At 69.4% G+C, this 56,121-nt stretch carries 56 protein-coding genes and 4 pseudogenes (2 of these 60 cut by a window edge); 23 read left to right on the top strand and 37 right to left on the bottom strand.

The annotated features are described in order from the left end of the window. From O3438_RS33860 to O3438_RS33850, 3 genes are all read right to left on the bottom strand, one after another. Positions 1–248 carry the 5' portion of a rhodanese-like domain-containing protein gene (locus tag O3438_RS33860; RefSeq protein WP_269683521.1) on the bottom strand. Its footprint begins 352 nt before the window's first position, so the window shows 248 of its 600 coding nt (coding positions 1–248); it begins with the start codon at positions 246–248; its stop codon lies off the left edge, out of view. A gap of 114 nt (positions 249–362) precedes the next feature. Beyond that, the gene (locus tag O3438_RS33855) at positions 363–1,760 is read right to left on the bottom strand and encodes an MBL fold metallo-hydrolase (protein WP_269683520.1); all 1,398 of its coding nucleotides are present in this window, start codon (positions 1,758–1,760) and stop codon (positions 363–365) included. A 130-nt stretch (positions 1,761–1,890) separates the two neighbouring features. Further along, positions 1,891–2,160 carry a metal-sensitive transcriptional regulator gene (locus tag O3438_RS33850; RefSeq protein WP_269683519.1) on the bottom strand — a complete coding sequence of 90 codons (270 nt, stop codon included), beginning with the start codon at positions 2,158–2,160 and terminating at the stop codon, positions 1,891–1,893. Between the two features lie 551 nt (positions 2,161–2,711). Here O3438_RS33850 and O3438_RS33845 point away from each other — a divergent pair. Continuing rightward, entirely contained in the window at positions 2,712–4,073 is a 1,362-nt protein-coding gene (locus O3438_RS33845; RefSeq protein WP_269683518.1) for a phenylacetate--CoA ligase family protein, read from the top strand. 45 nt (positions 4,074–4,118) lie between these two features. Here the strand turns inward: O3438_RS33845 and O3438_RS33840 are convergent, their stop codons facing one another. From O3438_RS33840 to O3438_RS33820, 5 genes are all read right to left on the bottom strand, one after another. Beyond that, positions 4,119–4,937 (bottom strand): cation diffusion facilitator family transporter, encoded by an 819-nt coding sequence (locus O3438_RS33840; RefSeq protein WP_269683517.1) that lies wholly within the window; start codon positions 4,935–4,937, stop codon positions 4,119–4,121. Next, positions 4,934–6,907, bottom strand: a complete 1,974-nt coding sequence (locus O3438_RS33835; protein WP_269683516.1) for a heavy metal translocating P-type ATPase — start codon at positions 6,905–6,907, stop codon at positions 4,934–4,936. The genes O3438_RS33840 and O3438_RS33835 overlap by 4 nt, the downstream gene beginning before the upstream one ends. Positions 6,908–7,008: 101 nt before the next feature. Beyond that, positions 7,009–8,100 (bottom strand): sodium:proton exchanger, encoded by a 1,092-nt coding sequence (locus O3438_RS33830; protein ID WP_269683515.1) that lies wholly within the window; start codon positions 8,098–8,100, stop codon positions 7,009–7,011. A gap of 109 nt (positions 8,101–8,209) precedes the next feature. Further along, a complete protein-coding gene (gene lspA, locus O3438_RS33825; RefSeq protein WP_269683514.1) occupies positions 8,210–8,737 on the bottom strand; it encodes a signal peptidase II in 528 nt (175 codons plus the stop codon). A gap of 32 nt (positions 8,738–8,769) precedes the next feature. Continuing rightward, positions 8,770–9,117 (bottom strand): ArsR/SmtB family transcription factor, encoded by a 348-nt coding sequence (locus O3438_RS33820; RefSeq protein WP_269683513.1) that lies wholly within the window; start codon positions 9,115–9,117, stop codon positions 8,770–8,772. A 198-nt stretch (positions 9,118–9,315) separates the two neighbouring features. On the opposite strand from O3438_RS33820, the gene O3438_RS33815 reads away from it, so the two are divergent. From O3438_RS33815 to O3438_RS33805, 3 genes are read left to right on the top strand one after another with little or no spacing between them, the layout of a single operon-like run. Next, complete coding sequence (locus tag O3438_RS33815; RefSeq protein ID WP_269683512.1) at positions 9,316–10,896, top strand: MFS transporter; 1,581 nt, start codon at positions 9,316–9,318, stop codon at positions 10,894–10,896. 38 nt (positions 10,897–10,934) lie between these two features. Continuing rightward, positions 10,935–11,747 (top strand): AraC family transcriptional regulator, encoded by an 813-nt coding sequence (locus O3438_RS33810; protein WP_269683511.1) that lies wholly within the window; start codon positions 10,935–10,937, stop codon positions 11,745–11,747. Between the two features lie 48 nt (positions 11,748–11,795). Next, on the top strand, positions 11,796–12,752 hold the full coding sequence (locus O3438_RS33805; protein ID WP_269683510.1) for a sterol desaturase family protein: 957 nt from the start codon (positions 11,796–11,798) through the stop codon (positions 12,750–12,752). 73 nt (positions 12,753–12,825) lie between these two features. Here O3438_RS33805 and O3438_RS33800 read toward each other — a convergent pair whose 3' ends face one another. The 7 genes from O3438_RS33800 to O3438_RS33770 form a co-directional block, all read right to left on the bottom strand. Beyond that, entirely contained in the window at positions 12,826–13,185 is a 360-nt protein-coding gene (locus O3438_RS33800) for a hypothetical protein (protein WP_269683509.1), read from the bottom strand. Further along, positions 13,182–13,595: a hypothetical protein gene (locus O3438_RS33795; protein WP_269683508.1), complete on the bottom strand. Its 414-nt coding sequence runs from the start codon at positions 13,593–13,595 to the stop codon at positions 13,182–13,184. The genes O3438_RS33800 and O3438_RS33795 overlap by 4 nt, the downstream gene beginning before the upstream one ends. A gap of 139 nt (positions 13,596–13,734) precedes the next feature. Beyond that, positions 13,735–14,730 carry a c-type cytochrome biogenesis protein CcsB gene (ccsB, locus tag O3438_RS33790; RefSeq protein WP_269683507.1) on the bottom strand — a complete coding sequence of 332 codons (996 nt, stop codon included), beginning with the start codon at positions 14,728–14,730 and terminating at the stop codon, positions 13,735–13,737. A gap of 207 nt (positions 14,731–14,937) precedes the next feature. Next, positions 14,938–15,729 (bottom strand): cytochrome c biogenesis CcdA family protein, encoded by a 792-nt coding sequence (locus O3438_RS33785; RefSeq protein WP_269683506.1) that lies wholly within the window; start codon positions 15,727–15,729, stop codon positions 14,938–14,940. Further along, positions 15,722–16,306, bottom strand: coding sequence for a TlpA family protein disulfide reductase (locus tag O3438_RS33780; RefSeq protein WP_269683505.1), 585 nt, complete (start codon positions 16,304–16,306; stop codon positions 15,722–15,724). The genes O3438_RS33785 and O3438_RS33780 overlap by 8 nt, the downstream gene beginning before the upstream one ends. A gap of 26 nt (positions 16,307–16,332) precedes the next feature. Continuing rightward, on the bottom strand, positions 16,333–16,683 hold the full coding sequence (locus tag O3438_RS33775) for an ArsR/SmtB family transcription factor (protein ID WP_269683504.1): 351 nt from the start codon (positions 16,681–16,683) through the stop codon (positions 16,333–16,335). Next, positions 16,680–18,254 carry a cytochrome c biogenesis protein ResB gene (locus tag O3438_RS33770; protein ID WP_442929754.1) on the bottom strand — a complete coding sequence of 525 codons (1,575 nt, stop codon included), beginning with the start codon at positions 18,252–18,254 and terminating at the stop codon, positions 16,680–16,682. Before O3438_RS33770 ends, O3438_RS33775 begins: the two co-directional genes overlap by 4 nt. Before the next feature lie 172 nt (positions 18,255–18,426). Between O3438_RS33770 and O3438_RS33765 the strand changes: the two are divergent. The 4 genes and pseudogenes from O3438_RS33765 (at position 18,427) to O3438_RS33750 (ending at position 20,952) form a co-directional block, all read left to right on the top strand. Further along, positions 18,427–18,730, top strand: a pseudogene (locus tag O3438_RS33765) (helix-turn-helix domain-containing protein). Continuing rightward, positions 18,730–19,201, top strand: a pseudogene (locus tag O3438_RS33760) (cobalt transporter); the annotation flags it as partial. The pseudogenes O3438_RS33765 and O3438_RS33760, both read left to right, overlap by 1 nt. A gap of 387 nt (positions 19,202–19,588) precedes the next feature. Next, complete coding sequence (locus O3438_RS33755; protein WP_269683851.1) at positions 19,589–19,990, top strand: BlaI/MecI/CopY family transcriptional regulator; 402 nt, start codon at positions 19,589–19,591, stop codon at positions 19,988–19,990. Between the two features lie 74 nt (positions 19,991–20,064). Then, a complete protein-coding gene (locus tag O3438_RS33750) occupies positions 20,065–20,952 on the top strand; it encodes a M56 family metallopeptidase (RefSeq protein ID WP_269683502.1) in 888 nt (295 codons plus the stop codon). A 490-nt stretch (positions 20,953–21,442) separates the two neighbouring features. On the opposite strand, the gene O3438_RS33745 is transcribed toward O3438_RS33750, so the two are convergent. From O3438_RS33745 to O3438_RS33735, 3 genes are all read right to left on the bottom strand, one after another. Next, the gene (locus tag O3438_RS33745; RefSeq protein WP_269683501.1) at positions 21,443–22,078 is read right to left on the bottom strand and encodes a DUF305 domain-containing protein; all 636 of its coding nucleotides are present in this window, start codon (positions 22,076–22,078) and stop codon (positions 21,443–21,445) included. 82 nt (positions 22,079–22,160) lie between these two features. Beyond that, entirely contained in the window at positions 22,161–22,745 is a 585-nt protein-coding gene (locus O3438_RS33740; protein ID WP_269683500.1) for a DUF3105 domain-containing protein, read from the bottom strand. A 226-nt stretch (positions 22,746–22,971) separates the two neighbouring features. After that, a complete protein-coding gene (locus O3438_RS33735; RefSeq protein WP_269683499.1) occupies positions 22,972–23,181 on the bottom strand; it encodes a hypothetical protein in 210 nt (69 codons plus the stop codon). 329 nt (positions 23,182–23,510) lie between these two features. Between O3438_RS33735 and O3438_RS33730 the strand changes: the two genes are divergently transcribed. From O3438_RS33730 to O3438_RS33715, 4 genes and pseudogenes are all read left to right on the top strand, one after another. Then, positions 23,511–24,725, top strand: coding sequence for a sulfite exporter TauE/SafE family protein (locus tag O3438_RS33730; protein ID WP_269683498.1), 1,215 nt, complete (start codon positions 23,511–23,513; stop codon positions 24,723–24,725). Positions 24,726–24,747: 22 nt separating this feature from the next. Further along, on the top strand, positions 24,748–24,975 hold the full coding sequence (locus O3438_RS33725) for a heavy-metal-associated domain-containing protein (protein WP_238452771.1): 228 nt from the start codon (positions 24,748–24,750) through the stop codon (positions 24,973–24,975). Further along, positions 24,972–25,448 carry a DUF2752 domain-containing protein gene (locus O3438_RS33720; RefSeq protein WP_269683497.1) on the top strand — a complete coding sequence of 159 codons (477 nt, stop codon included), beginning with the start codon at positions 24,972–24,974 and terminating at the stop codon, positions 25,446–25,448. The genes O3438_RS33725 and O3438_RS33720 overlap by 4 nt, the downstream gene beginning before the upstream one ends. A gap of 257 nt (positions 25,449–25,705) precedes the next feature. Beyond that, positions 25,706–25,885: pseudogene (locus O3438_RS33715) on the top strand (IS630 family transposase); the annotation flags it as partial. Between the two features lie 26 nt (positions 25,886–25,911). On the opposite strand, the gene O3438_RS33710 reads toward O3438_RS33715, so the two are convergent. Both O3438_RS33710 and O3438_RS33705 read right to left on the bottom strand, forming a co-directional pair. Further along, positions 25,912–26,568, bottom strand: a complete 657-nt coding sequence (locus O3438_RS33710; protein ID WP_269683496.1) for a cation transporter — start codon at positions 26,566–26,568, stop codon at positions 25,912–25,914. Next, on the bottom strand, positions 26,565–26,927 hold the full coding sequence (locus tag O3438_RS33705) for an ArsR/SmtB family transcription factor (protein ID WP_442929753.1): 363 nt from the start codon (positions 26,925–26,927) through the stop codon (positions 26,565–26,567). Before O3438_RS33705 ends, O3438_RS33710 begins: the two co-directional genes overlap by 4 nt. Before the next feature lie 219 nt (positions 26,928–27,146). Here O3438_RS33705 and O3438_RS33700 point away from each other — a divergent pair, with 219 nt between their 5' ends. After that, on the top strand, positions 27,147–29,093 hold the full coding sequence (locus O3438_RS33700) for an MFS transporter (protein WP_269683495.1): 1,947 nt from the start codon (positions 27,147–27,149) through the stop codon (positions 29,091–29,093). 502 nt (positions 29,094–29,595) lie between these two features. Here the strand turns inward: O3438_RS33700 and O3438_RS33695 are convergent. Then, on the bottom strand, positions 29,596–31,116 hold the full coding sequence (locus O3438_RS33695; protein WP_269683494.1) for an MFS transporter: 1,521 nt from the start codon (positions 31,114–31,116) through the stop codon (positions 29,596–29,598). Between the two features lie 86 nt (positions 31,117–31,202). Next, positions 31,203–32,123, bottom strand: coding sequence for a cation diffusion facilitator family transporter (locus O3438_RS33690; RefSeq protein WP_269683493.1), 921 nt, complete (start codon positions 32,121–32,123; stop codon positions 31,203–31,205). Between the two features lie 158 nt (positions 32,124–32,281). Here O3438_RS33690 and O3438_RS33685 point away from each other — a divergent pair, with 158 nt between their 5' ends. Together O3438_RS33685 and O3438_RS33680 are read left to right on the top strand one after the other, a co-directional pair. After that, positions 32,282–32,626, top strand: a complete 345-nt coding sequence (locus O3438_RS33685; protein WP_269683492.1) for an ArsR/SmtB family transcription factor — start codon at positions 32,282–32,284, stop codon at positions 32,624–32,626. Continuing rightward, the gene (locus O3438_RS33680) at positions 32,626–33,384 is read left to right on the top strand and encodes a cation transporter (RefSeq protein WP_269683491.1); all 759 of its coding nucleotides are present in this window, start codon (positions 32,626–32,628) and stop codon (positions 33,382–33,384) included. Before O3438_RS33685 ends, O3438_RS33680 begins: the two co-directional genes overlap by 1 nt. 143 nt (positions 33,385–33,527) lie before the next feature. Here the strand turns inward: O3438_RS33680 and O3438_RS33675 are convergent, their stop codons facing one another. Both O3438_RS33675 and O3438_RS33670 read right to left on the bottom strand, forming a co-directional pair. Further along, on the bottom strand, positions 33,528–34,223 hold the full coding sequence (locus O3438_RS33675; protein ID WP_269683490.1) for a hypothetical protein: 696 nt from the start codon (positions 34,221–34,223) through the stop codon (positions 33,528–33,530). 197 nt (positions 34,224–34,420) lie between these two features. Next, positions 34,421–35,008, bottom strand: coding sequence for a TetR/AcrR family transcriptional regulator (locus O3438_RS33670; RefSeq protein WP_269683489.1), 588 nt, complete (start codon positions 35,006–35,008; stop codon positions 34,421–34,423). A gap of 93 nt (positions 35,009–35,101) precedes the next feature. On the opposite strand from O3438_RS33670, the gene O3438_RS33665 reads away from it, so the two are divergent. Then, a complete protein-coding gene (locus O3438_RS33665; RefSeq protein ID WP_269683488.1) occupies positions 35,102–36,493 on the top strand; it encodes an MFS transporter in 1,392 nt (463 codons plus the stop codon). A 323-nt stretch (positions 36,494–36,816) separates the two neighbouring features. Continuing rightward, positions 36,817–37,026 carry a heavy-metal-associated domain-containing protein gene (locus O3438_RS33660; RefSeq protein ID WP_269683487.1) on the top strand — a complete coding sequence of 70 codons (210 nt, stop codon included), beginning with the start codon at positions 36,817–36,819 and terminating at the stop codon, positions 37,024–37,026. A gap of 184 nt (positions 37,027–37,210) precedes the next feature. Here O3438_RS33660 and O3438_RS33655 read toward each other — a convergent pair whose 3' ends face one another. Both O3438_RS33655 and O3438_RS33650 read right to left on the bottom strand, forming a co-directional pair. Then, a complete protein-coding gene (locus O3438_RS33655) occupies positions 37,211–37,450 on the bottom strand; it encodes a hypothetical protein (protein WP_269683486.1) in 240 nt (79 codons plus the stop codon). A gap of 195 nt (positions 37,451–37,645) precedes the next feature. Further along, positions 37,646–38,209 carry a TetR/AcrR family transcriptional regulator gene (locus O3438_RS33650; protein WP_269683485.1) on the bottom strand — a complete coding sequence of 188 codons (564 nt, stop codon included), beginning with the start codon at positions 38,207–38,209 and terminating at the stop codon, positions 37,646–37,648. 494 nt (positions 38,210–38,703) lie between these two features. Here O3438_RS33650 and O3438_RS33645 point away from each other — a divergent pair, with 494 nt between their 5' ends. The 3 genes from O3438_RS33645 to O3438_RS33635 all read left to right on the top strand — a co-directional run bounded on the left by O3438_RS33645 (position 38,704) and on the right by O3438_RS33635 (position 41,305). Continuing rightward, positions 38,704–39,081 carry a hypothetical protein gene (locus O3438_RS33645; RefSeq protein ID WP_269683484.1) on the top strand — a complete coding sequence of 126 codons (378 nt, stop codon included), beginning with the start codon at positions 38,704–38,706 and terminating at the stop codon, positions 39,079–39,081. A 595-nt stretch (positions 39,082–39,676) separates the two neighbouring features. Then, positions 39,677–40,645, top strand: coding sequence for a C40 family peptidase (locus tag O3438_RS33640; RefSeq protein WP_269683483.1), 969 nt, complete (start codon positions 39,677–39,679; stop codon positions 40,643–40,645). A gap of 402 nt (positions 40,646–41,047) precedes the next feature. Then, positions 41,048–41,305 carry a DUF305 domain-containing protein gene (locus tag O3438_RS33635; protein ID WP_269683482.1) on the top strand — a complete coding sequence of 86 codons (258 nt, stop codon included), beginning with the start codon at positions 41,048–41,050 and terminating at the stop codon, positions 41,303–41,305. A 262-nt stretch (positions 41,306–41,567) separates the two neighbouring features. Here the strand turns inward: O3438_RS33635 and O3438_RS33630 are convergent, their stop codons facing one another. The 3 genes from O3438_RS33630 to O3438_RS33620 are packed head-to-tail and all read right to left on the bottom strand — an operon-like array spanning position 41,568 to position 45,058. Continuing rightward, positions 41,568–43,820, bottom strand: a complete 2,253-nt coding sequence (locus O3438_RS33630; RefSeq protein WP_269683481.1) for a heavy metal translocating P-type ATPase — start codon at positions 43,818–43,820, stop codon at positions 41,568–41,570. A 13-nt stretch (positions 43,821–43,833) separates the two neighbouring features. Continuing rightward, positions 43,834–44,808, bottom strand: a complete 975-nt coding sequence (locus O3438_RS33625) for a hypothetical protein (RefSeq protein ID WP_269683480.1) — start codon at positions 44,806–44,808, stop codon at positions 43,834–43,836. A 40-nt stretch (positions 44,809–44,848) separates the two neighbouring features. Beyond that, entirely contained in the window at positions 44,849–45,058 is a 210-nt protein-coding gene (locus tag O3438_RS33620) for a heavy-metal-associated domain-containing protein (protein WP_269683479.1), read from the bottom strand. Positions 45,059–45,205: 147 nt separating this feature from the next. On the opposite strand from O3438_RS33620, the gene O3438_RS33615 reads away from it, so the two are divergent. Further along, positions 45,206–45,508 (top strand): metal-sensitive transcriptional regulator, encoded by a 303-nt coding sequence (locus O3438_RS33615; protein WP_269683478.1) that lies wholly within the window; start codon positions 45,206–45,208, stop codon positions 45,506–45,508. A gap of 614 nt (positions 45,509–46,122) precedes the next feature. Here O3438_RS33615 and O3438_RS33610 read toward each other — a convergent pair. The 7 genes from O3438_RS33610 to O3438_RS33580 all read right to left on the bottom strand — a co-directional run bounded on the left by O3438_RS33610 (position 46,123) and on the right by O3438_RS33580 (position 52,269). Further along, positions 46,123–47,550 (bottom strand): MFS transporter, encoded by a 1,428-nt coding sequence (locus tag O3438_RS33610; RefSeq protein WP_269683477.1) that lies wholly within the window; start codon positions 47,548–47,550, stop codon positions 46,123–46,125. A gap of 583 nt (positions 47,551–48,133) precedes the next feature. Then, positions 48,134–49,054: a M56 family metallopeptidase gene (locus O3438_RS33605; RefSeq protein ID WP_269683476.1), complete on the bottom strand. Its 921-nt coding sequence runs from the start codon at positions 49,052–49,054 to the stop codon at positions 48,134–48,136. Continuing rightward, positions 49,051–49,416 (bottom strand): BlaI/MecI/CopY family transcriptional regulator, encoded by a 366-nt coding sequence (locus O3438_RS33600; protein ID WP_332367486.1) that lies wholly within the window; start codon positions 49,414–49,416, stop codon positions 49,051–49,053. Before O3438_RS33600 ends, O3438_RS33605 begins: the two co-directional genes overlap by 4 nt. A 141-nt stretch (positions 49,417–49,557) precedes the next feature. Beyond that, entirely contained in the window at positions 49,558–50,172 is a 615-nt protein-coding gene (locus tag O3438_RS33595) for a C39 family peptidase (RefSeq protein WP_269683475.1), read from the bottom strand. A 379-nt stretch (positions 50,173–50,551) separates the two neighbouring features. Continuing rightward, a complete protein-coding gene (locus tag O3438_RS33590; protein WP_269683848.1) occupies positions 50,552–51,193 on the bottom strand; it encodes a DUF305 domain-containing protein in 642 nt (213 codons plus the stop codon). 72 nt (positions 51,194–51,265) lie between these two features. Then, positions 51,266–51,664 carry a DUF6153 family protein gene (locus O3438_RS33585; RefSeq protein WP_269683474.1) on the bottom strand — a complete coding sequence of 133 codons (399 nt, stop codon included), beginning with the start codon at positions 51,662–51,664 and terminating at the stop codon, positions 51,266–51,268. Positions 51,665–51,816: 152 nt separating this feature from the next. Beyond that, positions 51,817–52,269, bottom strand: a complete 453-nt coding sequence (locus tag O3438_RS33580) for a DUF2752 domain-containing protein (protein WP_269683473.1) — start codon at positions 52,267–52,269, stop codon at positions 51,817–51,819. Between the two features lie 204 nt (positions 52,270–52,473). Here O3438_RS33580 and O3438_RS33575 point away from each other — a divergent pair, with 204 nt between their 5' ends. Continuing rightward, the gene (locus O3438_RS33575) at positions 52,474–53,322 is read left to right on the top strand and encodes a F510_1955 family glycosylhydrolase (protein WP_269683472.1); all 849 of its coding nucleotides are present in this window, start codon (positions 52,474–52,476) and stop codon (positions 53,320–53,322) included. Positions 53,323–53,403: 81 nt separating this feature from the next. Here the strand turns inward: O3438_RS33575 and O3438_RS33570 are convergent, their stop codons facing one another. Then, on the bottom strand, positions 53,404–55,659 hold the full coding sequence (locus O3438_RS33570) for a heavy metal translocating P-type ATPase (protein WP_442929690.1): 2,256 nt from the start codon (positions 55,657–55,659) through the stop codon (positions 53,404–53,406). Positions 55,660–55,778: 119 nt separating this feature from the next. Here O3438_RS33570 and O3438_RS33565 point away from each other — a divergent pair. After that, positions 55,779–56,121: pseudogene (locus O3438_RS33565) on the top strand (multicopper oxidase domain-containing protein); its annotated part runs 116 nt beyond the window's last position; the annotation flags it as partial.

The raw sequence follows: 56,121 nt of genomic DNA, 5'->3' as shown, positions 1-56,121 counted from the left end.
GCCTGCTCGGCGTGGGTGGCGCGAACGCCGGAACGACAGACCAGCACCACGTCCTCGTCGAGGTGGTCACGCAGTTCGGCGCGGTGTTCCTTGAGCAGGTCCAAGGGCACGTTGTAGGAGCCGGGGATGTGGGCGGTCTCGAACTCGGCCGGGGTGCGGACGTCCAGCACCCGCGGTGCCCGGCCGGAGTCGATCAGCTCGCGCAAGGTCGCCGCGTCGAGCGTCGCAGGGGTCGGGGAGTCGGTCATGTCTGTCCTCGTTCGGTGTCGGTCCTGCCTGCGGACGGGCAGGTCAGTCAGGTGACCGGGCAGGTTGCGGCGGTCACCGTGTGGGAAAGTGCGGGTGTCGGGGCGCCCGGCAGGTCAGGCGGGTGCCATGGTCAGGCCGGCCTGGACGGCCCGGCCGAACATGTCGTCGATCAGCACGACATGGCGACCGGCCTTGACGAGCAGCGACGCGGCGGCGGTGGCCCGGTAGCCGGAGCCGCAGTGCACCCACACCACGCCCTCGGGCACATCAGCCAAGCGCTTGGGCAGGTCCGGCAACGGGACGTGCACCGCCCCGTCGATGTGACCCGCCTTCCACTCGTTGGTCATTCGCACGTCCAGCAGCACGTCGGGTGCCGGCAGGCGCTCGGGTGTGTGCCCGGCCTGGGCGGCGGCCAGTGACGGAAAGTCGGCGACGGTCAGCGTGCGCAGCTCGTCCGGGTCGGAAGCCCACTGCTCGGGCTGGCCGGCGCTCTGGGCCGCGGGCCGGTCGATGCCGATGCGCACCAGTTCCCGCTGGGCGCCGGCGACCTGCTGCGGGGTTTCGGCGAGCAGCGTGATCGGCGTCCCCCAGTCGATGAGCCAGCCCAGCCAGGTCGACATCGGCCCGTCGAGGCCGAGGCTGACCGTGCCAGCGAGGTGCGAGGCCGCATAGGCCTTGCGGTGGCGCAGATCGACCACCCATTGCCCGGCGGCGATCCGATCCCGCAGCTCGGCGGCGTCCGCTCTGGTCACCGGGCTGAGGTCAACCGGCGTGGGCCCGGCGGAGTTGGTCACTCCCATGTGCGTGTAGTAGGCCGGGTAAGCGTCTAGTCCGGCGAGGGCCTCGGTGACGAATTGGTCCGCGGCGAGCCGCAGCACGGGGTTGGCCTGCTTCTCCCGCCCAACGGTCGACTCGGGTGCGTCGGCCTGGCTCGCGGAGCAGAAACTCCCGAACCCGTGGGTCGGCCACACCTGCGCCCCGTCGGGCAGCAGGTCGGCCAGGCGCCGGGCCGATGCGTGCTGGCGGTGGGCCAACTCCTGGGCGTGCTGCTGGCCGAGCAGGTCGGTACGGCCGGTGGTGCCGAACAGCAGGGAGCCGCCGGTGAAGACGCCGACCGGCTGCCAGTCGTTGATGGTGGCCTCGTCCAGCACGTACGACAGGTGGTGGAAGGTGTGCCCAGGCGTGCCGACCACCCGCAGGCGCAGGCTGTCCGACACGGAAATTTCATCACCGTCTGCTACCGGCATTCGATCGAAGCCGACCTCGTCGGCCGCCGCCACCAGGTAGCGGGCGCCTGTGATACGGGCAAGTTCCAGCCCCCCGGAGACGTAGTCGTTGTGAATGTGCGTCTCCACCACGTGGGTGATCCGCACGCCCCTCTCACCCGCGAGGTAGAGGACACGATCGATGTCGCGCTGCGGGTCAATCACGATCCCCGCCTGCCCGTCGGAGGCCAGGTAGCTGCGGTCGCCGAGCGACGACGTCGCGATGACAGTCACCTCAATTGCCACTGCTTCTCCCTTCATGCTCACATACCCCCCGGGGTATCCGAGGGACAGACTTCTGCCCTTGTTCGAGCGCATGATTCACCCACTCACGCCACCGATGTCCGGCGACTGAGCGGACGCTCTCAGCTGTGGACTAGGCGAGGGCCAAGAAGAGCTTCTCCAGCTCCTCCTCGGTCATCTCCGGCGCCTCGCCGCGATCACGGGCCGCGTTGCAATGCCGCATCCCCGAGGCGATGATTTTGTAACCCGCCCGATCAATGGCCTTCGACACGGCGGCGAGCTGGGTCAGCGCCTCCCGGCAGTCCTCCCCGCTCTCCATCATCTCGATAACCGCATTCAACTGCCCCCGCGCTCGCTTGAGCCGGGTCAACGCCTCGCTGGTCATCTCGGGTCGAAGCTTCATTGCACACCTCCCGTAACCAACATACCCCCGGGGGTACTACCTCCGCCACTAGGCCCCCAACGGTCATCGGTGAGGTCGACCACCAGGCCGCAACCGAGGCCATTACTCGCCATTCGGCTCAACCCCTGGGAGATACCGGCGCAACCGGCGCGGCCAGCACGCCCTACAGGGCGACGCAACCAGCGCTAATGCCGTCAGATGCAGATTCGAACGCCCGAAAGGTCAGCGAGCGCGGACGGGCCTGTGGAGGTTGAGGCGTTCACCCGATAAGACCACGCCGTCCGCATCGGCCACGAGCCAGCATGCCGTCAGCGGAGAATGCCAAGTAACGACCGGACGTTCTCGATACCCGATGGCACCACAAACAAGACGTCCCGAGGACGGTACCGGTCGCCAGCCTCGATCCAAGATCAGCTGGCGGCGACAGCCCCGGCTGGTCCGTGAGTCATCGGCCACCTCGCCCCGCTGTCCGTGATCCGCGCGGCCATCCCACCCCCACGCGCAGGCCGTAGACGTGATGGGGGCGGCGTGCCGCAGGGAAGGAGTAGTGGATGGGCAAGGATATGGTCGGGCTGCTGCGCGACACTCGCAGGGCCCGGCGGCAGGGCCCGGATGCAGTGCGGCCGCGGCAACGGGATCGCCTCGCACAGATGGTGGCCGTCGCGCGTGCCGGGTCGCCGTACTACCACCAGCTCTACCGGAATCTTCCGGCGCGGGTCGAAGATCCCACGCTGCTACCCGTGAGCAGCAAGCAGGAACTGATGGCACGCTTCGACGGGTGGTCCACCGACCGGGAGGTAACACTCGAAAAGTGCCTCGCGTTTGTCAATGACCCTGGCCAGGTTGGTCAGCGTTTCCTGGGCAGGTACACGCTCGCCACGACCTCGGGAACCACAGGCACCCGGGGCATCTTCCTCGTCGATGCCCGCAGCCTCGCCGTAGCCGCCGCCTTGGCCGTCCGCATGATGACCGCCTGGCTCAACGCCAGAGACGTCCTCAGGATCGTCGCCGGCGGCGGTCGCATGGCGATGGTGACCGCGACGGGCGGCCACTTCGCCTCCACTGTCGCCGCGGCCCGCCTACGTCGGCGGCGCGGCGACAGGGTTGCGGTCATCCCGGTGGAGACGCCCCTGCCAGAGATGGTGGCAAGCCTAAACCGTTTCCGCCCGCTCGTCCTCGCCCCCTATGCCAGCATCGGTGCGCTGCTGGCCGGCGAGCAGGACGCCGGCGGCCTGCACATCAACCCGGTGCTCGTGGTGCTCTCGGCTGAAGGACTTCCACCGCGGGAGTACGAGCGGATCGCCCAGGCGCTGCACAGTAAGGTCCGGCAGAGCTATGCCGCGACGGAATGCCCGTTCCTCAGCTACAGCTGCGAGCAAGGCTGGCTGCACATCAACAGTGACTGGGTCATCTGCGAGCCCGTCGACGCCGACGGCCGGCCCACTCCGCCGGGCGAGCGGTCGCACACCGTGCTGATCAGCAACCTGGCCAACAGGGTGCAGCCCATCCTGCGCTACGACCTGGGCGACAGCGTCCTGCAGCGGCCCGACCCGTGTCCATGCGGCAACACGCTGCCGGCGATCCGTGTGCAGGGCCGCACGGCCGACCTGTTCACCTTTCCCACCGACGATGGCAGGCGTGTCACGATCCCCCCGCTGGCCTTCGCCACCCTGCTGGACCGCATCCGACACGTCGAACTGTCTCAGATCGTGCAAACCGAACCAGCAACCCTGCGCGTCCGCCTACAGTCTGCGGCCGGCGCGGACCCTGAGGTTGTGTGGGAGGCGGTGCAGAGGCAACTCATTGGTCTCCTCACCGAACACAACCTCCGGCATGTCACCCTCGAGCGCGCTGAGGAGCGACCACAACAGTCCCCCGGCGGCAAGTATCGCCCTGTCATTCCGCTCAGCTAAGCGACAGCCCGTGACGCTAGTGCCGCCCGCCAGGGGCGCCTCAGGTCAGCCCCATGGCAACGACAGCCCCGGCACGTCGCGCTTCACGAGACCGTCCGGTGGCTGGGGTAGGCAGCCGGCCAATCGGGGCGCCAGCCGAGGAATCGGGAACAGCGCGACGGCGGGGAGCGAGCGTCGAAAGGCCACGTGGGTGACTAGGGCCCGCGCAACGCGGGGCACCTGATGGACAACCAGGAGATGTTGCCCGAACGCCGAGCATCGCCGCTCTCGCTGGTATTCGCGAGATTCGCGCCACGCGTCGATCCCCGCTTTCGCGGCTAGGCCGGCGACCACCAGTGCGGCGGCCGGGTCGGCCCACCACCAACCAAGTGTGGCATTGAGCCCCAGCCCGGCCAACAGGCTGACTGACAGGTAGTTCGACACCCACGTCTCCTGGGACTGGGCGAGCACAGCCTGGTTGTTCAGCGCTCGGGCGGTGCGGCGTTGGGCGACGGCGACAGGGATCATGACGGCGAGGGCCACAACGTTCAGGGCGATGCCGACGACGGAAGCATCGGGGCGCTCCCCACCGATCAAGTCCGAGATGGACTTGTAGGTGACGTAGCCGGCGAGCGCGAGGAAGCTGCCGGCGATGAGGCGCAGCGCCGATGCTTGGCGGGCACGGGCCCCGCCGCGTAGCTGCCAGATGATGACGGCGGCGGCGAAGACCTCGACGGTGGAGTCAATGCCGAAGCCGAGCAGGGCGATGGATCCGGCGACGAACCCGGCGGTGATGGCGACGGTTCCTTCGATGACGTCCCAGCCGATGATGAGCCAGGCGAGGCGCTGCGCCCGCTGGCGCAGCGCCTCGTCCCGGCCGGTCACCCGACGCTGACCTTCGCCGGCGCTGTCGCCGCGGTGTCTCCCGCCACCGGAGTGGTGGCCGACGCCGGTAGGGCGTGGGCGCGGCCGGCGCGTACGCCGTTGGCGATGATGACGACCTCGGCGATCTCATGGACGGCGACGACGGCCGCCAGACCGAGCACACCGAACAGCGACAGCGGCATGAGACCGACGATGATCGCCAGCGACAGGCCGACGTTCTGCAGCATGATCCGGCGGGCACGACGGGCGTGGTCGAGGGCCTGGGGCAGGTGGCGCAGGTCCTCGCCCATCAACGCCACGTCCGCGGTTTCGATAGCGACGTCGGCGCCCATGGCACCCATGGCCACGCCGACGTCGGCCGTGGCCAGGGCCGGGGCATCGTTGACTCCGTCACCGACCATTGCCGTTGGCCGCTGCGCACGCAACTGCTCGACGATGCGGGCCTTGTCCTCCGGGCGCAGGTCGGCGTGCACGTCGGTGATACCGGCCTGGGCGGCAAGGGCCGCGGCGGTGGCGTGGTTGTCCCCGGTGAGCATCGACACCTGGTAGCCGCCGCGGCGCAGCCGCTCGACGACCTCACCCGCCTCCGGTCGCAGCTCGTCGCGGACCGCGATCGCGCCGACGAGCTGGCCGTCGTCCTCGATGAGCACGGCGGTGGCGCCGGCGTGCTGCATGCGCTCGACGGTGTCGGCGAGCTCACCGGTGTGCAGCCAGCCTGGGCGGCCCAGCCGCACGGTGCGCCCGTCGACGACACCGACCAGGCCGGCGCCGGTGATCGCCTCGACGTCGGCGGCCGGCCGCGGCGTGTCCACGGCGGCGAGGATCGCCCGAGCCAAGGGGTGTTCGCTGCGCGCCTCCAGCGCGGCGGCCAACTCCAGCACCCGCTCGCGGCTGGCGCCGCCGGTCGCGGCGACCTCGATGATGGTGGGCCGGTTGCGGGTCAGGGTGCCCGTCTTGTCCAGCGCCACTCCGCGGATGGTGCCCAAGGTTTCTAGCGCGGCGCCGCCCTTGACGAGCACACCGAGTTTGCTGGCGGCGCCGACCGCGGCGACCACGGTCACCGGTACGGAGATCGCCAGCGCACACGGCGACGCGGCGACCAGGACGACCAGGGCCCGTTCGATCCAGGTGGCGGGGTCGCCGAGCAGGCTGCCGAGCACGGCGATGAGCGTGGCGGCGATCATCACCCCGGGGACGAGGGGTTTCGCGATGCGGTCGGCGAGGCGCTGGCTGGCGCCCTTGCGGGCCTGTTCGGCCTCGACAATCCGCACGATCCGCGCCAGGGAGTTGTCCTCGGCGGTGGTGGTGACCTCCACCTCCAGTACGCCGGTGCCGTTGATCGAGCCGGCGTAGACCTCGCTGCCGGTATCGGCCTCGACCGGTACGGACTCGCCGGTAATGGCGGAGACGTCCAGGGCGCTGCGGCCTGAGCGGATGATGCCGTCGGTGGCGATCCGCTCGCCGGGTCGCACCAGCATCATGTCGCCGATGCACAGTTCGGCCGGGGCTACGGTGTGTTCGCCGCCGTCGCGCAGCACGGTGGCCTGAGCGGGTACCAGCGCGAGCAGGGCCCGCAGACCTCGGCGGGTCCGCGCGAGGGAGTACTCCTCCAGCCCTTCGGAGATGGAGTAGAGGAACGCGAGCATCGCCGCTTCGCCGACCTCGCCTAGTAGGACGGCGCCGATCGCGGCGATGGTCATGAGCGTGCCGACGCCGATCTTGCCGCGGGCCAGGCGCCGCAGTGTGGAGGGCACGAACGTCCACGCTCCGACGGCGAGCGCGAGCGCCTGCAGGGTGAGCTCGACCGGCCGCGGGGCGCCGGACCAGCCGGCGATCAGTCCGGCCAGCAGCAGCACTCCGGCCACGGCGGCGGCGCGCAGTTCGGAGACCTCCCAGAGCCGCTCCGGCTCACGCTCCTCGGCTTCGTCGGTGCTGGGCTTGTCGTCGCCGCAGCCGCAGGCGTCACTCATCGGGCACCTGCCTCGTGGCGAGACGGACGGGAATTGCAGGCTGCCGAAGATAGGGCGCGGCAGTGGGGGGCGGAATGCATGGGTATGTTCTCCGATCGATATTACAGGGACTTGATCAGCTCGGGGACGTGGCGGCGCTGCCGGATGAGCAGCACGATGGCCAGCACGGTGTAGGCGACCGCGATGACGTACCGGATGTTCGGTGCGGGCAACACGAACTGCACGGCGAACAAGCCGAACAGCAGGGCGGCTTCACCGCGGGTCAATCGCAGGTTGGTCAGGACCGCCACGCCGAGCAGCGTCTGGGCGGTGGTAAGCACCAGTTCCTCGGTCTGCCGGGCGTCCAGCGGCAACCCGGCGAACTCGCCGCCGCCGAGGTAGAACGCGATCGGCAGGCAGGCGATCAGCAGAGTCCACTGGTTGAGTTTCGCGGCCAGCAGCGCACCCATCCCGTCGTCGGCGCGTCCGCGCAGCGCGAACGTGATCGCGACGATGACCTCAGGCGCTTCGGAGGCGATCGGGGCCAGCCACTGCACGAGCAGGAACTCGTCAATACCCAGGTCGGCGCCCGCGCCGACCAGGGCACCGCCGAAGGGTTCCGCGGCGACCAGGATGATCAACCCGGCTGCGACAAATAGGGCGGCGACCAGGCCGCGACGCCGTCTGGCCGGCTGCACGGCGACGGCGGCGGCCACTCCGGCGAGTTCTTCCTCGCCTTCCTCCTTGCCGCGGATACGCCACAGGTAGGCGGCGAAGAGCCCGCCGAGCACCAGCGAGTCGTACCAGGCCAGCCGGCCGGTCAGCGGAATGACCAGGGCGTAAACGGTGGCAATGGCGAGAAAAACGATCTCGGTGCGGCGGTGTGGCTGCAAGGTCACGGCGTTGCGGTCGCCGCGGGCGCCGCGGCGGCGTACCGCGTAGATCGCGAAAACGACCAGCAGCGGCCAGGCTACGCCGATCAACAGACGGTTCGCGCCGGTCATGTTCGCCGTGGCATAAGCGGCGTACTCGGGCTGGTGCCCAGCGGTGTAGGCGAAGTAGATGTCTACCGCATACTCAGGCAGGATCGCCACCAGCGCCAGGATTGCCAACGCGAGGCTGCCGGAGATGTCCACCCGCGCGGCCTCCGACGCCCACATCAGCAACGCCACCGAGGCCAACACGGCGGCGCCGAACACCACCACCGCCGCCACCGGCGCCAACTCCACCCCGGCGAGCCGCATGAGAACCGCCGGGGCGGCGACCGCCACCGCGAGGGCGATACGAGCCCCGGCACCCCGGCCGGAAACGGTGGTCTCGACCTCAGCGCCCATCGCGGCCGCCAGCCGTGTGGGCAAGGTGGACCGCGTCGCCGCCCGTGGATGGGGCGGCCGTGATCGGCACGTTGCGCAGGCTCAGTAGCACCGCCACGGCGACGCCGCAGACCAGGGCAGTGTCGGCGAGGTTGAACGTGGGCCACCAGTCCAGGTACAGGAAGTCGACCACGTGGCCGTGGCCCACGTTGGGGGCGCGGAACAGCCGGTCGACCAGGTTCCCGGCGGCGCCTCCGGCGATCAGACCGAGGGCGGTCGCCCAGCCCCGGTGGGTGACGTTGCGGGCGTACCACGCGATGCCGGCGATGACCGCGACCGCGACGATCGTGAATACCGGTGTGACGTCGGCGCCGATGGAGAACGCCGCCCCCGGGTTGCGGGTCAGCCGCAGGTGCAGGCCACCGAGCAGCTCCACCGGTCGGCCGGGCAGCCACGCGGCCGCAGCGCTCTTCGACGCCACATCGAGGGCGAGGGCGAGCAGCGCGGCGCTGGCAAGCCACCGGCGTCGACGTCGCATAGCGCCCAGGCCCGCGGGCGCGTGTGGGGCGTTCACTGGTCAGCCTCGCCATAGGTCGGGCACAACGCGACCCGCTCACCGGTTGCCTCGAGGAGGTTCTCGGCGGCGGCGAGCAGGTCCATCAGCTCCATGCGGGTCAGAAAGTAGAACGACTGCCGCCCCACCGCCCGGAAATCCACCAGCCCGCACTCGCGCAGGCAACTCAGATGCGCCGACACCGTGGACTGCGCCCAGCCCAGCTCCTTGACCAGATCCACCACCCGCGCCTCCCCGAGCGCGAGCCGGCGCAGGATCGCCAACCGGGTCGGATCTGCCAGCCCGTGGAACAGCGCGGCCGCGGGGGTTAGTGCCTCACGCGCGGCATCTTGCGTAATCGCCATCAGGCGATGATAACGTACACCTCGGGCGGGATCGCTTGATCCCGATCACATCCGGGGCCGACGATGCTACTGCCAATCCACACCAGCAGGTGTCATAAGGCACCCCGCATCGTCGGCCAAACCGTGCAGCGGCCCGAACCCCGGAAGACTCGTTCACCTCGGCGATGGCCGCCGGGCGGTGCAGGTAGGGAGACCCTCATGACGCACCCGGCAGACCCACGGCGGTGGGGTGCCCTCGCGGCGCTCGTGCTCGCCGCCCTCACCCTCGGCTTCGACATCACCATCCTCAACGTGGCCCTGCCCACCATGGCTGGCGACCTGTCCGCCGGCACCTCCGCGCTGCAATGGATCGTCAACGCCTACATCCTCGTGTTGGCTGGCCTGATCCTGACCTGCGGCGCCCTAGGCGACCGGTACGGCCGCAAACGCCTGCTCATCGTCGGCCTAGCCCTGTTCGCCGCCGCCTCCGCAGCGGCGACCTGGACCACCTCCGTCGAGGTGCTCATCGCAGCCCGCGCCGTGATGGGCCTCGGCGGGGCAATGATCATGCCCGTCGCCTTCGCCGTCCTCCCGGCCCTGTTCCCACCGCGGGAGCGGGGCAAAGCCGTCGCCCTGGTCGTGCTGGGCACCGGCCTGGGCATCCCGCTCGGCCCGCTGATCGGCGGCTACCTGCTGGAAAATTTCTGGTGGGGCTCGATCTTCCTAATCAACCTGCCCATGGCCGCCATCGCGATCCTCGCCATCGCGATCCTCATGCCGGAGAACCGCGACCCGCGCCCCGCGCGACCCGACCTGCCCGGCGCGCTGCTGTCCACCGCCGGGCTGGTCGCCCTGGTCTACGGCATCATCGAAGCACCCGGCCGCGGCTGGAGCGACCCCCTGGTGCTCGGCGGCCTCACGGTGGCCACGGTGCTGCTCGCCGCCTTCGTCGCCGTTGAGTTGCGCACCGCCGAGCCCATGATCGAGCTGCGGCTGTTCGGTCGTGCCCAGTTCCTGTGGGCCAGCGTCGCTGGCGTGCTGGTCACCTTCGGCCTGCTCGGCATGCTGTTCGTCATGCCCCAGTACCTGCAGTTGGTGAGAGGGCACGACGCGTTCGGCACCGGCCTGCGGCTACTACCGCTGATTGGCGGCCTCGTCGTCGGCGCCCCCGCTGGGGAACGTCTCGCCGCCAGCACCCGCTACCGACTTCCGGTCACCGCCGGGCTGCTCATCCTCGCCGGCGGACTTGCGCTCGGCGCCAACACCGACGTCGACACCGGCTACGGGTTCATCGCCGGCTGGATGGCCGCCGTCGGCCTGGGCATCGGCTTGGCGCTGTCGCCGGCCATGGACGCCGTGCTCGGCGCTCTACCTCCCGAACGGGCCGGCGCCGGCACCGCCATCACGATGACCCTGCGCCAGGTCGGCGGCGCGCTGGGCGTCGCGCTGCTGGGCAGCCTCCTCGCCAACGGCTACACCGACCGCGTGGACGTGACCGGCCTGCCCGCGCCGGCCGCCGACGTGGCCCGCGAATCCCTCGCCGCAGCCCTCGCCACCGCCGCCCGCCTCGGCGAGCCCGCCCTGGCCCTCAGCGCACAGGAGGCCTACCTGCACGGCATGACCATCGTCCTATACACCACCGCCGCCATCGCGGTCCTCAGCGCTCTCCTCACCGCGGCGCTGCTCCCCGGCCGGCCCCACTCGGCCGAGGACACCACACCCGAACACGCCGACCAGCCGCTCGTCGCACCCGGCGGCACGGTGACCCCGGCAGGCGAAACCACCACCCCGATTGGGTAAGACGCCTAGCCGGACTCTGGCCAGCCTGAGGTAATTCCGTGACCGTGTCCGCGCACACCCCCGACGACCGTCCGGGTCCGGTGCCGCGTCAGCCGTGGCGGGGCGAGGCGCTACTGCGACCCGGGCACCTCATCTACCGAGGCATGCTTGGCCCTACCGGCACCCACGCCCACCACGCGGTACAGATTCTCGCCGCGACGACGCCGGTGAACCTCACCGACTCCGCCGACCGCGCCGTGAACGCGACGGCTGCGGTCATCCCCGCCAACGCCTGGCATCGCATCACCGGCAACACCGCCCTGGCGGTGATGGCCTACCTCGACCCGTCGACCGTTGCCGGCCAACTGGCGGGCCGGTTCGACGGCGACCCCGCAGACGCTCGACGGTGGGCCAGGGCCGGTGCGCACCTGGCCGGGGCAGCCGGCACCCTCACGGATCTCCCGATCGCCAAGATGCTGCCGCGATTGCTGCACCTTCTCATCCCGTCAGGCGGGCACCACCGAAGCTCAACACCGCCAGCCCATCCCGCCGTGGCACGGGCGGTCGCCGACATCGAACGCCGACTGCCCAACGGGACCGTACGCCTCGACGACGTGGCCACCGCCGTCGGTCTGTCACCGGACCGGCTCGCACATCTCCTCACCGCAGCACTGGGACTGCCGTTTCGCGCCTACGTGCGCTGGCGGCGCTTGCAGATCGCCATCGCTCACGTCGCAGCCGGAACCACCCTGACCTCCGCCGCCCACGCGGCCGGTTTCGCCGACAGCGCCCACCTGACCCGCACCAGCCACCGCACCTTCGGCCTCGCCCCGTCCACGCTGACCGGCGTGCACTTCCTCACCGACCGGTAGCCAGTTCGTTCAAGCCTCCCGTGCGTCGCGGCAGCGACGCTGACATTCATGAAGACCCGCACCTCCACCCATCCCTTCGTCGCGTCGGCGCTGCGCTACGGCTACGCGCCGGTGATGCTGCTCGGCGTCAACGGCGCAGGTATCGCTGTCGCCGAGGCGGGCGCGCCCAAGCTGTGGCTGCTCGTGCTGCTCGCCGCGGCGGTCGCGCTGTCGTTCGCCGTCGAGCGGCTCATCCCCTACACCCTCGACTGGAACACCGGCCACGACGACGCCGGCCGGGACCGCCTCCACGCGATCGTCAACGAGACACTCATCCTCGCCAGCGTCGCTGCGATCCCGCTGCTGGCGGCCACCGTGCCCACCGCCGCGCTGTGGCCGACGCGGTGGCCGTTCGCGCTGCAGGTGCTCGGCGCGATCCTCGTCGCGGACCTGGGGATCACCCTGGTCCATTACGCCAGTCATCACATCGGCGCGCTGTGGCGTTTTCACGCCGTGCACCACAGCGTCCGCCGCATGTACGGCCTCAACGGCCTGATGAAACACCCCCTGCACCAGACGATCGAGATGACCGCCGGGGTTGCCCCGCTCATCCTCCTTGGGCTACCCGTGAACGTCGCCTCCGCGCTCGCCCTGGCCGTCGCGGTCCAGCTGCTGCTGCAGCACTCCAACGCCGACTACCGCGTCGGCCCCCTCACCTACCTGCTGGCACTCAACGAGGGCCACCGCTTCCACCACCTCAAGTGGGCCGGCGTCGGTGACGTCAATTTCGGGCTGTTCACTCTCCTCTGGGACCATGCCCTCGGTACCTTCTCCTACGACCCGCAGCGGCGCTTCACCACCGACGACCTCGGCATGGCCGCCAAACCCCACTACCCGCACCGCTACTGGGTCCAGCTCATCGAACCGTTCAAGCGCTCCGGCGCCTGCCACAGCCAACCCTCGCCTGCACCGCTGGGGCGCTCCGACGGTGACCATCCGCCGCAGCCCGCCGCACCGGCCCGCTGACCGCCACCGCCCCCGCCTTGGGCCCGCGCCTTTCCGGCCCACATCAGCGGGGTGGCATGTCCTCGCTCGGCGTCTACGGGCAGGAGGTGGTGGACACAACGGAGACCGTGTCGCCGTCCCCGCGCACGGAGCGGGTGGTGGAGCCGCGCTGGCAGGCGTAGAAGGCAGGCTGATCAACGATCACCGAGGCGCCGATGGTCAGCGGGCGTAGCGCGGCGGCCAGCGACGCTGGCGCGGCGGCCCGGCTGCGGGCGGCCACCGTGCGGATGGCACCGCCGCCCGGACACGGCGCCTGCGCCACGGTCGGCTGCGCCGGTGGGGCGCCGAGCGCCGCCAGAACCGGCGCCACGGCGGCGCGGTCCCGCTCATCCGGCACCGCGGAGGCGCCCAGGGGCACCGCCGGTCGGCATCCGCTGCCAAGGGTGATGGTCACCTCACCCTGTCCGGTAACGGGCCCCCGAACAGCGACGAAGCCACCGGCGTCAGCGTGCAGTTCCGGCGCGCCCCGCCCGGGGAGCCCGAGCCGATCGTGGGCCGATACCGGGGTGTCAGGCGTCGAGCGAGCGTTCGCAGCGCCTCGGCGGCCTGCGGCTCCGGCGCGGCGAGGACGAGGGTGCGTTGCAGGAGCGCACCGTCGCGCAGGGGGCTGACTCGGCAGCCTTCGGTGACCGTGTCAGCCGCGATCGAGAGGACTAGCGTCGGGCTGGGGGCGGCTGCCAACTCGCCCACGGCGCCGTCCACCACGACATCTGCCTGCGCAAGGTCGCGCTGCTCGCGCACGGTCGGCGGGCTGCGGTGCGCCGAGATCATGGCGGCGGCGAGCAGCGACAGCGCCCACACCACGGTGGCCGCCCAGAGCCATCGCCGCCAACCGGGTCGCGCTGCGCCGTCTGGCCCTACGGGCACCAAATCCGGCGAGGCTTTGCTCATAGCAGCGGTCATCCGGTTGCCGCTGGCAGAGTCGCCGCCCACGATCACCCCGTCAGTTGGTGCCGGCGTACGAGTGCAGGCCGGCGATGACGAGGTTGACGGCAAAGAGATTGAACATCATGGTCACCCAGCCCAGGACGGCCAGCCACGCCACGATCGGGCGCTTAACGCTGGGGGTGGCGCGCGCGTGCAGATAGCCGGCGTAGGCCACCCAAGAGATGAAGGCCCACGTTTCCTTGGGGTCCCAGCCCCAGTAGCGGCCCCAGGCGGCTTCGGCCCAGATCGCTCCGGCGACGACGGCGAAGGTCCAGATCGGAAAGGCGAGCACGTGCATCTGGAACGTCACCCGCTCCAGGGTCTCCACGGCGGGCAGATAGCGGCCGAGGGACGACACGAAACCAGGCATCCGGCCCGCCTCGGCGGCGCGGTCGCGGCGCAGTCGAATCAGGTACGCCGTGGCGGCGATGAAACCGAGCAGGAAGATCCCCGAGGCAGTCGCGGCGGCGCTGACGTGGATCTTCAGCCAGTACGAGTTGAGCGCCGGAACGAGGGGTCCGGCTGGTGCGTACAACCGCATGCCGGCCAGTCCGAGCAGGGTGACCGTGGCCAGTGCCACGTACAGGCCGATGGGGCGGACCGCAGGACGGCGGGTGAGCAGGCCGAGCCAGGCCAAAATACCGACCAGCGTGACCGCGAGAACAAACTCGTACATGTTGCCCCACGGCACCCGTTCAGCGGCCAATCCGCGGGTGAGCAGGCACGCCGCGTGTGTGACCGCGCCCAGTCCGGTCGCCGCTACGGCGAACCACCCCGCCCACCGCAGCCGCCCGGCGGATGCAGCCGGGGCCGCCACGCGATCACCGTCGGTGCCAGGCGGCGGGATGTCCACCGCCGGCGTGACGGCCGTCGCGGCCATCGCTGGCACGCGCCTGACGGCGGGCACGACCGTGCGGGGACGGCGAAGGGTGTGTTCGACGGCGTAGCCGACCATCGCAGCCAGGTAGATCAGCAGCGTGGCGATGAGCAACTGGTCGGACAGCACTGCCATGGCGGACCTTTCCTCGTTCTGTTGCTGCTCGTGAAATAGGCTGCGTGGACGCGCCCCCCGTCGCGGGCGGTTCGAGCCGCCCGCCGTTTTGCCGCAGGTCGGTCAGATGCCGTCAGGCCGCGAGACCCGAGCACCGCCTCCACCGTCGACAGCCGCCCGACACGTCCCATGTGGCGAGCGTGGCGGGTGAACGTGCCACCTCGCCGGTCATATGCCCACCTGCCCTGGGCCCACCGTGGCGCGCAACCAGATGGTGAACGCCGACCACCAACCGGTCATCAACGCGACCCCGACCGCGACGAGCAGCAGGCCGCCCACACGGGTGATCGCCCGGCTGTGCCGACGGGCCACCGTCAAGGCGCCCAGCACCCGGCGCAGGCCGAGCCCAAACAGGACGAACGGTGCGCCGAGGCCGACGCAGTAGGCCGACGCAAGGGCAACCGCCCGGCCAGTGGTGGCGTCCACGGCGGCCAACGCCAGGACCGCTCCGAGGGTGGGACTGACGCACGGCACCCAGCCCACACCGAACACCACGCCGAGCAGCGGCGCCCCAGCCAACCCGGGCGCGGGCAGGCGCCGCAACCGCCGCTCGTACTGACCTACCGGGACCAACCCGAGGAAACTCAGCCCCAGCACCACGGTCAGCCCGCCGGCCACCATCTCGACGGTGCGGGCGTGGACGAGCAGCAGCCGTCCCGTGCCGGCCACGGCGACAGCGGTGAGGATGAACACGACGGTGAACCCCGCGACGAACAGCACCGTGCCGGCCAGCATCCGGCCCCGAACCCGCACAGTGGCGACAGCGGTCGTTGTGGGTGGCCCGCCACTCGCCGGGCGAGCCAGATCATCACCGGCCATACCCGTGATGTAGGAGACGTAGCCGGGTACCAGTGGCAGCACGCACGGCGACAAGAAACTCGCCAGCCCGGCCAGCGCTGCCACCCCGAGGGCAAGCAGCAGCGGACCGGAGGTGGCCACCCCGGCGAAGACTTCACCCACCGCTGGGACGCTCCCCCGCGATTTGGCGGATCAACGGCTCCAACTCCCGCTGCGTGACCGCCTTACGAAGCACCACCGCCACCCGCCTTTCGCGGTCGACGATCAGGGTGGCCGGGATGGTATTGGGCGACACATCGGTATAGCCCAACGCGATGCGCCCGGCCGAGTCGAACAGGCTTGGATACAGTTCCCGGCCCTCAACGAACGCTGTGGCCTGGTCCCGTCCGTCGCGGATGTTGATCCCCACGAACCGCACCCCGAGGTCCTTGGTCGCGGTGTAGGCGCTGTTGAGTTCGTCGGCTTCCGCCCGGCAGGGCGCGCACCACGACGCCCAGAAATTGACCACGACGACCATGCCGTCGAGGGTCGCCGGGTCGAACCGGCTGCCGTCGAGGACCTCGCCTTCCAACGTCGGCGCTTGACCGCGCTCGGCCGCCGCGTAGACCACGCTGGCCCCTGCGGCGACTCGTCCAGCGTCCGCTCCCTGCACCACCTCAGTGCCGGACTGACCACCGTCACCGGGCGGCCCGCCGGCACAGCCGGCCACCGACAGGGCGAAGGCCGCGAGCACGGCCATCGTGGGCAGCCGCCGCGAGGACACGTTCACGACTGCTCGCCGCCCGGCTCGGCGCACAACGTCACCGGGTGCCCGCTGTCGGCCAGCAACTCCTCGGCTGCGCGCAACAGGGTCTGCAGACTCGGGGCGGCCAACCGGTACAGCACCGACCGGCCCGGGCCCGGACGGCTGGCCACCAACCCGCAATCGCGCAGGCACGCCAGATGCCCCGACACGCCTGACTGCTTGCCGCCCACCGCCCGCACCAGTTCGTTGACCGTGCGTTCACCGTCGAGCAGCGCGGTCAACAGCGCCAGGCGGGTCGGCTCGGCCAGCCCTCGGAAGAGCCGGGCGGCGACCTGGGCGTCTGCCTGCGACGCCACCGCCAGTATCGTCATGTGCGGACATTATCAGCCGAAGCTGACACCGGGTCGGCGGCCGTCTCATCGTCGATGCCGTCGGGCCGCGACGGCGGACCGACCGTGGGCGCCGCGCCCGCAGCGGCCACCACCGCGGTGAACTCGGCGGCGAACCCGGGATAGTCGCTGCGGGGTAGGCCGCCCGCGGTGATGGTGCAGTGGCCGCCTGTCGGAGTGAGTCGGAACCACACCCTGCGACGGCGCACGGACAACGTCGCTACCAAGCCCACCATCATGACGATCACGCCGGCCAGCACGACGGGCTCACCCGGATCGTGGCGCACGGTCACCGTGATCCACCGGCGGGTGCCGAGGAACTCCAGGGCCGTGCCGTCGTCCAGGGTCCACCGCTCACCCGGCCGCAGCATCTTTGCCTGCCCCGGCAGTTGCTTGAGCCGACCGCTGTCCAGGGCCCGGCGCGGCACCTCGTACACCGACTGCGGCACACCCGTCTCCAGGCCGAGGTTGCCACGGTAGGCGGTCAGCAGCAGCCCTGGCGCCCGCTCCGCCGGATGCGCCGACAGCGACGGTGGGCCTGACGTGGGGACGGTCGGCACGTACACCCCGGAGAACGCCACCTGCCCATCGGTGGACCGTTTCCCGGAGCGCGTGTCGGCGTTGGCGTCGGGAAAGATCGCCGCGCCCTCACTAGTGGTCATTTCGTCGATCGGCAGGAACGGTGACACGGACGTCTGGAAGCGGCCCTGCCGGTCGGTGTAACGCAGCACCGGAGCGTACCCATGCCCGAGCAGGTACAGGTTCGCCCCGTCCAGCCGCAGCGGCGTGTTCACCTCCAGGCGATGCCGGCCCCACTCCCGCTGCGGGGTGGACCAGCTGACATCCGCGCGGAACACCGTCGGCTGGCCGTTGTCGAGGAACTCCGCCTGGAATCGGTCCAGTTCCACGCAGTACGCGGGCAGGTCACCGGGCTGCAGTCGGGGCCCCAGGCCGTACTCGTCGAACTGCTGCAGGTTCGTGCAGAACCCGGTGTCCGGTCCAGCCACCAGGATGCGGTTGCCGTACCAGCCCCACCCGTAGCCGATCGCTACCCCGCCCAGCACCGCTAGAAGCGCGAAGTGAAACAGCAGATTCCCGGTTTCCCTCAAGTATCCCTTCTCCGCTGCCACCGTCACTTCGCCGCCGTCACCGGCGCGCACTGCCACTCGGTAACGCCGTGACCGCAACAGCGACCGCAGCCGCTCAGCAGCCTCGGGCGCGGCGGACACCGAGACGCCGACCTCCGCGTGGACCGGTAACCGGGCGAAGTTGCGCGGCGCGGACGGTGGACGCCGCCGCATCGCCGCCACGTGCTCACGCAATCGCGGCAGCACACACCCCACCAGTGAGGTGAACAACAGCAGGTAGATCGCCCCGAACCACGGCGACGAGTACACATCGAAGAACCCGAAGCGGTCCAACCACCGGCTCAACTCCGGATTCTCGACGCGATAGGCGTCAACCTTCTCTACACCCAGGTTGCGCTGCGGCAGCACCGAACCCGGCACCGCCGCCACAGCAAGTAGGAACAACAGCACCAGCGCGGTGCGCATACTGGTCAACTGCCGCCACCAGCCACGACCCAGCCGTGTCACCAGCGTCCAACCGCGTCGCTTCACCACACACCCTCACTAACCCGAGCGATTTCATCGACGCCGGCCGACGATAGCAACCAAATCCGATGCCCCCTCACTCCGGTCGACGGCTAGGCCGACTTCCGCCCAGATGGATTGCACACGCTCGGGACAACAGCACCACCACGGCGGAGCCCGGCTCATGCTCGCGTTACGCGATGGACCCGGATATCCGGCGACTTGCTGACCTGCTGGGCGCGACTCGGCAGAACCCTGCCCAACCACTTGGCGTGCCTACGGGGCTGCGCCCTCGTCTTCGCAATCCCCGAGGGGCACCGCAGCCGCTAGCAACTCGCCGACGCCCGGGGCCCACAAACCCTCGGCGATCTCCTCGGCCTGTCCTGGCCGTCGATCCAGCCGCCTGCCAGGCCGCCGAGTCCGAGGAGTGCTGCTGATGAACACGCCACTGCCGCTCGTGGCGCTCGGCCCGTCATCGGCCCGGCGCTCGACCCTGATCCGGCGGGTACGTCTGTTCGTCGCCGCAACCATCACCTACAACATCGTTGAGGTGATCGTCGCGATCACCGCCGGGACCATGGTCTCCTCGACCACGCTGATCGGTTTCGGGCTCGACTCCGTCATCGAGGTCGCCTCCGCGACCGCGGTCCCGTCTAACAATTCTCCGGCCCTGACCACGAACGCCGGGGACGCACCGCGCTGCGCATCATCGCGTTGTCGTTCCTGGCCCTCGGCGCCTACGTTTCTGTCGCATCGGTCCACGCATTGGTCGGCGCGGACCGCGCGCAGCGGTTGGTCTGGACCTGGCCGCGGTGTCCCTGGCGGTGATGCCGGCGCTCGCCCGCGCAGCGCGTCGTGCGGGACGGGAAGTCGGGTCGACCTCGGCCGTCGCCGACTCCAGGCAGACCCAACATCGTCAACTGTCTCATCCGACGCGATCTGGGGACGATACTCATCCGGCGATCGATCGTGGGCTCTGGGATTGGTGCCAACTCTGCTAACCAGCCGCGCGCCGTTGATCTCGGCGAGCGCGGTGGGAACGATCAGCAAGGGTCGGCAATCCCCTGATTGCCATCGCGATGAAGTCCTCCGCTGGACTGGCCGGATACCTTCCAGCGTCAGCTTCGACTGGCGCTCCCACTCTGCTCCGGCACCCCCGAGATCCTGTAGTCGCAGCAGGGGTGGCCTACGGTTGCTGATCATCGACGCGAGAGGCTGGATTTGGCTGACCTGCAATAGAGCCGGGCTCCCCCTGTTGTGACCCTCTGAGGTTGGCCGGCCCAGCTTCAACTCCTATGCTGGTTAGGTGTTCCCGATCGGAGGTGGGTGTGCGAGGGTTCGGCGAGCTTGAGGCGGCGATCATGGACCGATTGTGGGTCCGCAATGCGTCGGCGACGGTGCGGGAGGTCCATTCGGATTTGCTGCCCGATCGTGACATTGCCTACAACACGGTGTTGACGGTCGTGGACAACCTGTACAAGAAGGGGTGGCTGCGCCGCGAACGCGAAGGGCGTGCCCACCGGTACCAGCCGACCCGGTCGCGAGAGGAGTACGGGGCGCTGCTGATGCGCGACGCCCTGGACGAGGCCGGCGACCCGGCGGAGGCCCTGGTGCGGTTCATCGGTCGGATGAGCGCCGACGAGGCTGCGGCGCTGCGTCAGGCCCTGCAGGCGCACGAGCGGAGCGACGCCAAGTGACCGGAATTCACTTGCTTCTGTTCGCCATTGCCGTTTCGACGCTGGCACCGCGGGGCCTTGCCAAGGCGGGCTGGGTGTACCGGTCGCCGAGGCTGGGCATCGCGGCCTGGTATGCGGTGCTTGGCGCGGTGCTCACGGCGGCGTCCGGGGCGGTGCTGGCCGTGGTGGCGCCGTGGCAGGCCGCCACTGCCCCGGCCTGTGTGGCGTGGCGGTGGTGTGTGCAGGCTGCTCGTGGCGAGTTCGGTCTGCTTGGTCGGACAGCGGCATCTGTGGTCCTTTTGGCGGGGTTGGGGTTGACCGTCCGGCTGCTGTTGACTGGTGTGCGGCTGGCGCGGGCGGCGTCGGCGCGACGTCGCACTCATGTGCGGATTCTCGCGATGACGGGATGGACGGTGCCAGAGCTGGGCGCCACTGTTGTGGACAACGCGCAACCAGCTGCCTATGTGGTGGCCGGGCACGGCCGCCGGGTGGTGGTGACGACTGGTGCGCTGCAGCAGCTTGCCGGCGACGAGGTGGCGGCGGTGCTCGCGCACGAGCGGGCTCACGCCGCGGGCCGTCACGACCTGCTGTTGGACGGGGTGCGACTGCTGCACCAGGCGTTCCCGCGTATGGCGCTATTCGCGTTGGCGCATGTTCAGTTGTGCCGGCTGGTGGAGATGCGAGCCGATGAGGTGGCTACCGCCCGGCATGCTCCGATCAGCCTGGCGCGGGCCCTGGTAACGATGGCGACCGCCAACGCCATCGACCATGGGACGCCAGCCCTGGCCGGGGTGGTGGCGGCGACTGGCGGTGACGCTGCCGAGCGGCTGCACCGGCTGTTGACCCCACCCGCACCACTCGGCCGCGCGCAACGGGCGGGGCTGGTGGCGGGGATCACCTCGCTGGCGTTGGCCCCGGCCGTGGCGCTCCTGGCGGTCCAGGTGTTCCCGGTGCTCGGGATGTGTCCGGCGTTGCCCTTGTGACCACACCAGGACGCGCCGGCCCTCGACGCGGCCGCTGCTGGTAGTGGTCGCTGTGGTGGCGGCGATGCTGGCCGCGCCGGTACGGCTACGGGTAACCGGCCAGGCAAATCACGGTGTATCAGGCGGTGACCAGCGAGACTTCCACTTCGATCCCTGAGCCGACACCGCCGCGCTGCTCCGGCGCCGAGTTCGCGGCGACGGAGCCGTAGTTGGGGTGTCGCCCGGCAGGTTGTGGCATTCGGCGTGACCGTGGGCAAGGATGCGGCTGGCGTTGGGGTTCGTAACCGAGGGCCGCCCCGCCGAGTTGGTTCTCGACGGGCAGGATCGCCTCGTCGAGGAGGTGCTGGTCGACGCGAGGCATCTGGCCCGCCGCCGGTTCGTCTACCCAAGCCACACCGAGGAGGAGGCAGGGGTCTACCCGATGCCGGTTGGCGCGGCTGCGGTGTGCCCTCTCGTTGGGCACAGGCGCCGCCGACTCAGGGGCCGCTGCCTATGACGGCTTGGCGCCGTTGCGGGCCAACACGGCCATGAACGCCGTGATCTCGTTCTGCTGACTGGTTTTCATGGATTCTGCCAGGGAACGAACCTCGGGGCGGTCGCTGTGGCGCAGGACCTCCTCGGCCATCATGATCCCGCCGAGGTGGTGGCGGATCATCAGCTGGCTGTAGAGGATGTCGAGGTCACGGCCGTTGGCGGCCCGCAGCCGGTCCAGCTCCTGCCGGCTGGCCATGCCGGGCATCCGCCCGTCGGCGGTCAGTGTGTGGCCGGGCATCCAGGCCATCGCCGGCCGGCTTCCGGTTGGCGGCAGCTGCCACTGGTCGAGCCAGTCGCGCATCGTGCCGACCTGCGTCTGCTGGGTCAACGCCACGTCCAGGCCGATGGTTTGGATCTCAGGGTCGACCGAGCGCCGGTAAGCGATGATCGACATCTCTATGGCCTGCGCGTGGTGGGTCTGCATGTCGCGGGCGAACCCGGCCTCGGCCGACCCGTCACCAGGGCGGGAATCGGGTACGAGTAGGCCGATGGCGAGACCGACCGCGAGGGCCACCAGTGCGGCGAGCCCGCCGAGCAGGTAGGCACGGTGTCCGGTGCGGGCGGCGGGCTCGCCGGTGGGCCGATCGGTCATGGCTTGGTGCGTCTCCGTTCGGCGTTCTGGGGTGCGGCCTCCGCACCGCGGGTGTGGCCGCGCGTGGGTGGGGGTGCCGGTGTCATCCTCCGGGCGTGTTGTGCGGCGTGGTGCCGGTGGCGGTGACCCCGTTCGAGCAGGGCGCGCCCGGCTCCGGTGCGGCCTTGATCCGGAAGTCCCGGATGAACTGGTCGACGCGCGGGTCGGCGGCGGTGTCGAGCTTGAGCTGGTAGCCCCACGCCTGCAGGGAGATCGGCTGGTCCAGTCCGGGGAAGGGCGACATGAACAGGTAAGGCGTGCCCCGGACCTTGCCGGCGAGGGTCTCGATCTGGTCGGCGGGCAGATCCGGTCGGTAGGTGATCCACACGGCGCCGTGTTCGAGGCTATGTACCGCGTTCTCGTTCGCGATTGCTGCCGGGTACACGTCGCCGATGCAATCCTGCCAGATCGGGTTGTGATCGCCACCCACCGGCGGGCTCACCGGGTAGGCGACCACGCCCCTGACGTGGTTGCGGGTGAGCATCTTCGGATCGCTGGCCCGGTAGTTGGTCAGCCCGGCGATGTTCGTCCCAGCCGGCTGTCCGCCATCGCCGCGGGTGACCGCGTATATGGCGTACCCGATGATGGCGGCAGCGAGGACGCCTACCGCGACGAACGTCGCGATCAATGCTGGCGAACGCCCACCAGCCACTGCTTTCGCCACGGGGCGGGGCGGCTTCGGCCTGGCGCCTGATCGGTTGGGCTTCGCCATGGCTACCTGACCCCACATCGCTCATGCGTGGCCCCGCCGCGCAACCGGGCCAACTGTTCGCTGCTCGTGTTCTGCGGCTTCTCGTGCCGTGTGCGGCACGGACACACCGGAGGCGTCTCGGCGGTGGCGAGCGTCAGGTCGGTCATGCCGTCGCGCCCGTTCCGGTGGATACCTGCTGGCCGGGCTGGCCGGCGCGCAGGGTCGCGACCTCAGCCCGCAGGGCGGCGATCTCCTCCTGGCTACCGGGCTGCGGCCCAGCACTCGTGTGGTTACCCCGCATCATCATCCACATCATCGCGCCCATCATGAGCGGGCAAACGAGAATGGGCAGCAGGTAGACCAGCTTCTCCATGGCGGTTACTTCCTGTCGTGAGTGAGCTTGCGACGGTCGAGGGCGCGGCGCAGCGCCCGTGCGGAAAGCACCGAGGGTGATCTCCTCCCCCACCCTCCCGGCAAGCAGGAAGGTGGCTAACACCGGCCTGACCAGCAGATCTCCACGGAGGGCACTCCCAAGAACCGACCTCCTAAACTCCTTAGGAGCTTAGGAGGTAATGTGGCGAGCGTCCACCGAAGGAGGTGCCTGTTGGTCCGCCGAACTGACGGGACCGCGCTGCCTGTCGCAGCTCCGCGCCACCGTCGACCCCGGCCAAACCGGCAATTAATCAACCAAAGGGATCAGTTGTGAATCTAGGTGCTGTACTGGTCACCGGCCTGTTCGCCGGTGGCGTCTCCTGCGCCGCCGTACAGGGCGGGCTGCTCACCGGCCTGGTCACCCGCCAACGCAACGCCGGACCGGCGGCTCAGCCCGGGGCGCGGGCCAAGGCCACGGTGGGCGCCGCCCAAGGGCCCGCGTCAGCAAAGTCGTCCGGGAAGGCGCCCGGCAGGACCCCACCGCCGGCTCGCAATCCGCAGCAGCAATGGCGTGCCCGCACCATCGAACCCCCGAAGCCGCTGGGCGTGCGCGCGGTGGCCGGGCTGCGCACGCTGCGGGCGCAGGCGGGTGACGACTTCGCCCCGGTCGGGGCGTTCCTGGGCGGCAAGCTCGTCTCCCACACCCTGCTGGGTGCGCTGCTCGGCGCGGTCGGCGGCGCGGCACAACTGTCCCCGACGGCGCGGGTGTGGACCCAGCTGGCTGCCGGGGCGCTGATCATCGCGTTCGGGCTGGCCCAGCTGGGTGTCCCCGGGTTCAAGAAGTTCACCCTCGAGCCCCCGGCGGCTTGGATGCGGTTCGTGCGCGGCCGGGCCCGTTCCCAGGCCGCTTTCGCCCCCGCCCTGCTCGGCTTCTTCACCATTCTCGTCCCGTGCGGGATCACCCTGTCCGTGGAAGCCCTCGCGTTGACCTCCGGCTCCGCGCTGTCCGGCGCCGCCACCATGGCCGTGTTCGTCATCGGCACCAGCCCACTGTTCGCGATCCTCGGCTACGCCGCCCGCAGGGCCGCCGCCGCCTGGCAGGGCCGCCTCGCGGTCGTCACCGGCCTGGTCGTGCTCGGTATGGGCCTGTACACGCTCAACGGTGGCCTGACCCTCGCCGACTCTCCGCTGGCCGCCCGCAACCTGTCCCAGACCGTCGGCGTCCAGGCCCCACCGCCGGTCACCGACCCGGCCGTGGTGCACCCGCTTGGCGACGGCCGGCAGGAAGTCATCGTGACAGTCCGCGACGCCTCCTACAGCCCGAAGAACATTGCCGTCCGTGCCGGCGTGCCCACCACGCTCGTCATGCGCTCCGACGGCGTCGTCGGGTGCACCAGTTATTTCGTGATCCCCTCGCTGGACAAGCAGTTGGCCCTGCCGCGAAGCGGTGACACCCGCATCGACCTCGGCGTTCTGCAACCCGGCGCGCTGCGCTACACGTGCGCCATGGGCATGTACAGCGGCCAACTCACCATCACCCCCTGACAGGAAGAACAGGAGCCTCACCATGGGACAGACAGTCACCCGCACGTTCACCGTCGAGGGCATGCACTGCGCCAGCTGCGGCATGCTCATCGACGACGCCCTCGAAGACCTCGACGGCGTCACCTCCTCGGCGACAAGCCTGCGCGCCGGCCAGGCGAAGGTGGACCTGGACCCTGACCGGTGCGCCCCCGACGACGTGATCGCCGCCATCGCCGAGGCCGGCTACACCGCCCGGCTAGACGCACAATGAGCAGCCTCGCGGGCGCGGCGGGAATGCCGGCGGCGCCGGACCGTCCGCGCGGTTGGCTACGGTTCACGCCGCTCTGGGCGCTGGGCGTGCCCGCCGCCTGGTTCGGCTACGTCCTCGCGTTTGACCCCACCGACCGCGTCGGTGACCCGACCGGCCCCTGCCTGTGGCACATGGCCTTCGGCATCGACGGACCGACCTGCGGCATCACCCGAATGACCTGGTACCTGCTACACGGTGACATCATCGACGCCGCCCGCATGCACCTGGCTGCCCTCGCCCTGGTCCCGGCCGGCGCCTACATGTGGCTGTGGTGGATCGCCGCCTGGGTCTTCGGCAGGCAGCTACCCACGCCACGGATCAGCATGCGCACCGCGATCGGCGTCGCCATCGCGTTCCTCGTCTACTCGATGGTGCTGCGCAACCTGCCTTGGGCGCCGTTCACCTGGTTCTACGTGCCGGACCTGATCGCCTGACGGCCCCTCGACCTCCACGCAAGAACAGCACCAAGAAAGACGAGATCGGCGAGCCGTAAACACAGACGTCGCACGAGACAACCCGACAAGCGGCCACCGATGGGGGTGGCGGCAGTCCCACTCACCGCCGCCTGATCCGAAATCCCACCCTCGCCCACCCCGGCTACGGGCCCGGCTACGGGCCCCGACTCCGAGGAAGACAACCTTCGGCGGCTGCGCCAGCGGCTGTGAATCAGCGTCGCTCTCGCCGTCCCCGTGCCGGCTCCAACCACCCGAACCATCCGGCGCTGACCCGAAAGCTGCGGACCTACCTGCGCTGGCGCAACGCCAACGCCCGCCACCCCGACATCCTGGCCGCCCAACGCCGCGAACGCGCCTGCATTCGCATCCGCAGCGAACGACAACGACGCTGGGGCCAACCCGCACCCGAGAGCGTGTCGCCGGGACCGAGGGTCGAGCGCATTCAGTCATCGTCGTCATCGTCTTCGACGAGTTCACCTTCCCAGGCTTCGCGGCCTTCGTGGATGGCGAACGCGGCGATGACGAACCCGGCCAGCGGGTCCAGCCAGGCCGCGCCGGTGACGGCGTACAGGACGAGGCCGGCGAGGGTAGAGATGCTCAGCAGCACGCAAATGCGGGTCTCGGCGGCGTCGGCCAGGATCAGCCGGTCCCCGCCGAGCTGCATCGCCACTTTCTTCTTCGCTGCGGCCAGCACCGGCATGATGATCACAGAGAGGGCGAGCAGCACGATACCGACGATGGAGGTGTCCGGTTCCTCGCCAGCGATTAGGTCCCGGATGCCTTCGATCACGACGTACGCGGCGAGGACGAAGAACGTCACGGCGACGGCTTTGAGGGTGCGGCGTTCCTTGACCTCGTCGGCCTCGCCGTTACGCAGCCGCGCGGCCAGGCGCAGGCCGACGAGCACGGCGGCGGCGGACTCGATGCCGGAGTCCAGGCCGAACCCAACCAGCGACACCAGCCCGGCGAACAACCCGGCAGTGATCGCGACCCCGCCTTCGACGACGTTGTACGCAACTGTGAATTGCGCCAGCCGCAAGCCCCGGCGGGTCAGCCTTTCCGTCTCGGCCTCGCTCAGCGCGGACGGCTGCGCGCTCACTGGCCACCGTCCGCTGCGCAGCCGTACGTGGGGCACAGCGCGACGGCCTCACCGGCCGCAGCGAGCAACTGCTCGGCAACACCCAGCAAGTCCATTAGCTCCGGTCGAGCGAGACCGTAGAACATCTGTCGGCCTTCCGGGCGCCCGGCCACCAGGCCGCAGTCACGCAGGCAGGCCAGGTGCGCTGAGACGGTGGACTGCGCCAGCCCGAGCGCGGTGGTCAGGTCCACGACGCGCCGCTCCCCGTCGGCCAACCGGCGCAGGATTGCCAGCCGGGTCGGGTCGGCCAGCCCGCGGAACAACGCCACCGCCGGTGCCAGATCGTCGGCGGGTCGGACCCCCACCAGATCACTATTCATCGCCACAACACGATGATAGCGTGATTGTCTGATCAATCGTCAAGTGCCGGTGACAGCGGTCATCAACGATCGATTGGCGGTGTGGCGGTGAGAACAGGAGAACAATCCGGCAACCGCCGGTGGTGGGTACTCGGGGCACTGGCGTTCAGCGGGTACTCGGGGCACTGGCGTTGAGCGGGTACTCGGGGCACTGGCGTTGAGCGGGTACTCGGGGCACTGGTGTTGAGCGTGCTGACCCTCGGGCTGGATCTCACGATCCTGAACGTGGCGTTACCGACCCTGGCAGCCGACCTTGCGGCCGGCACCAGCGGCTTGCAGTGGATCGTCAACGCGTACGTGCTGGTCTTCGCCGGGCTGATGCTGCCCGCCGGAGCCCTCGGCGACCGGTACGGCCACAAGCGGCTGATCGTGGCCGGCCTGCTCGTGTTCGGCGGGGCGTGCCTCGTCGCGACCTGGACCGAGTCGGCGGCCGGGCTGATCGCCGTGCGGGCGGTGATGGGAGCCGGTGCGGCGATCGTCATGCCGATCGCGCTCGGTGTGCTCACTGTGCTGTTCGACGATCGGGAACGCGGCAAAGCCGTCGCGCTGGTCGTGGTCGGCATCGGCGCCGGACTCCCGCTCGGGCCGATCCTGGGCGGCTGGCTGCTGGAGCATTACTGGTGGGGCTCCATCTTCCTGATCAACGTGCCGATCGTGGCCGCAGCGAGGTTCGCGATCGGGGCGCTCATGCCTGAATCGCGCGACCCGCAGCCACCAGCGGCCGACCTTCCCGGGGCGATCACGTCCACCGCCGGGCTGATCATCCTGGTCTACGGAATCGTCGAGGCTCCCGACCGCGGCTGGGGCCATCCCCTCGTCCTGGTCGCGTTCGCCGCCGCGGCGGTGCTGCTGACCGGTTTCGTGGCCCGGGAACTGCGCACCGCCCAGCCGATGATCGACCTGCGGCTGTTCCGCAACGCCCAGCTCGCCTGGGGTGCCGGAAGTGCGACGCTGGCCAGCTTCGCCCTGTTCGGGCTGCTGTTCACGCTGCCGCAATACCTGCAGTTCGTCCAAGGCGCCGACGCGTTCGGCACCGGACTACGCCTGCTCCCGCTGATCGGCGGCATCGTCGTCGGCGCCCCGCCCGCGCAGCGCCTCGCTGCCCGCACCGCCTACCGGGTTCCCGTGGCTACCGGGCTGCTGCTGACCGCCGCCGGACTTGGCCTTGGCGCCACCACCGACGTGGACAGCAGCTACAAATTCGTGGCCGGCTGGCTGACGGTGGCCGGGCTCGGCGCCGGGATGAGCCTCACCCCAGCCATGGACGCTGTGCTCGCCGTGCTCCCCCCACAACGCGCAGGCTCCGGCACTGCACTGACCATGGCGCTGCGGCAGGTCGCCGGCGCGCTCCGCGTCGCCCTACTCGGCAGCCTGCTCGCCGCCGGCGCCGCCGTCGCCGCGATCGCCGCCGTCGTGACCACCGTGTTCCTACCCGGCCGCCCCCGCCGCACCGAAAAGCCACGACGACCACCGCGACGCACAGCCGATAAGCCACCACGATGGAGAGCACGCATGTTGATGAACCAGAAGGAGACCGCGCTGATCAACTCGCCGCCCCGGCGCTGGCTGCAACGCTGGTACGAAGTGCCCTGGCTTCGCCGCCTCGGCGGCACCCTGCCCCCTGACGCCCGCGTCCTGGAGATCGGCTGCGGGCCCGGCTACGGCACCCGCCTCATCTTCGAACAGTTCGGCGCCGCCCACATCGACGCCCTCGACCTGGACCCGATGATGATCACCCGGGCCCGTCGCCGGCTGACCGCCTACAGCGACCGGGTGCGGCTGCACACCGGCGACGCCGCGGATCTGCGGGCCAGCATCGGCGCCGACGACGACAGCTTCGACGCGGTGTTCGACTTCGCGATCGTGCACCACATCCCCTCCTGGCGTACCGCCGTCGCCGAGATCGCCCGGGTGCTACGCCCAGGCGGCACGTTTTACTTCGACGAGGTCACCGCCCGCGCCCTCGCCCGCCCCACCTACCGGATGCTGTTCGAACACCCAACCGACGACAGGTTCACCGCCGAGCAGTTCCTCACCGAGCTGCACCGCCAGGGCCTGCACGTCGGCGTGCGATGGCGTGCCCCGATCGGCGGTGATTACCTCATCGGCGTCGCCGATCGGCAGTAACACCTGCCGCTTGCCAACACCCGCAGGTCGCAGCGGAGGGTAGCCGGTCAACACTGGGCGCAGCGGCCGGTAGCCGTTGGTATCGAGCTGATCCAGCTTTGCGTCGTCAGTGTCGAGCAAATGGGCCGTAAAGTCCGCGTTCTCGGGGTGTGTCGGCCAGATCCTTGATGGCGGCACGGCGGTCACCACCGCATAAGAGCCAGATCCAAGGCGACCCCCGGGAGTCGCGTCCGTCCCAGCCAATCTGATCCCATGCAATTCATCGACTTTACGCCGGATCAAATCTGCGGAGGACCCACAGATTTGTTAACGCTTCCGGGGCGACGGGGCCACCACCAGCGAGGCCTTCGGCACGCCGAGCTGCCGCTCGGGATACCACGACCGTGCTGGCGTCACGGGCTGGCTGGTGGCCACACACCAGCGTTCCCCTGCAATCCGTAACCGTTCGGGCCCGATTGGTAGCGGGACCGCAGCAGTGCCATGACTGCCCTGCTGGCGCCTTCTACGATTGCGGGGCGATGGGGTCGATGGTCGGGTGTTCGCCAATTCGGGTGGGCATGAACAGCATGGTCGCGACGGCGCCGAGCGTGGTGACGGCGGCGCAGGCGATGAGGACGTAGATCATGGCGTCGACGTAGGCGTGGTTCGCGGCGTCGGCGAGCGCTGGTAGGCCCAGACGGTCCGCGACGGCCAAGGTCGCGGCGATCGACTGTGTCGCGGTGTCAGCGCCTGGCGCTGGGAGGCCGGTGGTGTCAATGCGGTCGGGGTAGGTCGCGGACAGCAGGCTGCCGAGCAGGGCGACGCCAAGGGCTCCGCCGGTTTGGCGCATGGTCATGGTGATGGCGATGCCGGCGCCGGAGCGTTCGGGTGGCATGACCGCGAGCACCGCGTCCATGGCGGGGGCGAGTGTGGCGCCGATGCCGAATCCGACGATGGTGTGCCAGGTCGCGATGAATCCGTAGCTGCTGGCGGTGGTGGTCAGGGTGCCGGTGAGGAGTCCGGCGGTGGTGACGGTCAGCCCGGCGAGGATCGGGGTGCGGTGACCGGTGCGGGTGGTGAGGCGGGTGGCGATGCCGGCACCGGCGACGAGGCCGGCGATGAGAGGCAGCAGTCGCAACCCGGTGTCGAGGGCGTCGAGTTCGAGGACGAACTGTAGGTGCTGGGGTGCGACGAACAGCAGCCCGAACAGGGCGAAACTGGCGAGGGTGGCGTTGATGGAGCCCCACCGGAACTGTCGGTTCCGAAACAGGCGCAGGTCGATCAGGGGCTCCTGGTGATGCAGTTCCCACCAGGTGAATCCGGTGAGCAGGATCGCGGCGGCGATGAGCGCGGCGATGACGGTAGTGGCGGTCCAGCCTTGTTCGGGGGCTTCGATGACGGCGTAGACGAACGTGACCAAACCGGCGGTCGACAGGACGGCGCCGACGGGGTCTAGGCGTGGCGGGTTGGGGTCGCGGGACTCGGGCAGAAACAGGGCGACGGTGATGGCGCCGAGAGCGACGATGGGCAGGTTGATCAGGAAGATGGTGCCCCACCAGAAGTGCTCGAGGAGGTAGCCGCCGATGATCGGGCCGAGCGGGATGCCGACGCCCATGCCGGCGACGAGCACGGATACCGCGCGGGCGCGCTCGGCGCCGGCGAACAGGGCGGTGAGGGAGGCGAGGGTGCTCGGCATGATGAGCGCGGCGCCGACCCCGAGCCCGGCGCGGGCGGCGATGATCTGGGTGGCGGTGTCGGCCCAGGCGGCGGCGAGGGACGCGGCGGCGAAGACGGCCAGACCGAGGAGCAGGCCGCGGCGGCGGCCGTATCGGTCGGTGAGCGCCCCGAAGGGGAGCAGGAGGCCGGCGAAGAGCAGGACGTAGGCGTTGACCATCCATTGCAGTGCGCTGGTGTCGGCGGTGAGGTCGGTGGCGATGGTGGGCAGGGCGACGTTGAGAATGGTGATGTCGAAGCCGATGGCGACGACGGCGACAGTCAGTCCGGCCAGGGCCCAGCGGTGTTGGGGAGCGTTGGTCGCGGTCATGAATGGGTGCCCTTCGTTCGGGGGCGGTTGAGGGCGTGCGGGATCTGCCGGCGGCTGGCGGCCGGCGTTGCGGTGGTGGGGCTTGGCTAGGAGTGGGTGGGGTGTTCGTGGTCGGCGTGGCTGGCCGGTTCGAGTTGAAAGGTGCTGTGTTCGACGTCGAAGTGCCCGGCTAGGCAGGCTTGCAGGGCGTCGAGCAGTTGTGGGGCGTGGCCGTCGTGGAAGCAGGAGTCGTCGACCACGACGTGCGCGGTGAGGACGGGCAGTCCTGAGGTGACGGTGTGGACGTGCAGGTCGTGCATTCCGAGGACGTGGTCGACGTCGGTGATGTGTTGGCGGATCTGTTCGAGGTCGGCCTCGGCGGGGGCTGCTTCGAGCAGGATGTTGACCGCGTCGCGCAGCAGCCGCAGCGCGCGTGGGGCGATGACGAGGCCGATGAGTAGGGACACCATCGCGTCAGCGCGGGTGAAGTCGGTCAGCGCGATGACCGCGGCGGCGGCGAGGACGCCGACGGAGGTGGCGGTGTCGGTGGCGACTTCGAGGAACGCGCCGCGCATGTTGAGGCTCGCGTCGCGGGCGCGGTAGAGCAGCGCCACTGCGACGAGGTTGCCGACCAGGCCGATCGCTCCGAAGACGGCCATGCCGGCGGGTTCGACGGCGGCTGGTTCGAGGAGCCGCCGGATGCCTTCGACGAAGACGTAGACGCCCATTCCGGCCAGGATCAGGCCGTTGACGGCGGCGGCGAGGATCTCGGCGCGTGCCCACCCGAAGGTGCGCCGCCCGGTCGCTGGCCGTGCGGCGAGCAGGGCCGCGCCGAGGGCGAGGGCGACGCCACCGGCGTCAGCGAGGACATGCCCGGCGTCGGCGAGCAGCGCGAGGCTGCCGGTGACGACCGCGCCGATGACTTCGACGGCGAAGATCACCACTGACACCGCTAGCACGCCGGCCAGGGCTCGGCGGTGCCGCCCGGTCGCCGTCACCTGATGGCTGTGGCCGTGATCGTGGCCCATCAGTGGGTCTCCTTCACCGTGTTCGTCGCACCGTCAGCGTCGTTGTGCTGGCCGACCAGACCGCAAATCATGCTCACATGCGCATACTAAGATGAGTTGATCCGGCCTCGTCAAGACTCACCGGGAAATAGTTCAGCATTCTGTTTATTCATTTGATGATGTACTGTTGGTTGGTGGAGACGCTTACGTACGGGCAGGTTCTTGCCCGCTTCGGTCATGCCCTGTCCGATCCGGTCCGCGCTCGCCTGCTGCTCGCACTGCGCGAGGGACCTGGCTATCCGGCGGACCTCGCCGACCTGCTGGGCACGAGCCGGCAGAACCTGTCCAACCATCTGGCGTGCCTACGGGGCTGCGGCCTCGTCGTTTCCGTACCGGAGGGCCGCCGCAGCCGCTACGAGTTGGCCGACGCGCGCCTCGCGCATGCCCTCGGGGACCTTCTCGGCCTGGTCCTGGCCGTCGACCCTGCCGCCTGCTCGGCGGCTGATTCCCAGGGGTGCTGCTGATGGGCGCGCCTTTGCCGCTGGTGTCGCTCGGCCCGTCGCCGGCCCGCCGGTCGATCCTGATTCGGCGGGTGCGCCTGTTCGTCGCCGCGACGATCACGTACAACGTCATCGAAGCGGTCATCGCCATCAGCGCCGGGAGGATGGCCTCCTCGACCGCGCTGATCGGGTTCGGGCTCGACTCCGTCATCGAGGTGGCCTCGGCCGCCGCTGTCGCGTGGCAGTTCTCCGGACCCGACCACGAACGCCGCGAACGTGCCGCGCTGCGCGTCATCGCGGTGTCGTTCTTCGCCCTCGCCGCCTACGTGTCCGTCGAGTCGGTACGCGCGCTCGTAGGCGCGGACCGTGCGGAGCACTCCACGATCGGCCTGATCCTGGCCGCGGTGTCCCTGGCGGTGATGCCGGTCCTGTCGACCGCGCAACGTCGCGCCGGACGCGAACTCGGGTCAGCCTCGGCCGTCGCGGACTCCAAGCAAACCCTGCTGTGCACGTACCTCTCGGCAGTGCTGCTGGTCGGGCTGGCAGTCAACTCGCTGTTCGGCTGGTGGTGGGCCGACCCCGCCGCCGCGTTGATCATCGCCGCGGTCGCGGTCAAGGAAGGCCGCGAAGCCTGGCGCGGCGACGCCTGCTGTACTCCCGGCGCCGCCCTGCGCATTCCCGCGGAAGGCAACGCCGGAAACGGATGCGGCGACGGGTGCTGCACCACCGACAACGGTGGATCCGATGCGAGCCACCGCGGTCACCACGTAAGAGGTGGGTGACGTAGTCTGCGCTGGCGGTGCGGCCAGTGCCCAAGATGTGGCAAGAGCCGTGGCTCTGCTGGACGCCGCGGGTCTCGTCTACACCCCGGCAGGCCCGATGGCGTTGGCGTCGGGCTGTTCCTGCTCGGAGCAACACAGACGAATCAGCGAATCTTCGCAAGCTCCTCCGGCCACCGCTGGCGGGCAACACTGCCTTGCCACTGGGCCACCGGATCCGAACCGCCACCACGGGCCGCGGCGCGGTCGACGACCGGGTGATCAGCGCCGCCGACCAACTGGTGCGTCCCACGTCCCTGCTCGGTCTTCGCCGCCAGCACATAGGTAGTTCCGGTGCGCAGGAGTGGTTCGCCCTCCACTTGCCAGCTGTCCTTGCCGAGCGTCCCGCCCAGTTGCACAACGCGCAGCGTCTTGACCGGCTGGCCCTTTAGGGTCTGAGCAACGGTCACGTCGAACACCGTGTAGGGCGTGCCATCCCGCTCCTGCACGTCCGCGACGCGGTCGACTGTGCCGACGACGACGTAGTCGGCGAACCCCGCCACCTTCGTCTCGTCGCCGACGTCGAAGGAGTAGGAGGAGTGCACCGAGTGCGCTTCACCTGGGCGCAGCGAATCGTAGGCCAGCCAGCCCCCGGAAGCCACCGCGACGGCGGCGGCACCTGCGACCAGTGGTCGAACGAGGCTGCGGTTCACGCTCAGTTCCCCCACCCCTTGTAAGGCGAGTTGATGTTCCACGCCTGCAGGTCGTTGTTCATCGCTGAGTTGCAGCAGGCGCAACAGGTGTCCATGACCATGATCCCGGACCTGCGATCGAGCTTCAGAACGGTTGAACTCGTGCGTCACCACATCGTGCTTTCTGGGACTCGTTGTACGTGTCCGTGTAGTGCGTCTTCAGCTTGATGTCGCCACCGCCGGCGCTGCAGTCGAACCAACCCGGACGGCTGTCGCTAGAGGACGTGTAGTCGAAAACACCCCACCTCAGCGTAGTCGTCCTGGACGAATTGCGGGTGAATCAGGACACCGCGGTTGGCTCAATCCCGCTATATGTCGGCCCGCGTGTAAGCGGCCAGGACGGTCTCGGAGATGAGGCGTGGCGCGTCTGTCTGCTCTAGCAGCCCGTTGGCCACGTCCAACGCCGCGCCCTTGAGCAGGTGGTGCAGGACGCTGGTCAGCCAGGTCGCCGGAAGGTCGTCCCGAAAGGCTCCTTCAATTTGACCGCGACGGACCAACTCGTCGACGCGCTGAGCGGGTCCGGCGTGCAGTTGCTGTATCCGTCCTGGAGGCAGCGCCATCTGCGCCGCTACAAGCACGGCGCTCGCCCGGGCGATCAGCAACCAACTCGACTCGATCAGGACGCGTAGTGCCCGCCGAGGGTCGCCTGCAAGATCCAGACTCGCCAGGACTCCCTCCCCCTCGGCTATCACTCGTACCAGCGCAGCCTCGATGAGGGCGTCCCGAGTCGGGAAGTGCCCGTAGAGAGTCACTCGACCCACTCCCGCGGCCTGGGCGATCTCGCTCACGCTTGCGTCGGCGTTTCGACTGAGGCAGATGATCGCGGCGTCCAGGATCTTCTGCACGTTCTGCCGGGCGTCGGCTCTGCGGGCCTGGCTGGTTCCCGAGTGGGACATCCAACTCCTCAATTTGAACAGCACTGTATGAGTTATGGTAGCGGCTACAACTCGAACACCACTGTTCAACTTACTGGAAGGAGGTCGATAGTCATGGCCGAAACCATGGCCCCGACCAGTCCGACCCGCGGCCCCAACCCGCACCGCTGGAAGATCCTGGGACTCGTCGGCGTCGCCCAATTGATGTTGATCCTGGATGTCACCGTCGTCGCGATCGCTCTTCCCCATATGGGTGCGGACCTCGGCCTCGAGCGGGAGACCCTCACCTGGGTGGTGAGCGGCTACACCCTCGCCTTCGGTGGCCTGCTGCTCCTCGGGGGACGCGCCGCCGACCTGTTCGGAGCCCGACGCCTTGTCATCGTGGGGCTTCTGCTGTTCACCGCCGCGTCCCTGCTCGCAGGACTGGCAACCAACGGTCCCATGCTCCTGGGCGGTCGTATCGCCCAGGGCGTCGCTGCGGCGATCCTCTCTCCCGCCGCGCTCTCTCTGGTCGTCACGATCTTCGAGGGCGACGAACGCAACAAGGCCCTCGGGATCTGGTCTGCGCTGGGCGGCAGCGGGGCCGCCCTGGGGGTCCTCCTCGGTGGCCTGCTGACCGCCGGACCGGGCTGGCCGTGGGTTTTCTTCATCAACGTCCCGGTCGGACTCGTCCTGCTACTCATCCTGCGAGTGCAACTGCCCCCGCAGCAGAGCACCGGCGCATCGGGTCGGCTGGACGTACCGGGAGCGGCGCTGGTGACCGCTGCCACCGGAGCCCTGATCTATGCCTTAATTCGGGCTGGAGACCAAGGCTGGGGTACTCCAACGACCGCGGCACTCCTCGCAACGGCTGTGGTCCTCTACGGTGGTTTCGTCGTTCGTCAGCGCCTCGCGGCGAGCCCACTCATGGATCTGCGACTGCTGGTGCGCCGACCGGTGGCGACCGGGACTCTGCTGATCCTGGTGGCAACCGCCCTGATGATCACTGTCTTCTTCCTCGGGTCGTTCTACCTTCAAGACCACCGCGGGTACGGCGCCCTGCAGACCGGGTTGCTCTTTCTCCCGGTAGCGCTCGCGACCATGCTCGGGGCCAACGCAGCGGGCCGCGTCATTGGTCGTACGGGCTCGCGCACCCTCGCCGTGCTGGGACTTCTCCTCGCCGCGGCGGGTTTCGTGATCCCCGCCGTCTGGGGCGGGACCGTGGCGATGGTTTCCGGTGTCAGCCTTGCCGCCGCCGGCACAGGAGCCGTCTTCGTCGTCGCATCCGCCACTGCTCTAGCGCAGATCGATCCACGAGAGGCCGGGCTGGCGTCTGGAATTGTCAGCACGTTCCACGAGTTCGGGGCCTCGCTCGGCGCTGCTGTCGTGTCGAGCATGGCAGCGGCGAGTATCGCCGGGACCAGCACTGATGGGTTCTCCCGTGGTTTCACTACCGGCGCCATCATCGCCGCAGCCGCCGCTGGCCTGGCCTTCATCATCACGCCCGGGCCACGCTCCAGTAACTGATCCTCGAGCGGTCGCCGGTGGGGTGTGACGTCACCGGCGACACGTTCGGCCAACAGGAGTTGGATCCCGCCGGCCGACAGCAGCTTCCGCCGGACAAGGGGCATCGCCGCATCACCTGGCGCCGTATCGCGGCGGACCCCGTGGTGCGCAGCGGAAGGCTACGAGGCACCCGAGCCAGGACCTGGCTAGGGCGCACGGGCTTACGAAGCGTGCCGTGGAGGCCCAGATACCCCTAGGGGGTGGGGGTTGCCCGCCCCCACCTTGTTGACGTAGTGTCCGAGAAAGCAGATACCCGCCAGGGGTATAGGAGAAAGGGGGTCGTCGTGGGTGCCAAGACCTACAACGTCAACGGAATGACCTGTAATGGCTGCGCAAACAAGGTGAAGGCAGGAGTCGGTGCCGTAGACGGCATCGCCAGCGTCGAGGCGGACTCTGCCACCGGTCAGGTCACGGTGACTTCAGACGGGAACATCGACGACGTCATTATTGTGAGGGCGATCCAGGAAGCCGGTTACGAGGCGGCCCCCGCCTGACGAAACGCGGTAGTCCAGGCCGGGCTCCCCGCGCCCTGCTGTCCCACCTGGGCAGCTCGGCCCGGCCTGGGCCGGGGCCTCAACCGCGGTCGCTACCCCTTTCGACGAACTGGCCGTGTACTACAAGGCCACCCTCGACCTCGCCGCTATCAACGAATGGCGGTAGCCGATTCCGGCAGAGGCCCTAGCGTAGGGCGGGCAATCGAGATCGGGTTCCGCGATCCCCCTGGTAGACGACCGTCGCGCCGGTCTCCTCCGACAGTCGCCGGGCCAGCTTCCGGCGCTGGTCGGCCCACCCCCGGTATTGCTCGTCGGTGGCGACCCGACCACCGCCGAACTCGTGGTACAGGTCCTTCCAGTCCGACCACGCCCGCAGCCCGGTGGCCAGCTCTGCCGAGAGGCCCAGCCCTTCGGGGCGTGCCATGGCCACGGTCTCGCGGCAGGTACGGCCACCGCGAGCGGGGATCGCGCACCAAGCCCAAGCAGGACAGGCACCGTAGTCGAACGCGCCGTCCAGGCGTCGCACGCCAAACGGGCGGCCTCGCGGGCAGGACAGGGCATGCCGACGACATTTCTCCACCCACCACCGCCTCGGCTTCAACCGGCTTCGACGCAGACCCTAGGGGCGTAGCCCTGCAATGGTGAGGGCGACAAGCCGGTTGACAGCGGCGTCCGTCGAAAGCTCGGTCGCGGCGTCTAGGGCGTGCAGGCAGTAGTCGGCTAGTTCACTCGGGGCGGTGTCGTCGCGGACGTGTCCGTCTGCCGCAGCCTCGGAGAGCAGTTCGGCGAAGAAGTCGCGCAGGTGGCGACGTGCCTGGAGCAGGTGAGGGCCTCGATGTAGCAGCGACGCGAGCGGATGGCCGCGGTGCGCATGTTGGATGGCGGCGTACGCATGCAGTACGGCGTAGAGCCGTTGCTCCGGGCCGCGACCCTTCGATCCGACGGCGGCGAGGTGGTCGAGATGGTGCGCGATTTGACGTTCGTGCCACGTGATCATGATCGCTTCGACGTCGGGGAAGTACTTGTAGAGCGTCGCCCGCCCGATCCCCGTGGCCTTCGCGATCTGCGACATCGTTACTGACGTTAGTCCGTGCTGCGCCACGAGGTCGGCGGCCGCGTCGAGGACGGCGGCCTGCACGGTCCGGCGGTGTTCCTCGATCGTAGTCGTCCAGAGCCTGGGCACGAAGCAATCATACGGGGTGGCCCCCTGGCGTCACTATGGCTCAAGGTGCGACACTCTGTCTCGAAAAACCGATAGGCGTTGAGAGGCAGATGCTCCATGGATGATCAAGCGGTGAACAGCGACGGGCAGAGTTCGGCCACTCGTCCGGCGAAGGCCTCGGCCGACGCTCGTGCGACGGCGCCTGGTCGGGCCCCGCGCTGGTTCAAGGTGTTGGCGGTGGTCGGTGCAGCGCTGGTGTTGCTGGTGATCGCGATGCTGCTCGCCGGTCACGGGCCCGGCCGGCACATGCACGGGGGGGCCGCTGCTGTCGGTGCCTCTCCGGTTGTGGCCTTGGGCGTGGACAGCGAGCGTGGGGCGTGCCGGTCGTGCGCTTGAGCCCGCGTGGTCGCAAGGTCGCGTTGGTGATGCACATCGGGTGCTCGGTCGGCTGGCTAGGCGCGATTGTGACGTCTTTGGTCCTCGCCGTGGCGGGGTGGCTCGCTGGTGACGCTGCGATGACGCGTGCGGCCTACCTTGTTCTGGAGGTCGTCGGCTGGTACGCCCTCATCCCGTTGAGCCTCGCGTCCCTACTTACTGGCTTCGTCCAGTCCCTAGGCAGCAGGTGGGGGTTGTTCCGGCACTATTGGATCCTCACAAAGCTGGCGATGAACCTTGTCGCGGTCGGCGTGCTCCTGCTGTACATGCAGACCCTGGAGTATCTGGCGACGCTGGCCCGCAACGCGACCAGCCCAGCAGATCTCAATCTCCTGCGCAGCCCCTCCCCCGTCCTGCATGCCGGCGCAGCGGTAGCGCTACTGCTCACCGCGTTGGTCCTGTCCGTGGCCAAGCCCCGAGGGCTCACCAGCTACGGAAACCGCAAGGCGAATCCATGACCACCCTTGCGTCGGCGTCGCAGTGTCGCTTCAGCCAGCCGATCATCGTGTCGGCGGCGTACCGGTGGGCACTGCTTCCCACTCGCCAGCCATCCCATGCAGGCGCCGTCCTTCCTGCGCGACTGGTGGCCGGCTGGTCACGACGACGATATCGGTCGCGCCGCCATCCCCGCAGGAATCGACAACGCGAATGATGGCTGACGGCGTGCCGCATGCCTGGGTTGCACTCGGGACGATCAGAGGATGAGTGGCCGGCCTCGTGCGTGTCGTGTTGGCGCGCGGTCGGTGCGCGCCTCATTCAACGGGTAGCTGATCCGGGATCGAACTTGGGTGAGTTGGCCGTCGGTGTTCGACGGTCGATCACTGCCTCCCCGCTTTCGCGTCTCCGCTGACCCTCCGTGCGTGCCCGCTCCCGCCGACTACTAACAGCCGGTAGTAGACGGGTCGACGGTGCCTGTGTAACCTCCGGGGTGATCGGCCCTGCGCCCACATGGGGCGTGGAGATGCCGCCGTGTGGGGATGGCCGCTCAACGTGCCAGACGACGTGTCAGCCGAATCCGCTCGGCGGAGAGGGTGTGCAGTGGTGAGGTCACGCATGAACCGCCTGCTGGTCGGTGCGGTCATGGTCGCGTTGATCAGCGTCGCCGGCGGGGTGAGCGTCGCGGTGCCAGCGAGAGCCGAGCCGTCGGCTGCGGAGATCGAGCGGCAGCTCGATGCGGCGTGGGAAAAACTCGAACCGGTCATCGAGCAGTACAACAGGATCCACGCGGAGCTGCAGTCCAACAAGGCGAAGTCCGCGGCACTGCAGAAGAAGATCGCGCCCCTGCAACTACAAGTTGACCTGTCTCAAGGACAGGTGAACGGGTTGGCGGCGCGGCAGTATCGGCTGGGCCCTGCCTCGTACATCAACGCCGTTCTGGCGACGGGCGATCCGCAGTCGATGTCGGATCGGTTGGCGATGCTCGACTACATCGCGCGGTCCAACAACCGAGCAATCGCCGGGGTGGTGGCAGCGCGTGACGACCTGATGCGTCAGCGCGCGAGCGTCGAAGCGCTGGTCGCGAAGCAGAAGCGGCTCGACGCCGAACTTACGGGACGCCGCAAGGTGATCCAGGCCGAAGTCGACCGGCTCGAGACTTTGCGGACTCGGAGCGGCGGCGGATCAAGCGCGTCGACGGCGTCGCTGCGGATTGGCTCCTGCCCAGCGGTCAACCCCGGCGGTGCCGCCGGGACAGCGGTGAAGGTGGCGTGCGCGCAGATCGGCAAGCCGTATGTGTGGGGTTCGGATGGGCCGGACTCCTTTGACTGCTCGGGGCTAACGCAGTACGCGTGGAAAGCGGCAGGGGTGTCGCTGACCCACTTCACCGGTGCCCAGTGGCGCCAGGGAACCCCTGTCGCCCGGGCCGACCTGCGCTCCGGCGACCTGGTCTTCTTCTACAGCGACCTGCATCACGTCGGCATGTATGTGGGCAACGGTCTTATCGTTCACGCTTCTCGTGCCGGGGTGCCGGTGAAGATGGCGCGCCTGGACAGCATGCCGTACATGGGTGCACGTCGCCCCTGATCGATGGCGGGCATCGCAAGCCAGGAGGCCGTGCTACTGGCGGACATGCGAGCTGAGCATCAGGACGGCTACTGGACTGCTTACGGTCACAGCTGGCGGCAGGCATGCCGGCCTAGGGTCGCCCCGGCCCGTCGGCGTCCTTGACCGAACTGGCCACGTCGTCCGAGCCGCGGAGAAGGCGGCGGATACGGCGGCAACGCGGCAGCCTTCGCAGCGCCCAGTCCGGCTAGCCGGATCAGCGATGTTCGCCGCCATTATGGTGTCCCACCATGAAGAAGGCATCGAACTGGCGCAGTTGGCGATAGCTAAGGCATCAACTCCGGGAGTGGCGGTCGCCGAACGCCTCAGCGGGATCAGCAGGCCGGTCTGCCCCAGCTTCGGCAGGTCGCCCAGGGCGCCAACGTGAGCGCAAAGCCGCCGGAGCCGCCGCTGTCACGGTTCAATGAGCAGGAGATGAGCCAACTGCAGTCGCTGTTCGGCCGCGAGTTCGACCTCGCGTGGCTCGACAGGTTCAGCAGTCACTACATGTCGGCGATCATCATGGCGGACACGGAGTCGGCCACCGGTACCGGCACGGCGGCGGAGCTGTCGAAGAAAATCCATGATGAGCAGTTGCAGGACGTCTCCGCGATGAACGATCTGCGCGATCAACTCCGGTAGAGGCGCGAGCGGGCTGGAGCCGTGATCGGATGAGCTGACCACACATTCTCCTACGGCACACGGCGGGAGGGCCCGCTTCGGGAGGCGACCCAAGCGATACCCACGCACGGATACGGCCGATGTGGCGGTACTGCCACAGCGGCCGTATCCGTGATCCGTCGGTCATCGGAGCGAGTTGCAGTCCTAGCTCCCGGGACGCCAGGATCGGGGGGACCGATCTCGAGGGGACAGTGCTGGGCATCTGCGCCTCGTGTGCGATGTGCTAGCTGACGGGTTGGAAGCGGCGCAGCCGGAGGCTGTTGGCCACCACGAACACCGACGAGAAGGCCATTGCCGCGCCAGCGATCATCGGGTTGAGCAGACCGGCCGCGGCCAGCGGCAGAGCGGCCACGTTGTAGGCGAAGGCCCAGAACAGGTTGCTCTTGATGATGCGCAGGGTTCGCCGGGAGAGCCGGATGGCGTCCACGGCAGCCGTCAGGTCACCGCGGACCAGGGTCAGATCCGATGCCTCGATCGCCACGTCGGTCCCCGTGCCCATGGCCAGGCCCAGATCGGCCTGGGCCAGCGCGGCGGCGTCGTTGACCCCGTCACCGACCATCGCGACAACCTTGCCGTCGGCTTGCAGCCGCTTGACCACGTCGACCTTGTCAGCCGGCATGACCTCAGCGATCACCTCATCGATGCCAACCTCCGCCGCGACGGTCCGGGCGACGGCGGTGTTGTCGCCGGTGAGCAGCACCGGGGTCAGCCCCAGTGACCGGAGCTGCCCGATCGCGGCTCGACTGGTCGGCCGGACCACATCGGCGACCACCAGCACCCCGCGGGCCCGACCACCCCAGCCAGCCAGAACCGCCGTGTGACCGGCCGCCTGCGCGTCGGCCGCCGCCTGCTCGACCTCGGGCCCTACGTTCAAGCCGCGCTCGCGCAGCAGCCGAAGCCGACCGACCAGTACCTCGCGACCGTCAACGCTCCCGCTCACGCCAAGCCCTTCGACGTTGGCGAAGCCTGCCACCGGCGCCAGCACGCCGGCCTTGGCGGCGCCAGCGGCGACCGCCTGGGCGATCGGGTGCTCGCTTGCGGCCTCCAGCGCGCCAGCGAGGCGCAGCAGTTCGTCACCGTCCTGCCCGTCGGCGGGGACCACGTCGACCAGGGTCATCTTCCCGGTGGTGACCGTGCCGGTCTTGTCCAGCACCACGGTGTCCACTCGGCGGGTCGACTCCAGCACCTCAGGTCCCTTGATAAGGATGCCGAGCTGGGCGCCGCGGCCCGTGCCGACCAGGAGCGCGGTCGGGGTGGCCAGGCCGAGCGCGCAGGGGCAGGCGATGATCAGTACCGCCACGGCGGCGGTGAACGCGGCGGTCAGGCCACCGTCGTTGCCGATCCAGAAACCGAGGGTGCCGACGGCGAGCGCGATGACGATCGGCACGAACACGCCGGAGATCCGGTCGGCGAGGCGCTGCACGGCTGCCTTGCCGGTTTGGGCCTGCTCGACGAGCTTGGCCATCTGGGCGAGTTGGGTGTCTCCGCCGATCCGGGTGGCGGTGACGACGAGTCGACCGCCGGCGTTGACGGTGGCGCCCACGACAGTGTCGCCGGGGCCTACTTCGACCGGCACGGACTCGCCGGTGAGCATGCTGGCGTCGACAGCCGAGGTGCCCTCGTCGACCACGCCGTCGGTGGCGATCTTCTCGCCGGGGCGGACCACGAACCGGTCGCCGACGGTGAGCTGGTCCACGGGGATACGGGTCTCCACCCCGTCGCGGAGCACCGCGACCTCCTTGGCGCCGAGTTCGAGCAGGGCGCGCAGGGCGGCACCGGCGGTCCGCTTGGACCGGGCCTCGAAGTAACGGCCGGCCAGGATGAACACTGTCACCCCGGCGGCCGCCTCCAGGTAGATGTTGCCGGCGCCGTCGGTGCGGGTGATGTCGAAGCGGAACGGGTGCGTCATCCCGGGCATACCGGCGTCACCGAGGAACAGCGCCCAGAGCGACCAGCCGAACGCGGCGAGGGTGCCGAGCGAGATCAGGGTGTCCATGGTGGCCGCGCCGTGTCGCAGGTTGGTCCAGGCGGCCCGGTGGAACGGCAGCGCGCCCCAGATCACCACGGGGGCGGCCAGGGTCAAGGACAGCCACTGCCAGTAGTTGAACTGCCAGGCCGGCACCATGGCCAGCAGGATCACCGGCACGCTGAGCGCCACCGACACCCAGAGCCGGGTCCGCAGGCTGTGCAGCTGGTCCACTGGCTCGGCGACGTCGGACGACGTGGCCGAGGGCGGTGGGGGTAGGACCGCGGTGTAGCCGGTCTTCTCGACCGTCGCGATCAGGTCCTGCGGTGTAAGGGTGTCGTCGTAGCGGACGCTGGCCTTTTCAGTGGCGTAGTTGACGGTGGCGCTCACGCCCTCCAAGCGGTTGAGTTTCTTCTCAATGCGGGCGGCGCAGGAGGCGCAGGTCATCCCGCCGATAGCCAGTTCGATCTGGTTCGGCGCAACGCTCAGCGGCTTGGCGGGTGAGGTCATGACAAGCTCCGCTTCAGTTGTGGCCATGGCCGGGTTCGCCGTGCCCGGCGCTCTCTGACGGGGTTGGCGTGGCAGGCGCCGCGGGTGCGGCGGGTCCGGCCGCACCGGCGGCGTCGCCAGCGGTAAGGGTGAACGCCGCGGTACGGACGGTGCCTTGGTGTTGGAAGTCGAGGAACAGCCGGTATGTGCCGGCGGATGGGACCTCGGCGAAGAAGGTGACCTGCGGGCCCGAGGCGGTCCGCCCGTCGCCGGGCTCGCCGTCAGGGTGTACGTGCAGGTACGCCAGGTCGCCTTGACGCAGCGCGACCAGGTGCCCGTAGGCCCCTAGGTAGGGCTGAAGGTCGGTCACGGCAGCGCCGTCGCGGTTGACGGTCAGGGTCAGTTTGGCGGTGTGGCCGGGCTGGAGGGCGCCGTCGATGGTGACGGTGTAGCCGTCGACGGTGCTGCTGGTCGCGGGGGCGGGCAGCGGTTGTGGGGTGAACGGGCCGGGGACGGGCACGTCCACGCCGAGGGTCAACGGCTGGGCGCCGCTGGGCGTGAAATCGGCGAAGGCGCGCCACGTCCCTGGCTCCCCGAGCGGTGAGGCGACCCGCCATGTGCCGTCCGGGGCCATCTCGGGGTGTACGTGCCGGAAGCCGGAGAGGTCACGCCGGGTGACGATCAGGTGCATCCGCTTGTCGTGCGCCTCATCGAAGGCCGTGACGGCCCGCCCATCGGGACCGGTGATCCGGAAGGCGAACTCGTTCGCCGGGGCGGTGACGGGGGCCAGGGTGTAGCCGCGGTCGGAGACCAGCAGCCCGCCGGGAAGCTGCTGCCCGGCCCGCTTGGACCCGGTGTCGTCGTGGCTGGCGCCGTCGTGCCCGGTGGTGTCGTGGCGGCTCTCGGCGGCCGGCGCGACGGGGTCGGCTACCTGGCCGACCCCGTACGCCGCGCCGAACACCACCGCGAGGCCGAGGGCGAAACCACTCAACTTTGTCGCCGTGTTCATGTGACTGGCACCTCGGTTCTGCGGGCGTGGGTGGGAATTGTCAGGCGTTGACGAGGTCGTAGCCGGCCTCATCGACGGCGGCCCGTACGGCCGCCGGGTCCAGGGGCGCCTCGCTGGTCACGGTGACCTGCCCACTGGCCAGGTCGACCGCGACGTCGTTGACGCCGGAGATGGCGCCGATCTCCGTGCTGACCGAGTTGACGCAGTGCCCGCAGGTCATCCCCTGCACCTGGTACGTCGTGCTGATCATGTAGTTCTCCTCTCGCACATGCCCGATATACCCCCTGGGGGTTGACTGACGGACGCTCTCCACCATCCGTTTCATTCTTGATACGGGGAGGGGGTATCCGTCTTACGACCGTAGCATACCCCCAAGGGGTACGCTATCCTTGGCTGCATGACCACACCCACGCCGACCCCGACCCGGGGATACACCGCCAGCAAGGACCAGTTGCTCGCGCGGCTGCGCCGCGTTGAGGGCCAGGTCCGGGGCATTGAGAAGATGGTCGATGACGACCGTTACTGCATTGACGTGCTAACCCAGATCTCCGCGATTCAGGCCGCGCTGGACAAGGTTGCGCTGGGGCTGCTCGACGGGCACGCCCGGCACTGCATGCACGAGGGGGCGGCTGAGGGCCGCGCCGACGAGATGGCCAGTGAGATGATGGCCGCCGTCGGCCGGCTGATGAAGCGCGGCTGATCGAGCCCGGCCGTCGGCCTCGCCTGCCGTGAGTGACCGACCGCCGCCGCGCCGACCGGGCGGCCTTGTGCAGAGGAGGCGGACCAGCAGCCAGTGGCCGCAACAGGCATCTGTCGCCGCTGGCTCGTTGTTGTGGGTCTTCCCTGTGTCGACTGGGACCGGGCATGCAATCGGGCCCACGACCGCACAGGGCCACGTCCTGGGGCATTTCGAGACACGCGTCGATTGCCAAGTCAGTTGAGGCAGTGCGGGCGCGTCTCAGCAATCCCACCTCAACGCCCCGCCCGAAAGACGTCAGAGGCCTGCGCCAGGGCGGTGGCTAACGTTGAGTAAAGCCAGCTTGCCAAGGCGTCCAACGAGAGCCGCGGCTTCGGTGCACTGCAGCATTGCACACACTGGGGCGCCGGCTGTAACGGCCGGCGCCCCAGAACTGTGATCAGACGGCGGGACGAGGACGGCGTTGCCCTGCGGTCTTGTCACTCACGGCGGCGGCGCCGCTGGCGCTTCTGACGTTCGTCGCGTTGTCGTAGGTGATCTGAATCAGGCCGAAGGTCGCACATAGCGGTCTCTTCCTCGAGGCTGGGTCGATTGCTTTGGGTGCCACATCCGAGCCGTCAGTGGACACGGGCGGCTTCGGCGTCGGCGATGTTCTCCAGACGGGGCGCGGCGGTTCGTAGGGTGATCGCGACGATGCCAGCTCCGACGGCGGCGATGACGCCGGCACCGAGGAAGGCGGCGGAGTAACCGTCGGTCAAGGCCGTCAGATCACCCAGCCGATCGGCCCCGTGAGACGCGGCGACCGCGGTCATGGCGGCCAACCCGAGGGCCGAGCCGACCTGGTAGCTGGTGTTGACGATGCCGGAGGCCAGCCCGCCTTCCTCGGGGCGAGCGCTGGAAATCGCCGTGCCCAGGGATGGAATGAAGGCGAGCGACATGCCCAGCGCCGCGACAAGTGACGCGGGCAGGACGTCGGCGAGGAACGTGCCGTCAGGACGGATCAGGGCGAGCCATCCGAGGCCGGCGGCGAGGACCGCGAGGCCGGTCACCACCAGGGGCTTCGGGCCGAACCGGTTGATGGCGCGCGGAGCCAGGCCGATCATTGCGACCATGATGAGGATGGTCATCGGCAGCAGCGCCGCTCCGCTGGGGAAGGCGCTGTAGCCGAGGACCTGCTGCAGGTACAGGTTGAGGTAGAACCACATCGGAATCCACGCCGCGCCGAGCAGCAACTGGGCGACATTGGCGGCGGCGAGGTTCGGGGCACGGAAGATGGATAGCCGCATCAGCGGCTCACGACGGGCGGCCTGGATGCCGAGGAACGCCGCCAGCGCGACGACGGCGCCGGCGAGGACCACCCACGTCTGGGCAGAGTCCCAGCCGACCTCGGGAGCGCGAACGATGGCGTAGACGGCGGCGCCGAGACCGGCGGTGACGGTGAGCGCCCCGGCGACGTCGAGAGAGCCTCGGCGGGCGCCGCCGGCCGGCATCAGCACCGGAGTGGCGAGGACGGCGAGCAGGGCGATCGGGATGTTGATGTAGAACACCCAGGGCCAGCTGACGTATTCGGTGATGACGCCGCCGAGGAAGACGCCGGCAGTGCCACCGGCGGGTGCGGCGGCCCCGTAAAGAGCCAGGGCTTTGGTGAGTTCTCGCGGCTCAGCACCGAAGAGCATCATCAGCAGGGTCAGCGCTGAGGGTGCGATGAGGGCGGCGCCAGCGCCCTGGGTGGCGCGGGCGACCAGCTCCACGGCGACGCTGTCGGCCAGACCTGCGGCGGCCGAGCCGACCAGGAGGATCACCCAGCCGGCGGTGAACACCCGTCGGGCGCCGAACAGGTCGGACAGCCGGCCACCGAGCAGCAGAAGCCCGCCGAAGGCGACGACGTAGGCGTTGAACACCCAGGACAGGTTCTCTGGCGAGAAGCCGAGATCGGCCTGCATCCGAGGTAGTGCGACGCCGATGATCGAGGTGTCCATGATGACCATGAATTGGGCGAGCGCGATGAGGCCGAGGGCCCACCAGCGCTTGGATCCGTGTGACATCACAATCACTCCTTAATGCCCCTAGGGGGTATGGGTAAGTGGTAGATGTGTACCCCCGGGGGGTATCTGGTGTCAAGTGATCGGCGTCGACAGCACCCGAATTGCGCCTCCTCGCGGTGCACCCATCCCGGAATGCGGGCGTTCGACCAGTGAGGAAGGCGGCGTGTGACCGCGCACCGGCACGAGGCGGATCGGGCGGGATACCATCGCAGGTTCGGCCGATCCGAGGGACAAGTTCGTGGCTGGTTGAGCGCCTGTCCGACGGCTGCGCCGCGGTCGCCGACGAAGCCCTCCGCTGTGGCCCGAGGGTCATGCCCACGGATGAGGACCTGCGGGGTCACCTCACCCGGCGAGTCGCAGCCTCATTCAGCGACCGCGTTCATCGGCTGGCAGGATCGCCTACTGCGGCGGAAGTGGACGTCGGCGTCATCTCGTGGCCGGGCCGGCCCCGTTTCGCGGAGTCTGGATCGCGGTGCCTACCTGTCGCTCCGCCGTCGAGGGACCAGATGCGTGCCGCCAGGGACGGTATCGGCGATGGACACCTGCTCCTTTTGACCGCCGGCGCGCGGGCCGCCCGCGGGAGTCAGGCGCAGAAGACGACAGCGGTGACAGCACCGATGAGTGCCGGCGCGATTGCCGCGACCAACGGAAGTACGACACGGGCCGCCATTCGCTGGTGCGGTGCCGCTGTCTGCAGGCGGTGCAGCCGCGTCGGCACGTCGGCTCCGGCCATGGGCAGGGCGTGCGCGGGGTGCGCGGCACCACTGAGGGCGATCAGCGCCCCGCGGACCGCAGGCACGCCGCAAGCGCGCACGGCAGCCGCGTCGGCGCACAGCTCGACCAGTAGCCGCATGGCGCGCGGCGCGCGGCGGGTTAGTGGTACCCACGGTGCCGCCGCAGCGAGGACCTCCGCGATGGCGACGATCAGATGATGCCGGCCGCGTAAGTGCGCCCGCTCGTGACACAGCACCGCCGCGCGTTGCGCCGGCGGCAGTCGCAGGACGCCCGCACTGACGACGAGCATTCCTCGGCGGCCACCGACGCTGTAGGCCAGCGGAGCGGGATGCGGAACCCGCAGCACTGGTTCCTGTTCTGGTGTAACGGTTTCGCCGAGCAGCGTCACCAAGTCATGGTGTGCTTGGCGAGAATCGCGCTGGGCACGCCACTGCCCAACCGCCACGACCACTGACCGTGTTACCAGCGCGCAGACCGCCACCGCGCCGGCCACGCCGAGGACTTCATCCTGAGCAGGCAGCTGGCCATGCCGGACCGCGAACCAACAGTGGTGCGCCACACGCTCCGCCCAGTCCCCCAGACGGTCGACCGGTGCGAGCAGCAAGGTGACGCCGGCGGCGAAGGTCAGCAGCACGGCGGCCAGGGTGCCCCACCAGGCAAGCAGCACCGCGATCGGATCACGGACCCGGCCGATGGCCCGTTCCAGCAGCGCTGGTGAGAGCCAGGCCACGGCGAGCGCCCCGACAACGAGAGCGAGGGCGGGGCTCACCGGGAGTCGGTCCGTTCGTCAAGTACCTGCCGCAGCACCGCCAGTTCCCGATCGGAGGCCGAGCGGGCGAAGTGCAGCAGCACGACATCCGGTTGGAGGCTGGTCTCCAGCATGCGCCGCAGGGTCCGGGCAACGAGTTCCTCCCGGCTGCCGGCGGGCCGGTAGTGATAGGCCTTGCCGGTCTTGTCGCGCAGCACCCACTGCTTGCGGTGCAGGTTGTCCAGCACGGTCATGACGGTCGTGTAGGCCAGGGTGCGTCCGGTCAGTCGATCCAGCACCTCACGTACGCGCAGGGACTCATTTGACTGCCACAGCACATCCATGACGGCGGCCTCCAGCTCACCCAGACCGTTCACCGACACACCGCCTCCCACATTTTCCGCCAGCCTACGCTCGGCCCGCGGCGCCGTGACGCAGTCTGCGGGTGGCGCGGCGTCAGGGCGAACGCGGCGGTCCCTGATCTTGTGGTCCAGGGGCCGCCGCGTGTTGCTCAAGTGCCGATGTCAGGCGGAGTAGCCGCGGGAAGCAGCCCACTCGGCCAGCTCGCCCACGGACATCCAGTAGGTGCCGTCGCCCACCGGCTGCCACGGGTCGGCGATCTTCACCTGGTCGCCGTCGTAGGCCACGACGGTCACGTAGTGCCCGACCGGGAAGTCGCGCGACAGCCCGTCGACGTCGGTGCCGGATCCGATGACGTTGACCACGGCAACGCGGTCGTTGTCGATCGCGGTGCTCAGGTCAGCCTTGAGGCGCTGCACCTCGTCTGCGGTGGCTGTGTCGTTGGGGATCTCGCCGGTCTTGTAGACGTCCTTGCCGAGTTCCTGGTTGAGGACGCGGGTGATGTCGAACGCCGAGGCCGTCCCGGCGACGGTGGTGCCGAGCTTGGCCGCCAGTTCGTCCTGACTTTGGATCTTGCCTTGGGCGCTGAGCGCGATGCGGGTCGACGCTGGGCCGCAGAAGTAGATGTTCGGCTGCTCCTGGAAGCGGTAGTCGACGCGCTTGTCCGACTGCTTTCCTGCCATCTGCATCGCGGCGACCGAAGGTACCGACGTCGGCGCGGCGAGCGCACTGGTCGCCGGCGCGACGAGGCCGGCGGCGACGAGGGCCACTCCGGCCACTGCGCGCGCGCTCCTGCGCGCGACTGCGGTGCGAGCCGCGGTACACGGCGTGAGCGTGTTCATCGTTGTCACCTTTCCTCGGGTGACCAGACCGATGTCGGGCTGGCATCACGGGGACGCGCTATCTGGCCGGCAAGGGCCGGACATGGCGAACGCCGGCGCGTGCTGCTCGGGCGAACACCGGCGCAACCGGCGACGGCCCGCCCGCATTCCGCGTCCATGGCGGGGGACGGCTTCGGCGACGTCCAGCGGCCGCACGGGAATGGGCAGTCGTCGCAGGCTGGCCAATACGGCCGGGTCGTTCTCGGCACCAGGTGTCGTGGCCCACACAGCGGCGGCCGGACCCTACGTGGGTCCGGCCGCCGTCTTTCGTGGCTACCTACAGGCGGTCGAGAATCTTCTGCAGGGTCTGCACCTCTGCGGCCTGGTCCGCTTCAATCTGCGCGGCGAGGGCCTTGGCCTCCGGATTGCCGCCGTTGGCCTGCTCGGTCTTGGCCATCTCGATGGCGCCGTTGTGATGGGCGATCATCATCTGGGCGAACATCTTGTCGAACTCGCTGCCCTTGGCGGCCTTGAGCTCGTTCATCTGCCCGTCGTCGGCCATGCCCGCCATCGCGGACGTGCCAGGCGAGCTCATGCCCTGCATGTCGTGCCCCTCGGGCGCGGCGGCGGGCTTGCCCCACGCGGTCAGCCAGCCCGTCATCGTCACGATCTCCGGGTCCTGCGCGGCCTTGATCTTCACCGCGAGGTCCTTCACTTCAGGATCGTTGGCGCGGGTCGGCGCCAGATCCGCCATCTCGACGGCCTGGCGGTGGTGCGGGATCATCATCTGGGCGAACATGACGTCGGCGTCGTTGGCGGTGGCGGCGGCCTGCGCCGACGCTGAAGCCGTGACCGTTGGGCTGTTGCCGCTGCCGTGGTCCATGCCGCTCGTATCGTCGCCGCATGCCGCGGTGCTCGCGAGGAGAGCGGACAGGGTGACGCCGGTCAGCAGGGCGCGACGCATCACGATGGTGCGCATCATGGTGAAGGAGTGCCTTTCAGGTTGACGGTGTGCGAATAAGAAATCGACGGCGGTTTGACCGCGCGATTCCTATATCCGCAGCACCGACACCGCAGCGACGCGCAGGCCCAGCAACAGAGCGGGCGGGCCGCGCCCGCCGCCCCGAACTGCGAGATGCGTCCGCGCATCCCAGCGTTCATGGTGCGATCGCACACGCAGCATTGCCAGTCCGACGGCCAGTCCGAACGCGCCGACCACCGCCAGGCAGACCGAGAAGAGGCCCAGATCGGGGCTGCCGCCAGAGCGCGGCTCGCGGATCTGGGCAATTAAACCCCGGTGGCCGGAGTCGCCCTGCTCAGCACCGGTGAGCGTGTCGTGCGGCATGACCGCCGCTGTGGCGTCGTGGCCGCTCGTGGTGTGCCCGCCGCTGCCGTGGCCGAAGGTGTGCATTCCGGCGACGCCGAGGGCGAGCAGGACGAGCAGCAGCACCCGAGGCAGGCTGACGAACCTGCCCGGGCGCTGGCATGCTGTCCGGTTCATACCAATCCAGGATAGTAGGTGGGCATAAAAGGCGACCAGCCGTGCCGGCGAAAAGCGTGCGGCATGGCGGCTTGCCAGGCCGGGCGAGTGAGGGGCGGGTCTTACGGCGTCAGGTTGGGGATGTTGAACCAGGAGAACGGCGCCCACGGCAGGTTGCGCAACACCGTGGTGTAGAGCAGGAAGCCGGCGATGTATCCCCCGTAGGCCCAGGTTGGCAGGCGTAGCGCGGGCAATTCGCGTCCGAGCCAGGCCGAGGCGACGAAGCGGAGGCCGAGGTAGGCCACGAATGGCACCGCTACCAGCGCGGCCAGGTGGTGGCGGGCGGCCTGAGTGAGATCGCCGTGCAGGAGGTAATAGACCATGCGGGTGCCGCCGCAGCCGGGGCCGTTGATGCCGGTGAGGGAGTGCCACAGGCACGGGCCGGTCGGGTCGGCGAGCCGGTCGGTCGGATTGAAGCGCAGCACGAACCCCGCCGCCGCGGCCAGTACCGCAGCCACCGCCACTGAGGCCGCACGCCGCATCGTCCGGTCAGGTGCTGCCGTGACCTGACGCACCAGTAGCCTCCTCGCCCCGCCATCCGAAACGCGCCATCTGAACGCCGCTGCCACGCCTGCACCGTGACGCTCCCGACGCTACTACTATCGACCAATAGTAGGTGGCTTACGATCGGGGCGCAGCTGCGGGATCGGCTTGCGGTGCCGCGGCGGATCATCGGATGAGGCAAGGGAGCGGCTGTGGCCCTCAAGGGGCAGAATCGGATGGCGTGGATTGGCGTCGCGGTCGGCGTCCTTCTTCTGGTCACGGCTGCGGCCACCGTGGTCGGTTGGCGTGACGACGACGCCCCGTCGACCGCCTCGGCGGCGTCGAACGACGGCCGGCTCAGCCATGTGCACGGACTTGGCGTGAACCCCGCCGATGGGCAGCTGTATGTCGCCACCCACCACGGAGTATTCCGCCTTCCCGGCACGGCGGCGGACCGGGTCGGGGACGGCCGACAGGACACCATGGGCTTCACGGTGACCGGCCCTGACGAGTTCCTCGCCTCCGGTCACCCAGCCCCAGACGAGGACGGGCCGGCGCACCTGGGGCTGATCCACAGCAACGACGCGGGCCGCTCATGGCAGGCTCTGTCCCTGGCCGGGCAGGCCGACTTCCACCTGCTGCGCTTCTCCGGCGGCGTGGTGTACGGCCTCGATTCGAGCAGCGGCGCCCTGATGGCCAGCAGCGACCGGATGACATGGGAGACACGCTCCACGCTCGAGGCATACGACCTGGCCGTCGATCCGCACCGCCCAGGAACCCTGCTGGCCAGCACGGAGAAGGGCCTGCGTCGCTCGACCGACGGCGGCCGTACCTGGACGCCGGCCGGCGGTCCGCCTGCGATGTTGCTGCACTGGTCCGCGCGGGAGCTGGTGGCGATCATGGCGGACGGGACGCTGGTGCGCTCCGTCGACGCAGCGGCGACCTGGTCGTCAACACCCGGTCGGACACCAGGTGCCCCGGCCGCTCTGACCGTGTACGAGAACGTGATCTATCTGGCCACCCGGGACGGCCGGGTGCTGCGCAGCTCCGACGCGGGCGTGACGTGGCAGCCGATGCTCCCCTGAGCCGGGCCCAGACCGCTTGCACCCGCCGTTGTGCCGGCGGCCCGGTCGGATAACTCCGATCGGGCCGCCGGTTTGCCTGAGTCAGTGCTGCCCGGGACTGAGCTTGACCCGGCGCAGCAGCTGCGCGTTCAGCGCCACCACGATGGTGGAGACGGACATCAGCACCGCTCCCACCGCCGGGCTGAGTGTGACCCCGGCCCAGGCCAGCGCGCCAGCCGCAAGGGGAATGGCCACGACGTTGTACCCGGCGGCCCAGGCCAGATTCTGGATCATCTTGCGGTACGACGCCCGGGACAGCCGGATCACGCCGGTGACACCCCGTGGGTCCGAGGATGCCAGGATCACCCCGGCGGACTCGATCGCGACGTCCGTGCCGGCCCCGATGGCCAGCCCGACGTCGGCGCGGGCCAGGGCGGGAGCGTCGTTGACGCCGTCGCCGACCATCGCCACGGTCAGACCTCGGGCCTGCAGGTCGGCGACCGCTTGGTCCTTGTCGGCGGGCAGCACCTCGGCGAACACCTCGTCCACCCCGGGCCGGAAGCCCAGGTCGGCGGCGACCGCCTCGGCGACGGAGCGTGCATCTCCGGTGATCATGACAATCTTTTTGATGCCCTGTTCGCGTAGCTCGGCGATGGCCTCGAGGGCCTCGGGACGTACCTCGTCCTCGAGGGCGAACGCGCCGACCGCAATCGCCTGACCGGCCTGCGGCAGACGGATCAGGTGCAGCACCGCCGCGCCGCGCGCCGACCACCCTTGCGCTGCGCTGGCCAGCTCGTCGGGGACCGCGGCGCCAAGCTCCCGCAGGAGAGCGGGGCCGCCCACCGCCCAGGTGGCGTTGTCGACGACGGCTTGGACTCCTCTACCGGTCAGGGAGCGGAAGTCGCGGGCGCTCGCCCGCAGCCCGCGGTCCTGCGCGACCTTGACCAGAGCCTTGGCGAGGGGGTGTTCGCTGTCTGCCTCGACCGCGCCGGCGATGCGCAACACGTCGTTCTCGTTGACGCCGCTGGCCGCGGCGGTGGCGGTGACGGTGTGCGCGCCCTTGGTCAGGGTGCCGGTCTTGTCGAACAGCACCGCATCGACGGTGCGCATCCGCTCCAAGGCGAGGCGGTCCTTGACCAGGATGCCGGCCTTCGCCGACACCGCGGTGGACAGCGCGATCACCAGCGGGATGGCCAGCCCGAGGGCGTGGGGGCAGGCGATGACCAGGACCGTCACCGTCCGCACCACGGACTGGTCGAGATCACCCAGCGCCCGCCAGGAAGCGAAGGTGACCAGCGCGGCGGCGGTGGCGACGTAGAAGAGCATCGCGGCGAACCGGTCAGCCAGCACCTGCGCCCGGCCACTGGAGGCCTGCGCCTGCGCCACGAGCCGACCGATGCCGGCCAGTGCGGTGTCCTCCCCTACCGCGTCGACCCGGACCCGTAGCGCGGAGTCGGTCGCCACCGTGCCGGCCACCACCCGGTCCCCGACGCCCCGCGGCACCGGCCGGGACTCCCCCGTGATCATCGACTCGTCCAGTTCCGCAGCCCCGTCAACGATCCGACCGTCGGCCGGCACCCGGGCACCAGAGCGAACCAGTACCACGTCGGCGACCCTCAGCTCGGACACCGGCACCCGATGCACGGTGCCGTCGTCATCGATGCGTTCGGCGTCGTCGGGCAACAGTGCCGCCAGCGCGGCGAGGGCGCCCTGCGCCTGGCCGATCGCCTTCATCTCCTGCCAGTGGCCCAGCAGCATGATGGTGACCAGCGCGGCCAGTTCCCACCAGAAGTCCAGATCGAACGCGCCGAGGCTGGTGGCCAGCGACGCGATGTAGGCCACCGTGATCGCCATCGAGATCAGCAGCATCATCCCCGGAGCCCGGTCACGGACCTCGCGGACGCCGCCGACCAGGAACGGCCAACCTCCGTAGAGGAAGACCACCGACCCCAGAACCGGGCCAACCCAACTCATGCCGGGGAAGTCGAGCGTGTAGCCGAACCAGTCCATCACCATGTGGCTGGTCGCCACGATCGGAACCGTCAGCGCGAGGCTCAGCCAGAACTTGCGCCGAAACTGCTCCGGGTCGTGCCCCGCGTGCTTGTCATGACCCCCGTGCCCCCCGGAGGATCCGTGCCCCGCGTGGTCGTGGTGCCCGCCCTTGTGGCTATCCGTGGACCCGGCACCGCCGGCATGCCCGCCGTGCGGGGGTTGCTCGCTTACCTGCACCTGATGTCCATCGTGTCGCGCCTCAGCCGGGATGACCGTCGGTTCGGTGTGGGTCGTGTGTTCGTGTCTCATGCCGTCCACCTCCAGCAAACACCGTATACCCCCTAGGGGTATCAGGCAACCGGTCATGTGGCGAAGGGCCGCTACCTGCGGCGACGCGGTTCTGCGCAGAGAGGTGGAGTGCGGACGCGTACCCCTACCCAGGACCGGTATGAGGCTGCCGCCGCGCCCGGTGGGCTGGTTGCGTCACCTGCGCCGGGGACCCGCCCTCGGCTATGCACCGGCCGGTCGAACTGGACCGGCGCGTGCTCCTCACCCACACGCTGCGCGCCGTCGACAGCGTGGCGCTGACCCGACAGCGACCGGACCGGGTGCACCGGCTGGTGCTGGGTGGGTCGATGACGCCCTACCGGTGGACGATCAATGGCGTGACCTTTGACCACGCTGACCCGCTCCTGGTCGAGCGGGGCGAGCGGGTGCGGCTCGAATTCGTCAACCGCACCGCGATGTTCCACCCCATGCACGTGCACGGGCACACCTTCGCCGTCACTGGCGGCGGCGCCCGCAAGGACACCGTCATCGTCACCCCGC

The organism is Micromonospora sp. WMMC250, assembly GCF_027460215.1.
Classification (GTDB): Bacteria; Actinomycetota; Actinomycetes; order Mycobacteriales; family Micromonosporaceae; genus Micromonospora; species Micromonospora taraxaci.
The sequence above is the reverse complement of the archived record's forward strand: the minus strand, read 5'-3'. Positions and strand labels throughout refer to the sequence as shown.

Excerpts from the sequence above, each read along its gene's own strand:
- O3438_RS33850 (WP_269683519.1), bottom strand. The coding sequence starts at position 2,160 with ATGAAGCTTCGACCCGAGATGACCAGCGAGGCGTTGACCCGGCTCAAG.
- O3438_RS33845 (WP_269683518.1), top strand. The coding sequence starts at position 2,712 with ATGGGCAAGGATATGGTCGGGCTGCTGCGCGACACTCGCAGGGCCCGG.
- O3438_RS33835 (WP_269683516.1), bottom strand. The coding sequence starts at position 6,907 with ATGAGTGACGCCTGCGGCTGCGGCGACGACAAGCCCAGCACCGACGAA.
- lspA (WP_269683514.1), bottom strand. The coding sequence starts at position 8,737 with ATGCGACGTCGACGCCGGTGGCTTGCCAGCGCCGCGCTGCTCGCCCTC.
- O3438_RS33820 (WP_269683513.1), bottom strand. The coding sequence starts at position 9,117 with ATGGCGATTACGCAAGATGCCGCGCGTGAGGCACTAACCCCCGCGGCC.
- O3438_RS33815 (WP_269683512.1), top strand. The coding sequence starts at position 9,316 with ATGACGCACCCGGCAGACCCACGGCGGTGGGGTGCCCTCGCGGCGCTC.
- O3438_RS33805 (WP_269683510.1), top strand. The coding sequence starts at position 11,796 with ATGAAGACCCGCACCTCCACCCATCCCTTCGTCGCGTCGGCGCTGCGC.
- ccsB (WP_269683507.1), bottom strand. The coding sequence starts at position 14,730 with ATGGCAGTGCTGTCCGACCAGTTGCTCATCGCCACGCTGCTGATCTAC.
- O3438_RS33780 (WP_269683505.1), bottom strand. The coding sequence starts at position 16,306 with ATGGCCGTGCTCGCGGCCTTCGCCCTGTCGGTGGCCGGCTGTGCCGGC.
- O3438_RS33775 (WP_269683504.1), bottom strand. The coding sequence starts at position 16,683 with ATGACGATACTGGCGGTGGCGTCGCAGGCAGACGCCCAGGTCGCCGCC.
- O3438_RS33770 (WP_442929754.1), bottom strand. The coding sequence starts at position 18,254 with ATGCGCACCGCGCTGGTGCTGTTGTTCCTACTTGCTGTGGCGGCGGTG.
- O3438_RS33755 (WP_269683851.1), top strand. The coding sequence starts at position 19,589 with ATGCTGGTTAGGTGTTCCCGATCGGAGGTGGGTGTGCGAGGGTTCGGC.
- O3438_RS33745 (WP_269683501.1), bottom strand. The coding sequence starts at position 22,078 with ATGACCGATCGGCCCACCGGCGAGCCCGCCGCCCGCACCGGACACCGT.
- O3438_RS33735 (WP_269683499.1), bottom strand. The coding sequence starts at position 23,181 with ATGGAGAAGCTGGTCTACCTGCTGCCCATTCTCGTTTGCCCGCTCATG.
- O3438_RS33725 (WP_238452771.1), top strand. The coding sequence starts at position 24,748 with ATGGGACAGACAGTCACCCGCACGTTCACCGTCGAGGGCATGCACTGC.
- O3438_RS33720 (WP_269683497.1), top strand. The coding sequence starts at position 24,972 with ATGAGCAGCCTCGCGGGCGCGGCGGGAATGCCGGCGGCGCCGGACCGT.
- O3438_RS33705 (WP_442929753.1), bottom strand. The coding sequence starts at position 26,927 with ATGAATAGTGATCTGGTGGGGGTCCGACCCGCCGACGATCTGGCACCG.
- O3438_RS33695 (WP_269683494.1), bottom strand. The coding sequence starts at position 31,116 with ATGACCGCGACCAACGCTCCCCAACACCGCTGGGCCCTGGCCGGACTG.
- O3438_RS33690 (WP_269683493.1), bottom strand. The coding sequence starts at position 32,123 with ATGGGCCACGATCACGGCCACAGCCATCAGGTGACGGCGACCGGGCGG.
- O3438_RS33685 (WP_269683492.1), top strand. The coding sequence starts at position 32,282 with ATGTACTGTTGGTTGGTGGAGACGCTTACGTACGGGCAGGTTCTTGCC.
- O3438_RS33680 (WP_269683491.1), top strand. The coding sequence starts at position 32,626 with ATGGGCGCGCCTTTGCCGCTGGTGTCGCTCGGCCCGTCGCCGGCCCGC.
- O3438_RS33670 (WP_269683489.1), bottom strand. The coding sequence starts at position 35,008 with ATGTCCCACTCGGGAACCAGCCAGGCCCGCAGAGCCGACGCCCGGCAG.
- O3438_RS33665 (WP_269683488.1), top strand. The coding sequence starts at position 35,102 with ATGGCCGAAACCATGGCCCCGACCAGTCCGACCCGCGGCCCCAACCCG.
- O3438_RS33655 (WP_269683486.1), bottom strand. The coding sequence starts at position 37,450 with ATGGCACGCCCCGAAGGGCTGGGCCTCTCGGCAGAGCTGGCCACCGGG.
- O3438_RS33645 (WP_269683484.1), top strand. The coding sequence starts at position 38,704 with ATGACGCGTGCGGCCTACCTTGTTCTGGAGGTCGTCGGCTGGTACGCC.
- O3438_RS33640 (WP_269683483.1), top strand. The coding sequence starts at position 39,677 with ATGAACCGCCTGCTGGTCGGTGCGGTCATGGTCGCGTTGATCAGCGTC.
- O3438_RS33630 (WP_269683481.1), bottom strand. The coding sequence starts at position 43,820 with ATGACCTCACCCGCCAAGCCGCTGAGCGTTGCGCCGAACCAGATCGAA.
- O3438_RS33625 (WP_269683480.1), bottom strand. The coding sequence starts at position 44,808 with ATGAACACGGCGACAAAGTTGAGTGGTTTCGCCCTCGGCCTCGCGGTG.
- O3438_RS33620 (WP_269683479.1), bottom strand. The coding sequence starts at position 45,058 with ATGATCAGCACGACGTACCAGGTGCAGGGGATGACCTGCGGGCACTGC.
- O3438_RS33615 (WP_269683478.1), top strand. The coding sequence starts at position 45,206 with ATGACCACACCCACGCCGACCCCGACCCGGGGATACACCGCCAGCAAG.
- O3438_RS33610 (WP_269683477.1), bottom strand. The coding sequence starts at position 47,550 with ATGTCACACGGATCCAAGCGCTGGTGGGCCCTCGGCCTCATCGCGCTC.
- O3438_RS33590 (WP_269683848.1), bottom strand. The coding sequence starts at position 51,193 with ATGCGCACCATCGTGATGCGTCGCGCCCTGCTGACCGGCGTCACCCTG.
- O3438_RS33575 (WP_269683472.1), top strand. The coding sequence starts at position 52,474 with ATGGCGTGGATTGGCGTCGCGGTCGGCGTCCTTCTTCTGGTCACGGCT.
- O3438_RS33570 (WP_442929690.1), bottom strand. The coding sequence starts at position 55,659 with ATGACCGGTTGCCTGATACCCCTAGGGGGTATACGGTGTTTGCTGGAG.